This is a genomic window from Dyella sp. NPDC103356 (genome assembly GCF_055584465.1).
Genome location: NZ_JBVJLZ010000008.1, coordinates 1 through 57,671 on the forward strand (window position 1 = coordinate 1; position 57,671 = coordinate 57,671).

At 62.8% G+C, this 57,671-nt stretch carries 47 protein-coding genes (1 of these 47 running past the window's edge); 17 read left to right on the forward strand and 30 right to left on the reverse strand.

Annotation, left to right across the window (positions count from 1 at the left end):
* Positions 1-372 precede the first annotated feature (372 nt).
* Entirely contained in the window at positions 373-873 is a 501-nt protein-coding gene (locus tag ACZ6WW_RS17660) for a disulfide bond formation protein B (RefSeq protein ID WP_465275355.1), read from the forward strand.
* 25 nt (positions 874-898) lie between these two features.
* Positions 899-2,266: a class II 3-deoxy-7-phosphoheptulonate synthase gene (locus tag ACZ6WW_RS17665; RefSeq protein WP_465275356.1), complete on the forward strand. Its 1,368-nt coding sequence runs from the start codon at positions 899-901 to the stop codon at positions 2,264-2,266.
* Positions 2,267-2,283: 17 nt separating this feature from the next.
* Here ACZ6WW_RS17665 and bla read toward each other — a convergent pair whose 3' ends face one another.
* Both bla and ACZ6WW_RS17675 read right to left on the reverse strand, forming a co-directional pair.
* Positions 2,284-3,183, reverse strand: coding sequence for a subclass B3 metallo-beta-lactamase (gene bla, locus ACZ6WW_RS17670; RefSeq protein WP_465275357.1), 900 nt, complete (start codon positions 3,181-3,183; stop codon positions 2,284-2,286).
* A 273-nt stretch (positions 3,184-3,456) separates the two neighbouring features.
* On the reverse strand, positions 3,457-5,070 hold the full coding sequence (locus tag ACZ6WW_RS17675) for an amidase (RefSeq protein ID WP_465275358.1): 1,614 nt from the start codon (positions 5,068-5,070) through the stop codon (positions 3,457-3,459).
* A 210-nt stretch (positions 5,071-5,280) separates the two neighbouring features.
* On the opposite strand from ACZ6WW_RS17675, the gene ACZ6WW_RS17680 reads away from it, so the two are divergent.
* Positions 5,281-6,045, forward strand: a complete 765-nt coding sequence (locus tag ACZ6WW_RS17680) for a c-type cytochrome (protein ID WP_465275359.1) — start codon at positions 5,281-5,283, stop codon at positions 6,043-6,045.
* A complete protein-coding gene (locus ACZ6WW_RS17685; RefSeq protein ID WP_281849831.1) occupies positions 6,042-7,331 on the forward strand; it encodes a cytochrome c in 1,290 nt (429 codons plus the stop codon). The genes ACZ6WW_RS17680 and ACZ6WW_RS17685 overlap by 4 nt, the downstream gene beginning before the upstream one ends.
* On the opposite strand, the gene ACZ6WW_RS17690 is transcribed toward ACZ6WW_RS17685, so the two are convergent.
* Positions 7,332-7,850 (reverse strand): mismatch-specific DNA-glycosylase, encoded by a 519-nt coding sequence (locus tag ACZ6WW_RS17690; protein ID WP_465275360.1) that lies wholly within the window; start codon positions 7,848-7,850, stop codon positions 7,332-7,334. It lies immediately after the preceding gene.
* 77 nt (positions 7,851-7,927) lie between these two features.
* On the opposite strand from ACZ6WW_RS17690, the gene ACZ6WW_RS17695 reads away from it, so the two are divergent.
* From ACZ6WW_RS17695 to ACZ6WW_RS17705, 3 genes are all read left to right on the forward strand, one after another.
* Entirely contained in the window at positions 7,928-9,070 is a 1,143-nt protein-coding gene (locus ACZ6WW_RS17695) for a mechanosensitive ion channel family protein (protein ID WP_465275361.1), read from the forward strand.
* A gap of 59 nt (positions 9,071-9,129) precedes the next feature.
* Complete coding sequence (gene rng / locus ACZ6WW_RS17700) at positions 9,130-10,632, forward strand: ribonuclease G (protein WP_281849828.1); 1,503 nt, start codon at positions 9,130-9,132, stop codon at positions 10,630-10,632.
* A gap of 84 nt (positions 10,633-10,716) precedes the next feature.
* On the forward strand, positions 10,717-14,601 hold the full coding sequence (locus tag ACZ6WW_RS17705) for a YhdP family protein (RefSeq protein ID WP_465275362.1): 3,885 nt from the start codon (positions 10,717-10,719) through the stop codon (positions 14,599-14,601).
* A gap of 274 nt (positions 14,602-14,875) precedes the next feature.
* Here ACZ6WW_RS17705 and ACZ6WW_RS17710 read toward each other — a convergent pair whose 3' ends face one another.
* Positions 14,876-16,078, reverse strand: a complete 1,203-nt coding sequence (locus tag ACZ6WW_RS17710; protein ID WP_465275363.1) for a sterol desaturase family protein — start codon at positions 16,076-16,078, stop codon at positions 14,876-14,878.
* Positions 16,079-16,211: 133 nt separating this feature from the next.
* Between ACZ6WW_RS17710 and tldD the strand changes: the two genes are divergently transcribed.
* Both tldD and ACZ6WW_RS17720 read left to right on the forward strand, forming a co-directional pair.
* Positions 16,212-17,651 (forward strand): metalloprotease TldD, encoded by a 1,440-nt coding sequence (gene tldD / locus ACZ6WW_RS17715; protein ID WP_281849825.1) that lies wholly within the window; start codon positions 16,212-16,214, stop codon positions 17,649-17,651.
* 211 nt (positions 17,652-17,862) lie between these two features.
* Positions 17,863-19,284: a YeiH family protein gene (locus ACZ6WW_RS17720; protein WP_465275364.1), complete on the forward strand. Its 1,422-nt coding sequence runs from the start codon at positions 17,863-17,865 to the stop codon at positions 19,282-19,284.
* Between the two features lie 243 nt (positions 19,285-19,527).
* Here ACZ6WW_RS17720 and yjgA read toward each other — a convergent pair whose 3' ends face one another.
* Together yjgA and ACZ6WW_RS17730 are read right to left on the reverse strand one after the other, a co-directional pair.
* Positions 19,528-20,091, reverse strand: a complete 564-nt coding sequence (gene yjgA, locus ACZ6WW_RS17725; protein WP_281849823.1) for a ribosome biogenesis factor YjgA — start codon at positions 20,089-20,091, stop codon at positions 19,528-19,530.
* The gene (locus ACZ6WW_RS17730) at positions 20,088-20,348 is read right to left on the reverse strand and encodes a DUF1653 domain-containing protein (protein ID WP_281849822.1); all 261 of its coding nucleotides are present in this window, start codon (positions 20,346-20,348) and stop codon (positions 20,088-20,090) included. Before ACZ6WW_RS17730 ends, yjgA begins: the two co-directional genes overlap by 4 nt.
* A 96-nt stretch (positions 20,349-20,444) precedes the next feature.
* Between ACZ6WW_RS17730 and pmbA the strand changes: the two genes are divergently transcribed.
* Both pmbA and ACZ6WW_RS17740 read left to right on the forward strand, forming a co-directional pair.
* Positions 20,445-21,812, forward strand: coding sequence for a metalloprotease PmbA (gene pmbA / locus ACZ6WW_RS17735; RefSeq protein ID WP_465275365.1), 1,368 nt, complete (start codon positions 20,445-20,447; stop codon positions 21,810-21,812).
* 108 nt (positions 21,813-21,920) lie between these two features.
* A complete protein-coding gene (locus tag ACZ6WW_RS17740) occupies positions 21,921-22,361 on the forward strand; it encodes a DUF4870 domain-containing protein (protein ID WP_465275366.1) in 441 nt (146 codons plus the stop codon).
* A gap of 44 nt (positions 22,362-22,405) precedes the next feature.
* Here the strand turns inward: ACZ6WW_RS17740 and ACZ6WW_RS17745 are convergent, their stop codons facing one another.
* The 9 genes from ACZ6WW_RS17745 to ACZ6WW_RS17785 form a co-directional block, all read right to left on the reverse strand.
* Positions 22,406-23,065, reverse strand: a complete 660-nt coding sequence (locus ACZ6WW_RS17745) for a hypothetical protein (RefSeq protein ID WP_465275367.1) — start codon at positions 23,063-23,065, stop codon at positions 22,406-22,408.
* A 75-nt stretch (positions 23,066-23,140) separates the two neighbouring features.
* Positions 23,141-24,028, reverse strand: coding sequence for a polyprenyl synthetase family protein (locus tag ACZ6WW_RS17750; protein ID WP_465275368.1), 888 nt, complete (start codon positions 24,026-24,028; stop codon positions 23,141-23,143).
* Positions 24,012-24,269 carry an exodeoxyribonuclease VII small subunit gene (locus ACZ6WW_RS17755; protein ID WP_281849818.1) on the reverse strand — a complete coding sequence of 86 codons (258 nt, stop codon included), beginning with the start codon at positions 24,267-24,269 and terminating at the stop codon, positions 24,012-24,014. The genes ACZ6WW_RS17750 and ACZ6WW_RS17755 overlap by 17 nt, the downstream gene beginning before the upstream one ends.
* Before the next feature lie 59 nt (positions 24,270-24,328).
* Positions 24,329-25,627: a tRNA lysidine(34) synthetase TilS gene (tilS, locus tag ACZ6WW_RS17760; protein ID WP_465275369.1), complete on the reverse strand. Its 1,299-nt coding sequence runs from the start codon at positions 25,625-25,627 to the stop codon at positions 24,329-24,331.
* The gene (locus ACZ6WW_RS17765) at positions 25,624-26,379 is read right to left on the reverse strand and encodes an NYN domain-containing protein (RefSeq protein ID WP_465275370.1); all 756 of its coding nucleotides are present in this window, start codon (positions 26,377-26,379) and stop codon (positions 25,624-25,626) included. Before ACZ6WW_RS17765 ends, tilS begins: the two co-directional genes overlap by 4 nt.
* Before the next feature lie 47 nt (positions 26,380-26,426).
* Entirely contained in the window at positions 26,427-26,819 is a 393-nt protein-coding gene (locus tag ACZ6WW_RS17770) for a VOC family protein (protein ID WP_465275371.1), read from the reverse strand.
* Positions 26,820-26,823: 4 nt separating this feature from the next.
* On the reverse strand, positions 26,824-27,780 hold the full coding sequence (locus tag ACZ6WW_RS17775; protein WP_281849814.1) for an acetyl-CoA carboxylase carboxyltransferase subunit alpha: 957 nt from the start codon (positions 27,778-27,780) through the stop codon (positions 26,824-26,826).
* A gap of 216 nt (positions 27,781-27,996) precedes the next feature.
* On the reverse strand, positions 27,997-31,545 hold the full coding sequence (gene dnaE / locus ACZ6WW_RS17780; RefSeq protein ID WP_465275372.1) for a DNA polymerase III subunit alpha: 3,549 nt from the start codon (positions 31,543-31,545) through the stop codon (positions 27,997-27,999).
* Positions 31,546-31,658: 113 nt separating this feature from the next.
* Positions 31,659-33,164, reverse strand: a complete 1,506-nt coding sequence (locus tag ACZ6WW_RS17785; RefSeq protein WP_465275373.1) for a GGDEF domain-containing protein — start codon at positions 33,162-33,164, stop codon at positions 31,659-31,661.
* Between the two features lie 171 nt (positions 33,165-33,335).
* On the opposite strand from ACZ6WW_RS17785, the gene ACZ6WW_RS17790 reads away from it, so the two are divergent.
* Entirely contained in the window at positions 33,336-34,772 is a 1,437-nt protein-coding gene (locus tag ACZ6WW_RS17790; protein WP_465275374.1) for an amino acid permease, read from the forward strand.
* Between the two features lie 1,333 nt (positions 34,773-36,105).
* On the opposite strand, the gene rnhB is transcribed toward ACZ6WW_RS17790, so the two are convergent.
* The 15 genes from rnhB to rpsB form a co-directional block, all read right to left on the reverse strand.
* Entirely contained in the window at positions 36,106-36,750 is a 645-nt protein-coding gene (gene rnhB, locus ACZ6WW_RS17795; RefSeq protein ID WP_465275375.1) for a ribonuclease HII, read from the reverse strand.
* A gap of 32 nt (positions 36,751-36,782) precedes the next feature.
* Positions 36,783-38,000, reverse strand: a complete 1,218-nt coding sequence (gene lpxB / locus ACZ6WW_RS17800) for a lipid-A-disaccharide synthase (RefSeq protein WP_465275376.1) — start codon at positions 37,998-38,000, stop codon at positions 36,783-36,785.
* A 10-nt stretch (positions 38,001-38,010) separates the two neighbouring features.
* Positions 38,011-38,784 carry an acyl-ACP--UDP-N-acetylglucosamine O-acyltransferase gene (gene lpxA, locus ACZ6WW_RS17805; RefSeq protein ID WP_281849807.1) on the reverse strand — a complete coding sequence of 258 codons (774 nt, stop codon included), beginning with the start codon at positions 38,782-38,784 and terminating at the stop codon, positions 38,011-38,013.
* Positions 38,781-39,254 carry a 3-hydroxyacyl-ACP dehydratase FabZ gene (fabZ, locus tag ACZ6WW_RS17810; protein WP_281849805.1) on the reverse strand — a complete coding sequence of 158 codons (474 nt, stop codon included), beginning with the start codon at positions 39,252-39,254 and terminating at the stop codon, positions 38,781-38,783. Before fabZ ends, lpxA begins: the two co-directional genes overlap by 4 nt.
* Complete coding sequence (gene lpxD, locus ACZ6WW_RS17815; RefSeq protein WP_465275377.1) at positions 39,247-40,275, reverse strand: UDP-3-O-(3-hydroxymyristoyl)glucosamine N-acyltransferase; 1,029 nt, start codon at positions 40,273-40,275, stop codon at positions 39,247-39,249. The genes fabZ and lpxD overlap by 8 nt, the downstream gene beginning before the upstream one ends.
* A 140-nt stretch (positions 40,276-40,415) precedes the next feature.
* A complete protein-coding gene (locus tag ACZ6WW_RS17820; RefSeq protein ID WP_465275378.1) occupies positions 40,416-41,282 on the reverse strand; it encodes a hypothetical protein in 867 nt (288 codons plus the stop codon).
* 131 nt (positions 41,283-41,413) lie between these two features.
* Positions 41,414-43,861 carry an outer membrane protein assembly factor BamA gene (bamA, locus tag ACZ6WW_RS17825; RefSeq protein ID WP_465275379.1) on the reverse strand — a complete coding sequence of 816 codons (2,448 nt, stop codon included), beginning with the start codon at positions 43,859-43,861 and terminating at the stop codon, positions 41,414-41,416.
* Between the two features lie 222 nt (positions 43,862-44,083).
* On the reverse strand, positions 44,084-45,433 hold the full coding sequence (rseP, locus tag ACZ6WW_RS17830) for an RIP metalloprotease RseP (protein ID WP_465275380.1): 1,350 nt from the start codon (positions 45,431-45,433) through the stop codon (positions 44,084-44,086).
* 34 nt (positions 45,434-45,467) lie between these two features.
* Entirely contained in the window at positions 45,468-46,658 is a 1,191-nt protein-coding gene (locus tag ACZ6WW_RS17835; RefSeq protein WP_465275381.1) for a 1-deoxy-D-xylulose-5-phosphate reductoisomerase, read from the reverse strand.
* On the reverse strand, positions 46,655-47,473 hold the full coding sequence (locus tag ACZ6WW_RS17840; protein WP_465275382.1) for a phosphatidate cytidylyltransferase: 819 nt from the start codon (positions 47,471-47,473) through the stop codon (positions 46,655-46,657). Before ACZ6WW_RS17840 ends, ACZ6WW_RS17835 begins: the two co-directional genes overlap by 4 nt.
* A gap of 10 nt (positions 47,474-47,483) precedes the next feature.
* Positions 47,484-48,221, reverse strand: a complete 738-nt coding sequence (uppS, locus tag ACZ6WW_RS17845) for a polyprenyl diphosphate synthase (RefSeq protein ID WP_465275383.1) — start codon at positions 48,219-48,221, stop codon at positions 47,484-47,486.
* A gap of 165 nt (positions 48,222-48,386) precedes the next feature.
* On the reverse strand, positions 48,387-48,944 hold the full coding sequence (gene frr, locus ACZ6WW_RS17850; RefSeq protein WP_281849797.1) for a ribosome recycling factor: 558 nt from the start codon (positions 48,942-48,944) through the stop codon (positions 48,387-48,389).
* A gap of 230 nt (positions 48,945-49,174) precedes the next feature.
* Positions 49,175-49,891 (reverse strand): UMP kinase, encoded by a 717-nt coding sequence (pyrH, locus tag ACZ6WW_RS17855; protein ID WP_465275384.1) that lies wholly within the window; start codon positions 49,889-49,891, stop codon positions 49,175-49,177.
* Positions 49,892-50,082: 191 nt separating this feature from the next.
* Positions 50,083-50,964, reverse strand: coding sequence for a translation elongation factor Ts (gene tsf, locus ACZ6WW_RS17860; protein ID WP_465275385.1), 882 nt, complete (start codon positions 50,962-50,964; stop codon positions 50,083-50,085).
* A 55-nt stretch (positions 50,965-51,019) separates the two neighbouring features.
* Complete coding sequence (rpsB, locus tag ACZ6WW_RS17865; RefSeq protein ID WP_281849794.1) at positions 51,020-51,904, reverse strand: 30S ribosomal protein S2; 885 nt, start codon at positions 51,902-51,904, stop codon at positions 51,020-51,022.
* A gap of 331 nt (positions 51,905-52,235) precedes the next feature.
* Here rpsB and map point away from each other — a divergent pair, with 331 nt between their 5' ends.
* From map to ACZ6WW_RS17890, 5 genes are all read left to right on the forward strand, one after another.
* Positions 52,236-53,000 (forward strand): type I methionyl aminopeptidase, encoded by a 765-nt coding sequence (map, locus tag ACZ6WW_RS17870; RefSeq protein WP_281849793.1) that lies wholly within the window; start codon positions 52,236-52,238, stop codon positions 52,998-53,000.
* 169 nt (positions 53,001-53,169) lie between these two features.
* The gene (gene glnD / locus ACZ6WW_RS17875) at positions 53,170-55,803 is read left to right on the forward strand and encodes a [protein-PII] uridylyltransferase (protein ID WP_465275386.1); all 2,634 of its coding nucleotides are present in this window, start codon (positions 53,170-53,172) and stop codon (positions 55,801-55,803) included.
* The gene (dapD, locus tag ACZ6WW_RS17880; RefSeq protein WP_465275524.1) at positions 55,800-56,732 is read left to right on the forward strand and encodes a 2,3,4,5-tetrahydropyridine-2,6-dicarboxylate N-succinyltransferase; all 933 of its coding nucleotides are present in this window, start codon (positions 55,800-55,802) and stop codon (positions 56,730-56,732) included. Before glnD ends, dapD begins: the two co-directional genes overlap by 4 nt.
* 25 nt (positions 56,733-56,757) lie before the next feature.
* Positions 56,758-57,513, forward strand: coding sequence for a hypothetical protein (locus ACZ6WW_RS17885; RefSeq protein ID WP_465275387.1), 756 nt, complete (start codon positions 56,758-56,760; stop codon positions 57,511-57,513).
* Positions 57,510-57,671, forward strand: partial view of a Spx/MgsR family RNA polymerase-binding regulatory protein gene (locus tag ACZ6WW_RS17890; protein ID WP_465275388.1) — the 5' end (the start) only. Its footprint extends 201 nt past the window's final position; the window shows 162 of its 363 coding nt (coding positions 1-162); its start codon is at positions 57,510-57,512; its stop codon lies off the right edge, out of view. The genes ACZ6WW_RS17885 and ACZ6WW_RS17890 overlap by 4 nt, the downstream gene beginning before the upstream one ends.

Sequence of the window (57,671 nt, forward strand, 5' to 3'; positions counted from 1 at the left end):
TGACCGCCAACGACCCGATGGATTAACCTGTTACCCATGTCCCCGAACACCTGTCACCTATGTCCCCGGTCCATACACTGAGCCAGGGGAGAGGGAGCCGACTGAGGCAACCTCAGTGTTTAGCACTTGCGCAGCGTGCCCCCTCTCCCCTGGCTCAGCCGGGGGAGAGGGTTGGGGTGAGGGGCGCAGGGTGCTCGCGGGATCCTTTCATCCGCCATGCCGGCGAGACATAAGCATCGGATAGCAAACGTTGCCTCTTCACGGAACTCAGCGTCGAACCAGCGTTCCATATTCGGAGCATTCACATAGCCACCACAGCCCAAAAAAGCTAAGGTTGCTGCCTCGCAACATCCTCTTTCCTGGTCCTCACCCATGAACCCATTTCGCTGGTCGTACCGCACTGTCTGCTTTGTCGGGCTCCTGATTTGCGTCGCCTTGCTGAGTTTTGCGCTGTACGCGGAGCATGTGTTGCATATGGAGCCGTGCCCGCTGTGCATCTTCCAGCGCATCGGCTTCATGGTGATGGCGGTGTTTTTCCTGCTGGGCGGTATTTTTGCGCCGCGCGGCGGTGCGCGTTGGGTGTTCACGATGGGCGCCATCATCGGCGGCCTGGCGGGTTTGGCGGTGGCAGGGCGGCATTTGTGGTTGCAGACGTTGCCGGCTGACGAGATCCCCTCCTGCGGCCCCAATCTGGCCTACATGATGAGCACGTTCCCCTTTCACAAAGTGCTCGATATGGTGTTCACGGGCTCGGGCGAGTGCGCGAAGATCGAGCCGATCCTCGGGCTGCCCATGCCGGCATGGACCACGCTGTGGTATGTCATTTTGATTGTCCTGATTGTGGTCGCGACGTTGCGCAAACGACGTGTTTGAAGGAAGAAATCCCATGGTTCGCGCTATGAATACGCTCCCCATTTCCCATCATGAAGCCGCCAACTGGGCGCCCGATAGCTGGCAGCAGCGTATCGCCTTGCAGCAGCCGCTTTACGAGGATGCGTTGGAGTTGGCGCAATGCACGGGGCAGCTTGCGACTTTGCCGCCGCTGGTGACATCGTGGGAAGTGCTGGCCTTGAAGCAGGCTTTGGCCGAGGCACAGGAAGGTAGCCGTTTCCTCTTGCAGGGCGGCGATTGCGCGGAAAGTTTCGCTGACTGCACCAGCCCGATCATTTCCAATCGTCTGAAAGTGCTGCTGCAGATGAGCCTGGTGCTGGTGCACGGCTTGAAGAAGCCGGTACTGCGCGTTGGGCGCTTTGCGGGGCAATATGCCAAGCCCCGCTCGGCGGACATGGAAACGCGCGATGGCGTGACTTTGCCGAGTTTTCGCGGCGATCTGGTCAATGCGCCAGAATTCACCGCCGAAGCGCGCCGCGCCGATCCACAGCGTCTGATCCAGGCGCATGCGCATTCGGCGTTAACGATGAATTTCGTTCGCGCGCTCATTGATGGCGGTTTCGCCGATCTGCACCACCCGGAGTACTGGGATCTTGCCTGGGTGGAGCATTCGCCGCTCGCTGCCGAATATCGCCGCATGGTCGCCGGCATTGGCGACTCGTTGCGCTTCATGGAAACCCTGGCCGGCCCGATCGCGGGTTTTAGTCGCGTGGATTTCTTCACTTCGCACGAAGCACTGTTGCTGCACTACGAGCAGGCATTGACGCGCCAGGTGCCGCGGCATACCGGCTGGTTCAACCTGTCGACCCACTTCCCCTGGATCGGCATGCGTACCGCCGCGCTCGATGGCGCGCACACCGAATACTTCCGTGGCATTCGCAACCCGATTGCCGTCAAGGTCGGTCCGTCGGTCAAGCCGGACGATCTGCTGCGTTTGATCGACGTGCTCAATCCGGAAGACGAGGCGGGCAGGCTGACCTTGATCCACCGCATGGGCAATGCGCAGATCGCCCAGGCCTTACCGTCGCTGCTTGAGGCGGTGAAGCGTGCCGGTCGTCGTGTGCTTTGGGTCGCCGACCCCATGCACGGCAATACCGAAAGTACCTCCAATGGTTATAAGACACGCCGCTTCGACAATATCCGTGGCGAGCTCGATCAGGCGTTCGATATTCATGCCGCCGCCGGCACACGCCTGGGTGGTGTGCATCTGGAGCTGACCGGCGAGGATGTCACCGAGTGCATGGGCGGTGCGCGCGATCTGTCCGAGACGGATCTCGATCGCGCTTACAAGTCGATGGTCGATCCGCGTCTCAATTACGAGCAGTCGCTGGAATTGGCGATGCTCATCGTGCGCAAATCGGGCGGCATGGGTTGACCTGTTGCCTGCGCACGTTAGTGCGCAGGCTTTTCCGTAGCTTCCTTGGCGATACGCTTTTCCAGATTATCCTGGCCCTTGGCCGCATACGCCTTGCACGCCTGCGCATCGATCAGCGGATCGTCGTTTTGCCCCGGTTTGCGCTGCGCGGCACGCGATAGAAAGTCGATGGCATCGGGATGCGGAACGACCAGGATGTCGCATGGCAGCGAAGCGATCGTCTTCAGACCTTCGCGGTAATCGTCCAGTCGTTCCGGATGCGCCGGATCGTTGTAGCGATAGGTGTCATTGCTTAGCAAGCTGATGCTGTCCGCGTAGACAATCGACAGGCAGCGCTTGTTCTCGCAGGACGACCATGTCCATGTCGTACTGCCCGGCGTATGTCCCGGCGTGTAATGCGCCTGCACGGCGAGCGGGCCGATGTGCACGATTTCGTTATCCGCCACGCTTCGCACGTTCGCGACCTTGGGATAGGGTGCCGCTTCGCCATGCTGCGGATCGTCCGGGTCGTTACCACCGAGCATGAGAGCCTTGGCGCCTTTCGCGCTGGCAACCACCTGTGCGCCGCTATCGCGTGCGATCGCCGCGATGGCTCCGGCATGGTCGGGGTGCGCATGCGAGTTGAGAATCAGCTTGATGTCCTTGAGCTTGAATCCCAGGGCGCGGATGTTTGCTTCGATCATCGGCGCATTCTTCGGCAGGGTGCCGTCGATCAGAATCGCGCCCTCCGTTGAAGTGATCAGGATGGCGCTGAGCCCTTTGGTTCCGACATAGTAGGTATTGCCGTAAATGCGGAAAGGCTTTTGCGGCTGTGACCATGCGCTTTGGTTATAGATATCCGGTTTGGCGGGCTTGGACGCTTGCACGGTGGTGCACGCGGCCAGTGTTGCGATGCACAGAATAATTCGTGCGTTCATCGTATTCCCCAAGAGATAAGTCATCCGAGTGTGCCAGTGCGGGCGTGGCGATGACTCGTCGAGTTTGGGGCGTTTTGCGGGCAACTAGGTTCTTGTGAGAGCGACATCAGGCCTCCTCGAAGAGCCTCCTCCTATTCGTCATTCCGGCGAAGGCCGGAATCCACTCCTCAGCGCTAAGGCTCGCCACAGGTTGTCTGACAAGCGAGGACTGAGGAATGGATCCCGGCCTTCGCCGGGATGACGATGATTGTGAGCGGTAATGCAAAGCAAGGCTCAGTCGTTGACTTGCGCCTTGCCACCCACCGTATCGAGAAACTTCGGCTGCTGGAACGGCATATTGTGCTGCTCGAAGCCATAGGCAATCGAGATCAAGGTCGGCTCGCTCCATTTCGCACCGAAAAACACGATGCCGACTGGCAGGTCGTGCGCATAGTTGCCCGGCACGGTAATCGACGGATAGCCCGCTACCGCCGCCGGCTGCGACGCACCACCGACAGTCGGGTCACCACTGACGATGTGGTCACCCAGCACCGGATCGGTAACGAAGGCCGGTCCCCACGACGGCGACAGCAGTGCGTCCAGTTGATTGGCTTTCAGCGCGGCATCGATACCTTCGGGACCGGAAAGCCGCTTGGCCTTCGCAAGCGCATCCGTATAGGCCGCATCGGTAAGCGGTCCTTTCGCCTGTGCCTGTTCGAATAGCTCCTGGCCGAAATAGGGCATTTCGCGATCGGCCTCGCGCTTGTTGAACGCGATCAGGTCGGCCAGCGTCTTCATCTTCAGGTTCGAACGCGTGGCGAGATAGGCGTTCATGTCGTGCTTGAGGTCATAGAGCAGCACGGTCATTTCCGGCTCGCCCAGTTCCTTCAAATGCGGCAGCTCGACCGGATCGACGATGATCGCACCCTGCGCCTTCATCAAGGCGATCGCCTGGTCCAGCGCGCGATCGGCATTGGGCTCGGCGCCGGCCAGCGCGCGCACTACGCCGATACGCTTGCCCTTGAGGCCATTCGGGTCGAGATATTTGGTGTAGTCGGTCGCGTGCTTGTCCGCTTCGGACGTGGCCGGATCGCGCTTGTCGCTGCCGGCAATCACCGAGAGCAGGGCGGCCGCATCGGCGACAGTGCGGGCGATCGGGCCGGCGGTATCCTGGTTGTGACTGATCGGGATGATGCCGCTGCGGCTGACCAGCCCCAGCGTCGGCTTGAGGCCGACCAGACCATTGCTGGCAGCGGGGCAGATAATCGAACCATCGGTCTCGCTACCCACGGCAACGGTCACCAGACCGGCGGCAACCGCGGCCGCGGAGCCCGCACTGGAGCCACAAGGGTTGCGGTCCAGTACGTACGGATTGCGTGCCTGACCACCGCGCGCGCTCCAGCCGCTGCTGGCGTGGTTGGAGCGCATGTTTGCCCACTCGCTGAGATTGGCCTTGCCGAACACCAGTGCTCCCTGCTTGTGCAGGCGCTCGACCAGACCGGCATCACGCTTGGCGGGATGATCGGCCAGCGCCAACGAACCGGCGGTCGTCAGCATCGGACCGGCCGTGTCGATATTGTCCTTGAGCAACACCGGGATGCCGTAGAGCGGACCGCGTTTCTTGTTGCCGGCGCGTTTCTTGTCGAGTTGCGAGGCTTGTTTCGCGGCATCGGGATTGAGCTCGATGATCGAGCGCAGCAACGGTCCGGATTGATCGATGCGCGCCACACGTTCCTTGAATTGCTGCACCAGGGCCTGGCTGGTGAGTGCGCCGCTGTCCATGCGTTGCTGCAGTTGATCGATGGATGCCCAGACGTCCGCGGGCGCGGCCGTTTCGGCGGCCAATACACTGCCGGTGCTCAAGCAGCCGGCGGCCAACAGGCCAAGGACTAGCGACGAACGAATCACTGAAAGTCTCCCCTAATATGCGGCACGATGTCGCGACGACGGAGCTTAGCAGGCGGGCAAGCGTGGGCTTGCTGGCCTGCAGCACGGAGTAAGTGCTTGATACGGAGGGTTCGGTTCAACCGTTCCACCGCCGTCATGTCGGACAGCCGCGACAAGCGACATGCCGCCGCAGCCGCGGATTGGCTTGCGACCGAGCCTATAATCCGCCGCATGATCACGACAGCTGCTCGGCATCCGCGATTCGCCCATGGCCTGGCCATCCTGGCCGTCATGGCTCTCTGGTTGGGTGGCGCGGGCGCGTCGCTACGCGCAGCCGACGATGCGGCTCCCGCGATACCCGATACCTTGCAGCAACGCATCGCAGCGTGCACGGCCTGTCATGGCGTGCATGGCGAAGGCTCGCCCGATACCGGGTTTTTTCCGCGGCTGGCAGGCAAGCCGGCGGGTTATCTCGCGCGGCAATTGCAGGATTTCAAGGACGGGCTGCGCAAGTACGCACCGATGGAATACACCACCCGTTTCCTTAGCCCCGAGTACATGCAGGAAATCGCGCAGTACTTCGCGGCGCAGCAGGTGCCCTACAGTCCTTCGCCGGTGCCGCGTGTATCGGCCGATGTCATGAAACGTGGCGAGACGCTGGTGACACAGGGTGATCCCGCGCGTCAGGTACCCGCGTGCAGCGCATGCCATGGCAGCCAGCTTACCGGCGTGCAGCCGGATATCCCGGGGCTGGTCGGCCTGCCTTACGATTACCTCAGTTCACAGCTCGGCTCGTGGCGCACGAAGACGCGCGCGATGGCGGCGCCCGATTGCATGGCCGAGATCGCCAATCGATTGAGCGACGCCGATATCAGTGCGGTGTCCGCGTATCTGGCGACGCGTGAGTTGCCGGCGGACATGCATGCGCAAGCGCCCGGTTCGATCAAGCCGCCTTTGCGTTGCGGTGTGCTCGAAGCCCATGGGAGTGGCGCATGAAAATCATTGCACGCATCATCCTGTCAGTCGTGGTGCTGGTCGTGCTCGCCGCGGGCTGGGTGCTTTTCCACGGCAATTCGCAGTCCGTGCCGCGTGAAGCAAGCAAGATCGATGCGACCACGCTGAAGGATCCTGCCTTGATTGCCAAGGGCCAGTACCTGGCGACTGTCGGCGATTGCGCGGCCTGCCACACGACGCAAGGCGGCATCGCCTATGCGGGCGGGCGCGTGCTGGCGACGCCCTTTGGCAGTATCACTGCGCCCAATATCACGCCCGATCGCGCCACCGGTCTTGGCGACTGGAGCTTCGAGGATTTCTGGCAGGCTCTGCATAGCGGCAAGGGCCGTCACGGCGAGCTGCTGTACCCGGTGTTTTCCTATACCTCGTATACGAAGGTGCATCGCGACGATGCGCTGGCAATCTTTGCTTATCTCCAGTCACTGCCGGCAACGAACAATCCGGCGAGCCCGTTGGGCCTGAGTTTTCCGTACAACGTGCGCAACAGCCTGAAAGCCTGGCGCGCGTTGTATTTCAAGGAAGGCGAGTATCAGGTCGAGCCGTCGAAGCCTGCGTCGTGGAATCGCGGTGCGTATCTGGTGCAGGGCCTGGGACATTGCAACGAATGCCATATCGCGCGCGACTCGCTGGGCGGTGCACGCGACGACGCAGCACTTTCGGGTGGCCAGATTCCCGAGCAGAACTGGTACGCGCCCGACTTGAGCACGCAGGCCAACGGTGGCTTGCAGGGATGGAGCGAGCAGGACATCGTCGACCTGCTCAAGACCGGCAAGTCATCGCGTGGCACGGCGTTCGGACCGATGGCCGAAGTGGTCGCGCGAAGCACGCAACACATGCAGGACGATGACCTGCGTTCGATCGCCGAGTATCTGCGTTCGTTGCCGCCGCGGCCGACGATGAAACCGGTCGAGCTGCCGTACGACACCAAGGCGCTGGCCGATCGAGGCAAGGGTGTCTATGAGAAACAATGCGCCGATTGCCATGGCAAGGACGGCAAGGGTGTGGACGGCGTGTATCCGCCGCTCGATGGCAATTCATCCGTGAACGAACCGACCGGCATCAATGCGACGCGCGTCGTGCTGCTGGGTGGTTTCCCGCCGGCCACGCAAGGCAACCCGCGACCGTATTCGATGCCGCCGTTTGCGCAACAGCTCAATGATGCGGATGTGGCCGCTGTGGTGACCTATATCCGCACGTCGTGGTCGAACCGTGCGTTGCCGGTGCGGGAACGCGATGTAAGCACGTTCCGGCATACGCCGATCGATTGATCAGGACCATTGCAGTTTCGCAAGCTCGCGCCAAGGCCCGATATCCCAGTGCCCGCGAGCCTGTCCCGAGGGCGAAGGCAACACAAAGAGCCGCGTGTCACCGATGCGCTGTTCGCACAGTCCATAGCCGGGGCCATGGCCAAGCGCTGCACGTGCGGCGGCCTTGCTGGTGAACGCCAGCATGCGCGGTTGCCAGCGCTCGATTTTTTCGACCAGGCCGGCGACATCGAAAGCATCGCGCGGCAGCTCGTTGTCGTTGCCGAAATGCAGCTTGGCGACATCGGTCAATCCGATGCCGAAGGTCAGTAGCAGCGGAAATTCGCCCGGTTGCAGCCGTCGTGGCGTCAAGCCGATCTCATGCAGGGTGGGCCAGAAACGATTGCCTGGATGCGCGTAGTACGCCTTTTCCTCGGCCGACCGTTTCCCCGCGGCGGTGCCACAGAACACAAGCGAAAGTCCTTCCTGCAACACATCCGGAAGAACGTGTGAAAGCGTGGGTTGGGTAGAGGATATGGGCATGCGTTCATATTCTGCCCACATCGCATGAACATGGCGTGCGGCAGGGTGATGGCCGGTTTGGGCGATACCTGGGCGGCATGAATACCGATTTCATCGCATTCTGGAATAGCCATCCCTGGGGGCGGCTGGGTCTGACCGTCGCCGCTGCGCTGTTTGTGGCGTTCGTGCTGCGCAGCCTGGCGTTCGTCTTCCTACATCGGTTGGCGAAGCATCGCCCATTCACTGCCGACCTGGTGGGTCATGCCAATCCTCCGATGGAATGGTTGATGCCATTGTTGATGTTGACCACCGCTTTGCGCGTGACGCCCGACATCGATCAGTTTCGCTGGCTCGATGCAATCAATCATCTGTTGCTGGTCTTGTTGATCGCAGTACTTACCTGGTTGGCGGTGCGTTGCATTGGTGCGGCTCAGCTGGCGGCGATGCGGCTTTATCCCGTCGATCAGGAAGACAACCTGCGCGCGCGACGGGTGGTGACCCAGGTCCGCGTGCTGGGGCGGATCGCTGTCGCCATGGTTGTGTTGATCGGCCTGGCGGCGATTTTCATGACCATCCCGATGGTGCGTCAGTTCGGTGCCGGCTTGTTGGCTTCGGCAGGCGTCGCCGGCATCGCGATCGGCTTTGCGGCCAAGCCGGTATTGAGCAATCTGATCGCCGGCGTGCAGATCGCCCTGACTCAGCCCATTCGTCTCGACGACGTGGTGATCATCCAGAACGAGTGGGGGCGGATCGAGGAGATCAGCGGGACCTATGTCGTGGTATGCATCTGGGACGAACGTCGCCTCGTGGTGCCGCTGAACTACTTCATCGAAAATCCTTTCGAGAACTGGACCCGTACTACTGCTCGACTGACCGGTACAGTATTTCTGTGGGTGGACTACCGCATGCCGCTCGATCCTCTGCGCGACGAATTGCGCCGCTTGTGCGAAGCGGCGCCCGAATGGGACCGGCGGGTGTGCGTACTGCAACTGGTCGATGCCTCCGACCGCGCAGTTCAGCTACGCGCCCTGGTCAGTGCGGCCGATTCCGGGAGAGCCTGGGATCTTCGCTGTCGTATTCGCGAGGGCCTGGTGGCCTACGTCCAGAACGGCTTTCCCGACTACTTGCCGCACCTGCGTGCCAGCCTGCATGACGTGCATGCTGAGGCCGCTCTGGGCGGTTCCGGGGCAACCCCATCCGGGTCGGACGCCGGGGCGTCTGGTGCGACTGGCGGGCTTTGACGCCTGCATCGACAGCCCGATTGCGCAACCGCTATAAAGGCTGCTCATGGGAGGATGCGGTGAGCGAAGAAATCCTGATTAACGTGACGCCGCGCGAGACGCGCGTGGGTGTCGTCGAGAACGGCATGCTGCAGGAAGTGCATGTCGAGCGCGCGTCCAAGCGTGGCTACGTGGGGAATGTCTATAAGGGCCGCGTGCAGCGGGTGATGCCCGGCATGCAGGCGGTATTCGTGGAGATCGGGCTGGAGCGCGCGGCGTTCCTGCACGCCTCGGATATCGTGCGCCCGCCACTGCCCGCGGCCGAAGGTGCCGAGCCGCTGGTGAACGGTAATGGCAACGGCAACGGTAACGGGCATGTCCCGTCGATCAGCGAGCTGGTCCACGAAGGGCAGGAAATCGTCGTGCAGGTGGTCAAGGACCCGATCGGCAGCAAGGGTGCACGGCTGTCCACGCATCTGTCGATACCGTCACGCTATCTGGTGCTGCTGCCGCACGCGCGCACGATGGGCATCTCGACCCGTATCGAGGACGAGCCCGAGCGTCAGCGCCTGAAAGAAGTGATGACCTCGCTGACCGGCGAAAACCCGCTCGGTTACATCGTGCGAACCAATGCCGAAGGGCAGTCGGCCGAGTCGCTGGCTTTCGACGTGACTTATCTTGGCAAGGTCTGGCGCGTGGTGCAGGAAAACATCGCCAAGGCCAAGGTGGGCGAGCGCGTCTACGAAGAACTTTCGCTGCCGCTGCGCAGTCTTCGAGACATGCTTACCGACGATATCGAAAAGGTGCGCGTCGACTCGCGCGAAACCTACGAGAAGGTGGTCAAGTTCGTGCACAAGTTCATGCCGAGCCTGGACGACCGCATCGAACACTATGCCGGCGAACGGCCTATCTTTGACCTGTACGGTGTCGAGGACGAAATCCAGCGCGCCATGAAAAAAGAGGTGCCGCTCAAATCCGGCGGCTACCTGATCGTCGACCAGACCGAGGCGATGACCACGATCGACGTCAACACCGGCGGGTACCTGGGCACCCGCAACCTGGAGGAGACGGTCTATCGCACCAACCTGGAGGCGGCGCAGGCGGCGTCGCGCCAGCTGCGGCTGCGTAATCTCGGCGGCATCATCATCATCGACTTTATCGATATGACCGATGAGGAGCATCGCCGCCAGGTGCTGCGCATGCTGGAAAAGGGCCTGGCCCGCGACCACGCCAAGACCACCGTCTATCCGATGTCGGCACTGGGCCTGGTCGAAATGACCCGCAAGCGCACGACCGAAAGCCTGGAGCGCCAGTTGTGCGAGCCATGCCCGGCCTGCGGCGGGCGCGGCACCGTAAAAACCGCCGAAACGGTGATCTACGAAATTTTCCGCGAAATCACGCGGGCGGTGCGCCAGTTCAATGCGGAAAAGCTGCTGGTGATGGCCAGTCCCAAGGTCGTCGGCCGGATCCTGGAGGAGGAGTCCGCCGCGGTGGCCGAATTGGAAGAGTTCATCTCAAAAAGCATACGCTTTCAGGCCGAAGAGCATTATTCCCAGGAACAGTTCGATGTGGTCTTGTTGTAACCCTCGTCCCGACGGACGTGGTTTTCGCGCGATCGGCGCGAGTCCGCCCTTGCGTCCCCGTTACCCATTCCTCGCTCCGGCCGCATGAAGCGCTCGTGGCAAAAAGGACTGCACGGCGCTGCGCGTGCACTCGGCTGGATCGCCGGTATCGCGGTGATCACCCTTGCGGTGATCGTCGCCTTGACGCAACTGCTGCTGCCGCTGTTGGCGAGAAACCCCCAATGGGTGGCGGCGCAACTGAGCGCGCAACTGCATCGCCCGGTCAGTTTTGCGTCGATGGATGGGCATTGGCAGGGGTCGGGCCCGTCTTTCCTGATGCGCGATGTCACCATCGGGCCGGGCGAGGGCGGCGGCATGCCGCTGCATATCCCGGAGACCGAACTGAAGCTGGATTTCGGCGGCTGGCTGTTGCCTTCGCGGCATCTGGTCAACCTGCGCGCGCGCGGTCTGCAACTGGACCTGGCCTGCGATCTGGACGGAACCTGGCACATCAATGGCGTCGGCGTCAGCGGTGGCCAGGATCGCCAGAGCCTGTCGCTGGGGCGCTTGTCGGTGGGCCTGTGGCTGGACGATCTGCGTCTGGATATCACCGACAACCGCATGGGCAAGCACTATGCGTTGATCGCCGATCAGGTGCGCCTGACCCGCCAGAGCGGACGCATCCGGATCGGCTTGCTGTTGCATCGTGAAGGCACGACAGGGCAGTTGCGCGGTGCGGGCAATTTTCGCGAGGACGGCGCGCAGGGCAGGCTGTGGCTGACCGGGGTCAATATCAATCTGCACGACATGTTGTCCGGCATCGATCTGGGCGGCTATCAGGTCAATGACGGCCATGGGACCTTTGCCAGCTGGCTGGACTGGAGCCGCGGGCGGATCGTGCGCAACCTGACCCGCTTCGATCTGGACAGCCTCGGCGTCACGTCGCCCGATGGCGGCCAGGCCAGCGCGGCAGCCCTGCATGGGCTGGTCGAGCTCAAACGCATCGAGGACGGTTTCGACGTGCGCTGGCTGAGCGATGACGGTGGTGCGCTGGCGCTGCAAACCCATCAGATCGATACCGACCAGGCGCGCATCGATGCTGCCGCGAGCAATCTGCAACTGGCCCCGCTGCTGCCCTGGCTGGCGCTCAAACCGCATACATCGCCCGCACTCGCCCAGTGGCTGGGACAAGGCAAGCCGCGTGGCACGGTGCTCAGCGCCGGCATGCGCTTCAGCCGCGGCCAGGGGCTGACGTATCTTGACGTACGCTTCGACGGCCTGGGGATCGACCCCGTCGGCAAGCTGCCCGGCTTGAGCACGCTGTCCGGCGAATTCCGTGGCGACGAAGAGGCCATGTCGCTGACCTTGCCCGCCCAGGCCAGTACGATCAATTTCCCGCACACGTTTCGCAAGCCCTTCGTGATGGCCAACCTGGCCGGCGAGATCGCGTTCTGGCACGAAGACGATGCCTTCCATATCGGCACCGAACAGCTCGATTTCGAAGGTCAGGGATTCAGCGGCCAGGCGCGGGGCCAGGCGGCCTTGCCCGATGCCGGCGGCCGTCCCTTCCTCGATCTTTACGCTTCGGTGAACCATGCCAGCGTCGAGGCGGCCAAGTTGTTCTGGCCGATCGACTCGATGTCGCCGGCGGCAGTCGAATGGCTCGATCGCGCGCTGGTCGACGGTCAGGTGGATACCGGAGCGGTGCTGGTGCGCGGCGATCTGCGCGACTGGCCGTTCCGCCATAACGAAGGTCGCTTCGAGGCGCGTGCGCAGATCAGCAACCTGGTGTTCGAGTATGGCAAGAACTGGCCGCGCGCCGATGGCGTTGTCGCGGTCGCCAACTTCATCAACAACGGCATGCTGGTCGAAGCCAGCGCGGGGCAATCGCTGGGCAACAAAGTCGACAAGGCGGTTGCGTCGATTCCCGACTTTGCCAACACCACGCTGGACCTGACCGTCAGCGGTTCGGGCAGCGGTCCGAACATGATCGACTTCGTGCGCAACAGTCCGATCGGCAGTCGACAGGCCGATGTGCTGTCCAAGCTGAATCTGACCGGTGGCGGCACGTTCGGTTTTCACCTCGTCCTGCCGGTGAAAGATGCCAAGGATTTCACGCTCGATGGCAATGCACAGCTCAAGGATATCGACGTCAATGCGGCCGAATGGAATCTCAAGCTCGACAAGGTGAGCGGCCCGGCGACTTTCGACGGCCATGGCTTTCATGCCGGCCCGCTCGATGCGGGGTTTCACGGCCAGCCGGCCAAGCTCGACTTGGCTATCGCCGGTGCCACCGGCCAACCCGACACCGTATTTTCGGCGCGCCTGAATGGACGCTACAGCGTCGGCGAGTTGATTCAGGGTTATTCGCAGCTGCAATGGCTAAATGACATCGCCAGTGGTCGCAGCGACTACACGATCGGCTTCGACATCTCCACCGTGGCCAAGGCGGGCGAGTCGTCGCAGAACTTGAGCATCGACTCGCCGTTGCTCGGCACGGCGCTCAACTTTCCGATGCCGCTGAAGAAAGACGCCAACGCGACCTTGCCGCTGCATCTCACGCTAGGTTTGCCGGTGAACGGCGGTGATCTGCAACTGTCGCTCGGACAGGTTGCGCGCGCGCGTTTTCGACTGCCCGATGGCGAGGCCAAACCGCTTGCGGCGAGCATCATGTTCGGTACGCGCATGCCCGATGCGCTACCTGACAAGGGTATGCGCGTGCGCGGTTTTGCCAGCAAGCTTGATGTCAGTGGTTGGGTGCAGAACAGCGTTGCTGGCAGCAGCAACAACGGCCCGGGCCTCGAAAGCATCGACATGACGACAGACGAGGCGGCGATATTTGGACGTCTATTTGCCAATATGCGCATCAAGACGACCGTGCAGCCCAATGCATTGAGCATCGATGCGGACAGCGCCGGCCTTGCCGGGCACTTCGACGTGCCGACCGATGATTTGCGCAGACGAGGCCTTACCGCGCGACTGCAGCGTCTGTACTGGCCTAAGGACAATACGGCGGCGGCAAAGAAGGATGTCACTGGCGAGCCGGCCGAGTCGTCTACGGCAGCGGATGATGCCAATCTGCCAACGCCACATCCCGAAGTGACCGGTGTCGATCCCAAGGCCTTGCCGCCGCTTCATCTATGGATCGGCGATCTGCGTTTTGGCGACGCGAAACTCGGCGAGGCGCGTCTGGAAACCTGGCCGACCGACAAGGGGCTGCATATCGACCAACTGCGCACGCAGGCGCACAGCGTGCAGATCAATGCGGGCGGCGACTGGAACGGTACGCCGAACAACAGCCATACCCATTTGCGCATCGACTTCGCCGCCGAGAATCTCGGCGAGATGTTGGGTGCGTTCGGTTACCAGGGACTGGTCGCGGGCGGCAAGACCAGTGCGCAGCTCGATGCGACCTGGCCGGGTTCACCCTCGGGCATGGATCTGGCCAACATGGACGGCAAGTTGAGCGTCAATGTCAGCACCGGCCGCATTCCCGAGGTCGCTCCCGGTGTCGGTCGTTTGTTCGGCCTGGTGTCCATCCTCGAGTTGCCGCGCCGGCTCACGCTCGATTTCGGTGATGTGTTCGGCAAGGGCTTGGGCTTCGACTCGATCAGTGGCGACTTCATGCTGGCGCACGGCAATGCCACCACGGACAACCTGAAAATCCTGAGCCCCGCGGCGGCCATCACGGTCACCGGCCGCACCGGTCTGCGCGCCAAGGATTATGACCAGCAAGTGCTGGTGATTCCGCATATCGGTAACAGCCTGCCGGTCGTTGGCGCGGTAGTCGGCGGTCCGATCGGCGTGGCTGCTGGCGTCGTCGTGCAAGGCATTCTGGGGCACGGCCTGAATCATGCGGCCAGCAAGCGCTATCGCATCAGCGGTAGTTGGGACAAGCCGGTGATTGCGCCGCTGGACAAGGGCGCGGTGGAGCCTGCTACAACCGGAAGTACATCAGCACCTGCGAAGGCGGCCAGCGTGTCTCGCTGACGCTGTCGGAGCGACTTCAAGAAACCTCGACAACCTCAGTTTTCCTATCGTCATCCCGGCGTAGGCCGGGATCCAGTGACTTCGGTTGTCGGCTTTCGCGAGCGTATTCATGACTTTTCGTGAAAACCCAACAATAACGCCACTGGATTCCGGCCTACGCCGGAATGACGAGTAGGAGGTTATTCGAGGCTCCTTTCAGGTGCGACAAGGACGGGCCTTAAAGCACGATTGTCGCGACTGAAGTCGCTCCCACAAAAGAGCGGTTATTCGCACCTCAAGCCTCGGGCTCCACTGCCTTCGTGCTCCCGTTAAACGGAAACATCTGCTGCCGCACGAAGCCGTCGGGCATGTAATCGCCGACCACGCCGTATTTCTCCGGAAACTTCTTCGTCGATTTCACCGCCGTGCCGAAGAAGTAATCCAGAAACGCGTAATGCGCGGCATAGTTCTTGTCGATCGCCTCGTCGTCCGAGGCGTGATGCCAGTGGTGGAAATTCGGCGTCACGATCACATACTTCAGCGGTCCCCACGGCAGATGCACATTGGCGTGGTTGAACACCGCCTGGAAGCCGACCACGATGATGTACGCATTCATCACCGCTTCGCTGAAGCCAAGGATGTACAACGGTGCCAGCACGCATACGCGGGTAAAGACCAGCTCGAGCATGTGCTGGCGCGAGCCGGCCAGCCAGTCCATCGTCTTTACGCTGTGATGCACTGCGTGGAAGCGCCACAGAAATGGCACCTCGTGATACGCACGATGTGTCCAGTACTGCGCCATGTCGGCGACCAGGACGCATAGCAGCAACTGCGGCACGAACTGAATATGTTGCACGTACTGCTGGAAGCTGCTGCTCTGCAGCCAGCCGAACAAGTGGTGCAGCAGGAAGTTCACCACCAGCAGGATCAGGCCGACGATGAAATGATTGACTGCAAAGTGTTTCAGGTCGGTCTGCCATTCCTTGCGAAAGACCGCTTGGCCTTTGTAGAGCGGAAACAGCTTTTCGATCGCGACAAAGATCAGCGTCGAGCCCAGCAGATCCAGGATGAACCAGTCCAGCCCGATATACGGCGTGTGATCCGGGAAGTTCTCCACCGGCACGCGCGAGCCGCCCATCGCGGTGGCCACGATCACCATGGCGAAGGCGATCAGATTCAGATTGCGGCGACGGTTCAAGATCACGTTGCCCAGCGATATACCGCCGGCGATCAACAGGCCGCCAAACAGCAGGTGGCGCAACAGATCGACGGAATACTTGTGGCGCAGTTCCGGCGTTGTCAGATATTGGGGGTAATGAAACGCCAGCACGCCCAGCAGGCACAGAAAACCCAGCGACAGCGCAATGACCGTGCTGACGCCGGTCTGGCTGCCACGCAGGTGGCCATCCTTTTTCAACAGCTCCCGAGCTTCCCCGACCGGCGCCTTGGCCTGGTCCACCACGTGGTGCAGGAAATCTCGTTTCGACGAATCGCTCATTCGGTGTTCCTTCACGGTTTGTGCACGCATGGTAGCCGTTTCCTGCCCTGGCATACTGCACGGCCGGGCGGCTTTAAAGCCGGCCGCCGGTGCCCCATATTCCGTAAACCCTATACGAGCGACCGCGAGCCACATGGATTCTCCCATTGCCCAGGCCACAAGCCGACTGCTGACCCCGGGTGGCCTTGCCACCGGCGACCTCGAGCGCGTGTTCGCGCAGCTGATGGGGCCGTCGATCGACGCGGCGGACCTTTATTTCCAGCATTCGCGTAACGAGTCGTGGCTGCTGGAAGAGGGCATCGTCAAGGACGGCACACATTCGATCGAGCAGGGCGTTGGCGTGCGCGCCATCAGCGGTGAAAAGACCGGTTTTGCCTATTCGGACGAGATCGTGCTGCCGCAGCTCCTGGATGCCTCGCGCGCTGCGCGTGCCATCGCCCAGGACGGCAACGGCGCCGGCCGGCCGCTCGCGCTGCATGGCGCCAAGGCGCTGTATCCGGCGATCGACCCGATCGAGAGCCTGCCTAACCCGGACAAGATCGCCTTGTTGCGCGAAGTGGACGCCTATGCCCGCTCGCGCGACCCGCGCGTCAAGCAGGTTATCGTCAGCCTCGCCGCATCGATGGACACGATCCTGGTGGCCGGTTCGGATGGCACGCTGGCTGCCGATGTGCGCCCCCTGGTGCGCCTGAACGTGCAGGTGATCGCCGAACAGAACGGTCGCCGCGAACAGGGTCACTCCGGTGGCGGCGGACGCTATGGCTATCGCGAGCTGATCGAGAACGGCCGCGCCATGGCCTTTGCCGATGAGGCGGTGCGCCAGGCCCTGGTCAATCTCGACGCGGTCGATGCCCCCGCCGGCTCGATGCCGGTCGTGCTCGGTCCCGGCTGGCCGGGCGTCCTGCTGCACGAAGCGATTGGCCACGGCCTGGAAGGCGACTTCAACCGCAAGGGTAGTTCGGCCTTTGCCGGACGCATCGGCCAGCGCGTCGCCGCACCGGGCGTCACCGTGGTCGACGATGGCACCCTGCAGGGCCGCCGTGGCTCGCTCAGCATCGACGACGAAGGTACGCCGACCGAGTGCACCACGCTGATCGAGGACGGCATCCTCAAGGGCTATATGCAGGACAAGCTCAATGCGCGGCTGATGGGCATGGCGCCTACCGGCAACGGTCGTCGCGAGTCGTTCGCGCAACTGCCGATGCCGCGCATGACCAACACCTACATGCTGGCCGGCCAGCACGATCCGCAGGAAATCATCCGCTCGGTCAAGAAGGGCCTTTATGCGGTGAACTTCGGTGGCGGCCAGGTCGACATCACCAACGGCAAGTTCGTGTTCTCCGCCTCCGAGGCCTACCTGATCGAAGACGGCAAGATCACCCGCCCGGTCAAGGGCGCCACGCTGGTCGGCAGCGGTCCGGACGTGCTGACCCGCGTGTCGATGATCGGCAACGATCTGGCGCTGGACGAAGGCGTGGGCGTGTGCGGCAAGGACGGCCAGAGCGTGCCGGTCGGCGTCGGCCAGCCGACCCTTCGCGTGGACAGCATGACGGTGGGCGGCACGGCGTCCTGAACGGACGTCCAGACGTCTACCTGAAGGCCTCGTCGAGCGATCGGCGGGGCCTTTTGCTGCCTGGGATATAAAGATAGAGCACAAAGTCATTTCGCTTTGCGCAGGGCTTGGCCGAGAGTCGGATGGAGTCGGCGTGTTATCGGCGGCCCGCGTGCCGCCCGTCAGGGGGACAGATGGTTACGCCGACGCTAATCCATGCAGAGGCGTCGACATGAGCGAAGTGACTTCAACCCTGCCTGAGGCGGCGCATTCCGTGCAGGCGGACAAGGCGCGCAGTCAGCGCGGCGGTTTGTTCTCCAACGAAGACTGGTGGTCGGTTTGGCTGGGCCTGGCGCTGATCATCGTGGCCTGGGCGTTGTTCGCGTCCGGCAGCAGCATCAAGTGGCTGGCGGCCGCACCGACCAAATGGACCGAGATCGGCCAGGCGGCCAGCGATGTAGTCGCGCACCTGCCGAATTATGTTGCGCTGTTTGCGCTGTTCGCCTTGTTGTTCGGTACGGGGCTGGCCGTGCTGGGGCAACGGCTTGCGCATTTCCTGCCGTCGTTCCTGATTCTTTTTGTCACCGCGGTGGTGATCTTCGAAGTGGGCGCCTGGGCGCAAGCTTCGCATTTCAATCTGGAGCCGCCGCTGGTTGCCCTCGTATTGGGCCTGGTGGTGTCCAATACGGTGCGTCTGCCCGAATGGTTTCTGGCTGGCTTGCGCGTGGAGTTCTACATCAAGGTCGGTATCGTGCTGCTCGGTGCGACCTTGCCGCTGACGCTGTTTGTCTGGGCCGGCCCAGTGGCGGTGGGGCAGGCGACGATCGTGTCGTTGGTGACGTTCTTCGCGATCTTTCTTACCGGCAAGGCGCTGGGGCTCGATAAGCGCTTCGCCGCAGTGCTTGGCGTCGGCGGTGCCGTGTGCGGCGTGTCGGCCGCGATTGCGATTGCCGGTGCCGTGCGCGCCAAGCGCGAACAGGCATCGGTGGCGATTACGCTGGTGATTCTCTGGGCCATCGTGATGATCTTCGTGTTGCCGTTCGCCTCGCGTTCGCTGGGGTTGTCGACCGGCGTGGCGGGTGCGTGGATCGGTACTTCGGAGTTTGCCGATGCTGCGGGTATTGCCGCCGCACAAGCCTATGGCGACGTCGCCAAGCATGCCGGTGGGGCGATTGCCGGGGCGCCGGATGCTTCGGTGCAAGCGTTCACTCTGATGAAAGTCGTGGGCCGCGATATCTGGATTGGTATCTGGGCGTTCGCGCTGGCCTGGGTGGCTACGACGCGTTGGGATACTGCCGAGACCGGCGTCAAGGCGAAGGCGGATGTACGCGATATCTGGGCGCGCTTTCCAAAGTTCGTGATCGGCTTCGTGATCGCCTCTGCTTTGGTGACCTGGATTGCCAGTCACTATTCGCTCGCCGAATACCGCAAGGTCGTCACACCGGATCTGGTCGCGCCGATCACCGCATTGCGCACCTGGGCGTTTATCTTCTGCTTCCTCAGTATCGGCCTGACGACGCGGTTGCGTTCACTGAGCGCCACTGGTTGGAAACCGTTTGTCGCATTCACGGCAGGCGTCGCGATCAATATCGTGATCGGCTATGTGCTGTCCGCTCACGTATTTGCCGGGTACTGGAATGGCTTGGGGCAGTAACGAGGTTGGGGTCGTAACCGCGGCGCCAGTTCCCGTGCCGCGCTGCGCTGCTTGTCGATATCGTGAGGACGACAGGCGAGCGATCGAGCGCAGCGTGGCCGGGCTGGCGGTCATGAGTTCGGCATTTGGCGCGAGTATCGGCGAAAGCCGGCTGTGTCGACGCCATGATTGCCTGGTGTCGCCGGATGATTTTTGTGGGCAGTTCGATACGTTGTAGGAGCGACTGAAGTCGCTCCTACAAGATCAGGGAGCGACGTCGTTATCTGGTGCGTCGTCTTCGCCTTCCTGCGCCGCCAGATCCTTCAGCAACTGAAAGATTTCCCGGAACGCACGCGGCGGCTTATTGCTGTCGCGCTCGGTACGCGCCTGACGAATCAACGAACGCAGATGCTGACGATCGACATTCGGGTGCTGCGCGATCAGCTCACCCAGCGCAGTATCGCCCTCATCGTTCAACAAACGCTCGCGCGCGGCTTCAAGGCGATGCATCGCGGCGGTTTCCTGCCGCTGTCGCTCCCGGTTTTCACCCAGCGCAGCGCGTGCATCGGCGAACGCTTCGTCATCATGGCGACGCATCACCTTGGCCAGAAACGCCAGCTGGCGCTTGCGTGCGATGTGCGCGGTGATGCGGCGCGTGTTGTCGATCTCGCGCATCACGTCATCGGGCAGGTTGAGCCTGGCCAGCTTGCTGGGCGGCAGCTCCATCAGCTGATTGGCGAGCGCAAGCACGGCCAGCGCATCGCGACGCTGCTGCGTGCGGCTCGGGCCGTAATCGTGATCGGGGTCTTCAGTGTAATTGCGGTTCACGGTGTTTCCTGGACATCGTCATGTGCCGTTGCGGCCGGGGCCGCTTCGGCACGTTCGAAAGCAAAGCGCGGCAGGCTGCGGCCATCGACTTCCACCTGCTCGATGAACATAGCTGCTGGGCGCACCCACAATCCGAACTCGCCGTAGAGCGCCTGGTAAACCACCAGCTCCTCTTGGGTTTCGCTATGTCTGGCCACGCCCAGCACGCGATAGTGCTGGCCTTTGTAGTGGCGGTAGATCCCTGGATGGAGTGCCATCGAATGTGCTCTTTGCTTTGAAGCCGGCTGCCCCCATATCTGACAACCGGCGCTTAAGTTGCCTATTCTAGCCGTTTACGCTCAAGGAACCCGCACGTGACCCAGCTTGCCCATCCGCAGGACCGCAGCCCCCAGGAACTGGACCGTCTGGCCGAACTGGCCGAGGACGTGATCCGGCGGGCGCGGGCGGCCGGTGCCAGCCAGGCGGAGGTCGCTGCGAATATTGACGTGGGCCTGAGCGTGAATGTGCGCCTGGGCGAGGTGGAGACGGTCGAGCATACCCGCGACCGGGGTTTTGGCCTCACCGTGTATTTCGGCCAGCGCAAAGGGTCGGCCAGCACCGCCGACCTGAACCCGGATTCGATCCAGGCCACGCTTGACCAGGCCTGCGCGATCGCGCGCTACACCGAGGAAGATCCGGCCGCCGGGCTGGCGGACGCTTCCCGCATGGCGCATGCCTTCCCCGAGCTGGATCTGTGGCATCCCTGGGACGTGGATACGCCCGAAGCGATTGCCTTAGGCATCGAGATCGAAGCGGCCGGCCGCGCGCATGCCGGCATCACCAATTCCGACGGTGCCAGCGTGCAGATGGGCCAGAGCCTGTCCGTCTACGCCAATTCACACGGTTTTGTCGGTCGCGAGCGGGGCACGCGTCATTCCCTCTCGGTGGCCCTGATCGCCGGAACCGACGACGGCATGCAGCGCGATTACTGGTACGACACCCAGCGGTCTGCCAAGCATTTCGCGAGCGCGCAATCGCTGGGCGACATGGCCGCCGAACGCACGCTCGCTCGGCTCAACGCGCAACGTTTGTCGACGCGTCAATGCCCGGTGCTGTTTGCGCCGGAAGTGGCGCGTGGCCTGATCGGTCATTTGATCGCGGCGGTCAGTGGCGGCTCGCTGTATCGCCGGGCCAGCTTCCTGCTCGATCACGCCGGCAAACAGGTGATGCCGTCCTGGATGACGATCGTCGAGCGGCCCCATTTGCGCGGCGGCCACGGCTCGGCGGCCTTCGACGCCGAGGGCGTGACCACCGTCGATAGCAGCCTGATCGAGAACGGCGTGCTGCAGCGATATGTGCTGGGCAGCTATTCGGCGCGCAAGCTGGGCCTGAGTTCGACCGGCAATGCTGGCGGCATTCACAACCTGATCGTGCAGCCGGGTCATGCCGGCGGTGCGGGCGACGATTTTGCCGGGATGCTCAAGCGTCTGGGCACCGGCCTGCTGGTCACCGAAGTGATGGGGCAGGGCGTGTCGACCGTTACCGGCGATTATTCGCGTGGCGCGTCCGGTTTCTGGGTCGAAAACGGCCAGATCGTCTATCCGGTCGAGGAAATCACCATCGCGGCCAACCTGCGCGATATGTACGCCAATATCGTTGCGGTCGGCTCGGACGTAGATCCGCGCTCGCACCTGCTCACCGGTTCGATCCTGCTGGAGCGGATGACGATCGCCGGCGAGTAGGCCAGTGAACGGGCGGCGAGGTGCCGGAAGAGCTATTAAAAACCTGCGAGTCGCTTGCTAGCATCTGGCCTACACCGGCAAGCATGGCTGAGAAGCCAGGAGATTGGCATGAGCGTCCCACCCGAGTCCGCCGTACCGCCGCCGTCGCAAGGTCCCATCGTCGAGGACGCGGCTGTTCCCAGCAGCGAGGAAAGGCAGTGGGCCTTGTTCGCCCACCTGTCGGCACTGGCAGGCTGCATTCTTACCGGCCCGTGGTTCGGCTGGGGCTGCTTTATCGGCCCGCTGGTCATCTGGCTGATCAAGAAAGACACGATGCCCTTCGTCAACGATCAGGCCAAGGAAGCACTGAACTTCAATATCACCGTGGCGATCATCTGCGTGGTGTTGTTGATCCTGACCGTGATCACCTTCGGCATCGGCATCTTTATCGCCGGACCGGTCGGTTTCATCGTCGGCATTGCGTGGCTGGTACTGACGATCGTTGCCGCGGTAAAGGCTAACGAAGGCGTGCGGTATCGGTATCCGTTTACGCTGAGGTTTATCAAGTAACACGAAAAAGGGGACCTGAGGGTCCCCTTTTTTTTACGGGAACATCAACCCAACCCGACGTAGCTGCGCTTGAAATACACCGGCTGCTGCAGGCCGAACGGTTTCCACTGTTCGGACACGGTCAGGCGATGCTTGTCGGCCGACAGTTCCCAGGTCTGCTGCAAGGTCGAGCCGTCGGAGAACTGAAACTGCATGATCAGCTTGCCGGCCTCGTTGTGGCTGCGCACGATGGCGGCCCCATTGAGCGATTGTTGACTCTGGCCGTCCAGACGGCCGTTCAGGGTGTCGCCGCTGTTCAGTCGCACCTGCACGCTTTTGCTGTCCTGTTGGATCAGCAGCACCGAATCGGTTTTCAATGTCGGCGGCAACGGATACTCGCGCGGCTTGGCCGGCTCGTCGTCGGTCTTCTTGTCGTCCTTGTCCTTTTTATGGCCACCGCCACCACGGCGGCCGTGCAGGCCAGCGTGCTCGGTCGGCGAAGGTGTGGCGGCCGGTGCCTGCTGATCGCTGGCGTTCTGTTCGCTCTGGCTTTCGTCCTGCAGCAGCTTAGTGACGGCGGCCTCGTTGTCGCTATTGGTGTCGTCCAGGCGCCAGGCACCGCTGAAATCGGGCAGTGCGGTAGCGGTGTCGGCGTGCAGTGTGGCCAGAGGCCCCATGCCGGCCAGGAGTGCGGCGAGGGTAAAGGCGAGATAGCGCTGTTTCATCGGGGAACCCTGTTATGCGTCTGAACCGGGAACGCTCGACGTGCCGGTCGGGGCGACCGGGAGGGGCGCGTTCCGCTAATGATGGCGGGCGGCGGCGTAGCGGGCCAGCTCATCGAGCAGGACAGCGCGTTCGCCAAACGGCTTAATGGCGGCAAGGGCGGCATGAATCAACTCGTCCAGCCGATGACGCGATGCATCGAGCCCGATGATCGATGGGAAGGTGGGTTTGTCCGCCGCGGCATCTTTGCCGGCGGTCTTGCCGATCACCGCCGATTCGCCTTCCACGTCGAGAATGTCGTCGCGCACCTGAAAAGCCAGGCCGACCGCATGGGCATAGCGATCCAGCGCGTCGAGGGTGTCCTCGTCGGCGCCGGCAGCCAGCGCACCCAGCCGTACCGAGGCGCGAATCAGGGCGCCGGTCTTGCAGGCATGCATGTGTTCCAGCTCGTGCAGTTCGAGCTTGCGCCCCACCGCAGCCAGGTCCAGCGCTTGCCCGCCGGCCATGCCTTCGGCACCGCAGGCGCGGCCGAGCACGCGCAGCATCTCGATGCCGTTGGTGGCGTGAATGTCGTGCGCGAGCAATTCGAACGCCAGCGCCTGCAAGGCATCGCCGGCCAGGATCGCCATCGCTTCGCCGAACACGATGTGGCAGGTGGGACGGCCCCGTCGCATGGCATCGTCGTCCATGGCCGGCAGGTCGTCGTGCACCAGCGAATAGGCATGGATCAGCTCGACCGCGCAGGCTGGCGCATCCAGTACCGCGCCATGTTCGCCCAACGCGGCACCGGCCGCGTAGACCAGCAGGGGGCGCAGCCGCTTGCCGCCGCCAAGCACGGCGTAACGCATCGCGCGATGCAGCGGTTCGGGTGGCAGATGTTCGGCGGGCAGCGCCTGCGCCAGGGCCTCGTCGGCTCGGCGGATCAGTGCTTGCAGGGCCGGGCCAAGCTCAGAGTTCGGGTTCAAACGGTTCGGCGTGATCGGGGGCTTCGGGGTCCAGCAGCAACCGCACGCGCAGTTCGGCCTTTTCCAGGGCCTGCTGGCAATGGCGATACAAGCCGATGCCGCGCTCGAACGAGGAGAGCGATTCGTCCAGGCTCATCTCGCCGCCTTCCATTCGCGCGACCAGTTGTTCGAGCTCGTCCAGCGAGTGCTCGAAATCGGCAGGCGTGTTGGTTTCGGGGGCGGCGGGAGCGGGCTTGGCCATGGGCCGCAAAACTAGCGCACAGGCGCGCCGGAATCAATCGAAAAAGCGTGGTGCAGGCCTTAAACGGGCTGCCAGCAAGGTTTGCTGCCGATGGCTTCGAAGAAGGTGTTGCCCTGTGCATCGAACCAACGATCGGCCACGGCAAGCAAGGTCTCGCCGTCGTAGATCAACGGGCAGGCGGTCCGTTGCCAGGGCGGCAGATTGGCTTGCTGGAACAGATCGCGCAGCTCGCGCGTATGCGTGTCGCCGACTGGGCGCAGGCGCTCGCCACCGCGGCGCAGGCGTACCGTAAGGGGGCGCGACAGTGCCACGGGCGAAGAGAGCGTCAGCCTGCCGCCATCGGGCAGGGTGAGCGGTTCGCCGTGCCAGGGCGACTCCCATTGCGGGTCGAAAGAGGGCGGCGGCTGGCGTGCCCAAAGCCGTCCTTTCCAGACGTGCAACTCGGTGCCGCTCCAGCGGATGCAGGGTACCCGGCCTTCGCGCGCATGAATCTGCCGCTCGATCTGCACGCGCTGTGCCGTGGTGGGCGCGGTGCAGCCGCGTTCGTGCAGCCAGTGATCGAGCAGGGGTTCGCGCAATGCCGGAGCAAGCCGGCTCCATCCGTCGGCGTCGAGGCTTTGCGTCGACGGATCGAGCAGCGTGCTCAGCGCGGTTTGCCATTGCGTAGCCAGCGCATCGGCTGCGGCCCGGCTGAGGCGTGCGCTGTGCACGATGGCGTCGCCGGCGTGTGGCCAATGCGCGGCAAGCACCGGCAGCACTTCGTGACGCAGGCGGTTGCGCGAATAGCGACGGTCATCGTTGGAGGGGTCGGTGACGAAACCAAGCCCATGTGCGGCAGCGTAGTCGAGCAGCGTCTTGCGCGGCAGGTCCAGCAGCGGACGCCACAAGATACCGCGGCCGAGTTCGCGCTGCGCACGCATGCCGCCCAGTCCTTCCGGCCCGGCTCCGCGCAGCAGCTTGAGCAACACGGTTTCGATTTGATCGTCGCGATGATGGCCAAGCAGCAGGCGCTCACCGTCGCGCAGCGCCTTGGCGAGGACGGCATAACGCGCCTTGCGCGCGGCGGCCTCGATGCCGTCGCCCGATGCACGCTCGACGTGCACCTTCACAATGCGCAGCTCGACTTGCCATGCAGTGCAAATGGCTTCGCACTGCATCGCCCAGTGCGCGCTTTGGGGATGCAATGCGTGGTCGACATGCAGTGCGCGCAAGCCGCGCTTGTGCGCTTCGGGCAATTGCGCTAACGCGTGCAGCAGCGCGGTCGAATCGGGGCCGCCGCTGAATGCGACGCAGAGTTCGCCTTCAGGATGCGCTGCCAGCGCCGCGCGCAATGTGGCGGATAGATCGGTCGGGCTCACGCTTCGGGCTTGGCGGCTTTGGTCTTGTTGCGCACGTAGATGACTTTCGGACGGCCGTCGCCCGGGCTGCGGCGATCCATCTCGAACAACGTGGTCGCGGTGATCAGCTCACTGAGCTTGCCGTAGCCATAGCTGCGCGAATCGAAGTTCGGGCGCTGCTTGGTAATGATCGAGCCGACGCCACCCAGGCCTGCCCAGCCGTCATCGTCCGATGCCGCGTCGACTGCATTGCGCAACAGGTTGACCAGGTTGACGTCGCGTTTGAGGTCCGTAGCCGTGCGCGGCTTCAACGGCTGCTCTTCGTCGGGCTTGGCAATCAGGATTTCGGTGTAGATGAACTTGTCGCAGGCGGCGACGAACGGATCAGGTGTCTTGCGCTCGCCGAAGCCATAGACGATCAAGCCGGATTCGCGGATGCGCGCGGCCAGCCGGGTGAAGTCACTGTCGCTGGAGACGATGCAGAAACCGTCGAAACGGCCCGAGTAGAGCAAGTCCATCGCATCGATGATCATCGCCGAATCGGTCGCGTTCTTGCCGCTGGTGTAACCGAATTGCTGGATCGGCTGGATCGATTGCGTCAACAACTGTTCTTTCCAGCCCTTGAGATGATTGCTGGTCCAGTCGCCATACGCACGCTTTACGTGCGCGGTGCCGTACTTGGCCACCTCGGCCAGCAAGCCGTCGGCAATCGCCGGCTGCGCGTTATCCGCGTCGATCAGTACGGCGAGCTTGGTGGCGTGTTCGTTGGCCATGATCGTTCATCCGATGACATTGGCGACGATGGTAGCGCGACTTGTGATCAGCCTTTGTACAAGTCGATGGGGAAATTCAGTTCGACGACGATGTCGGCCGGGTCGCGCACAAACAGCTGCATCTGGTTCAGCGAAGCGACCGTGTCGAGCCGGTAGGGAATGCCCGCATGATCGAGACGCTGGCAGGTTCCGGCAAGATCGGTACAGCTGAAGGCGATGTGGTCGATCCATCCGGTGGTATGGGGTCCCTCGTCACCCGAATAGACACTCAGGTGCAGCACATCGGTATCGCCCGCGTAGAGCCAGTAGCCCTTGGACCGGAAAGCGGGGCGAGGGCCGTCCCGCAGACCGATGATGTCGATATAAAACTCGCGTACGCGTTCGATCAGCGCTGCAGGTGCATGCAGATTGATATGAGCGAGGCCGCGGACCCCGGTCACCGTCTTACTCGGTGTACGCGCCGTAACTGCGCAGGCGCTTGTAGCGTTGCTCGAGCAGGTCCTTCACCGGCATGGCTTCCAGCTCATCGAGCTGGTTCATCAACACGGCCTTCAGGCGTACCGCCATCGACTGCGGGTTGCGATGGGCGCCGCCGAGCGGTTCGCGTACGACCTTGTCGACCAGGCCGAGCTCGAGCAGGCGCGGGGCGGTCAGGCCCAGCGCCTCGGCGGCATCCTTGGCCTTATCGGCGCTCTTCCACAGGATGGACGCGCAGCCTTCAGGCGAGATGACCGAATAGGTCGAGTACTGCAGCATGACCGTACGGTCGCCCACGCCGATCGCCAGCGCGCCGCCCGAGCCGCCTTCACCGATGACGGTGCAGATGATCGGCACCTTCAGCTCGGACATTTCCAGCAGATTGCGTGCGATCGCCTCGCTCTGGCCGCGCTCTTCCGCACCCACGCCGGGGTAGGCGCCGGGGGTGTCGATCAGGGTCAGCAGGGGCAGGCCGAAGCGCTCGGCCATCTTCATCAGGCGCAGCGCCTTACGATAGCCCTCGGGGCGCGGCATGCCGAAATTGCGACGCACCTTGCCCTTGGTATCGCGGGCTTTCTGGTGGCCGATGATCATCACCGGACGGCCGTTGATGCGGCCCAGGCCGCCGACGATCGCCGCGTCGTCCGCATAGGCGCGGTCGCCGGCCAGTTCGTGGAATTCCTCGCAGATCACGCCGATGTAGTCGAGCGTGTAGGGACGGCCCGGGTGACGCGACAGCTGGGTGATCTGCCAGGGCGTCAGGTTGCGGAAGATATCGGCGGTCTTGGTCTTGAGCTTTTCGCGCAGCCGGCCGACCTCTTCCTCGATGTTGAACGCCTGTCCGTGACTGGCGTGACGAAGCTCTTCGATCTTCGCGTCCAGCTCGGCTATGGGTTGTTCGAAATCAAGGAAGTTAGGGTTCATTCGCAGGTGTTTGTGGCACAGAAGCGGCGCAGTATAGCTGGGTGGGGGCGGTTCGCGGGAACGGGACCGTACGGTAGGGAAAGCCGCTCGCTGCGCTCGCTGGAAAGGGTAAGGCCGGCCGCTGCGCGGCCTGTAAAGGGGGATAAGTCTGCAAATCCGCTGCCTTTGCCCTTCCTCTTTACTCTTCACCCTTTCCAGCGAGCGCAGCGAGCGGCTTTACTGATCCTGCGTCTTGACGATCCGCAGCCGGGCCGCCTCGACCCCTGGCATCCCACGCACCGCCCGCAGCAGCGCCGGGATCGCGTCCACACGCCATTCCTCACCCAGCTCCAGGTCCGCCTGGGCGTTCTGGTTGTGGTAGCCGCGCAGGAGCACGGTGGTGCGGCCGTTGCGGAAGCCGGCCAGGACGTGGCGCAGGTCCTCGACGAAGCTGGGCTGGATGCCGTTGAGCTTGAGCTGCAGCAGGCGGGCGTAGCGGCGGCAGGCGTCGCTCAGGGAGCAGGCGCTGCGGGCCCGCAACTGGAAGCCGCCGCCGGAGAAATCGTCGATGCGCAGGCCGCCTTCGACCACCAGCATCTCATCGCGGGTGAGCAGGGGGGCGACCTGTTGATATAGCTCGCCGAAAAAGCTCACTTCGATAATGCCGGTGCCGTCTTCCAGCCGCACGAAGGCATCGCTGTCGCCGCGTTTGCGCAGGCCCGTGACCATGCCGGCTACGGTCCAGGGCGTGTCCGGGCCGCGGCGGAAGCGGTTGCCGTCGTCGTTGTCGTTCTTGCGCGGCTTGGGTGGCTGGTAGCGGTCGGGAATCTCGCCCAGCGGGCAGGTCGACAACTGCGCCAGCTCGTCCCGCCAGGGGTCGGTGGGGTGGCCGGACAGGTAATGTCCCAAGGTGTCGCGCTCGCCCTGCAGCTTCTGCTCCAGCGGCCACTCGGGCACGGTGGGCAGGTCGATCTGCACGACTGGCGCCACCGACTCCATCATCGCCCCGAACATGTCGTTCTGGCCCGATTGCTTGTCGCGCAGATGCTGCTCGGCCGCCTTCATCGCATTGGGCAGCTGCGCCATCAGGCTGGCGCGGTTGGGCGCCAGCGCATCCAGCGCGCCGGAGTAGATCAGCGCTTCGAGCACGCGGCGATTGAGCTTGCTGCCATCGACACGGCGGCAGAAGTCGGCCAGGTCCTTGTAGACACCACCGCGACGGCGTTCTTCGGCGATGGCCTCGCAGGCGCCTTCGCCGACGCCCTTGATCGCGCCCAGGCCGTATTGGATGACCTTGGGCTCGACCGCAACGAACATGAACTGCGAGGCGTTCACATCCGGCGGCTGGATGGTCAGGCCGATCGCCCGCGATTCGTCGAGGAAGGTGACCGCCTTGTCGGTGTTGTCCATGTCCGACGAAATCGTCGCGGCCATGAACTCGGCGGGGTAGTGCGCTTTCAGCCAGGCGGTCTGGTAGGAGACCAGGGCGTAGGCGGCGGCGTGCGACTTGTTGAAGCCGTAGCCGGCGAATTTTTCCATCAAGTCGAAGATGGCATCGGCCTTGTCGCCGGTGAGCCCGTCCTTGGCCGCGCCCTCGCGGAACTTGGCGCGCTCCTTCGCCATTTCCTCGACTTTCTTCTTACCCATCGCGCGGCGCAGCAGGTCGGCGCCGCCGAGCGAGTAACCGCCCACGATCTGCGCCATCTGCATCACCTGCTCCTGATAGACCATGATGCCGTAGGTCTCTTTCAGGACAGGCTCGACGCGCGGGTCGGGGTATTGGACTTCCTCGCGTCCGTGCTTACGCGCCACGAAGCTTGGAATCAGGTCCATCGGGCCGGGGCGATACAGCGCGCCGAGCGCAATGAGGTCCTCGAAGCGGTCCGCCTTGGCGTCCTTGAGCATGCGCTGCATGCCGGCCGATTCGAACTGGAAGACCGCTACCGTCTGCGCTTTCTTGAATACCTGATCGTAGGTGTACGCGTCATCGAGCGGCAGCGTGGCGATGTCGAGCAGCGCTTCGCCGGTTTTCGCGCGACGCAGATTGATCGCCTTCACCGCCCAATCGATGATGGTCAGCGTACGCAGGCCCAGGAAGTCGAACTTCACCAGGCCGACCGCCTCGACGTCGTCCTTGTCGTATTGGGTCACCACGCCGCCGCCGCCCGGTTCGCAGTACAGCGGGGCGAAATCGGTCAACGGTGTCGGTGCGATCACCACGCCACCGGCGTGCTTGCCGGCATTACGCGTGAGGCTTTCGAGCTTCAGCGCCAGGTCGATCAGCGTGCGTGCTTCTTCGTCCTGCTCGTACAGCTCGCAGAATTCCTTGACGACGCGATCGGGTTCTTTCTGCGCCTTTTCGCTGCGACCGAGTGCGCACGACAGGGTCAGGTCGAGTGGACGCGCGGGAATCAGCTTGGCGATCTTGTCGACCGCGTTATAGCCCATGCCGAGCACGCGGCCGGAATCGCGCAGCACCGCCTTGGCCGCCATCGAGCCGTAGGTGATGATCTGGCTGACGTGGTCGCGGCCGTATTTGCGCGACACGTAGTCGATGACCTCGTCGCGGCGATCCATGCAGAAGTCGATATCGAAGTCGGGCATCGATACGCGTTCGGGATTTAAGAATCGCTCGAACAGCAAGGCGAACTGCAAGGGATCGAGATCGGTGATCTTCAGCACCCAGGCGACCAGCGAACCGGCACCCGAGCCGCGTCCCGGGCCTACCGGAATGCCGTGCTGCTTACCCCAGTTGATGAAGTCCGACACGATCAGGAAGTAGCCGGGGAAGCCCATCTTGATGATGACGTCCAGCTCGCGTTCCAGGCGCGCTTCGTAGTCGGCCAGGGTGCAGCCATCGGCCAGCGGCGCATGCGCCAGGCGCTCCCTCAACCCTTCGCGGGAGATCTCGCGGATGTAGCTGGACAGGTCATGGCCCGCCGGTACCGGGAAATCGGGCAGGTAATACGTGCCGAAGCTCAGTTCCAGGTTGCAACGCTTGGCCAGTTCGAGGGTGTTTTCCAGCGCCTCGGGAATATCGGCGAACAGCGTCGCCATGTCGCCTGGCGTCTTGAGGTACTGCTCCTGGCTGTAGTCGCGCGGGCGCTTCGGGTCTGCGAGCACGCGACCCTGGTGAATGCAAACGCGTGCCTCGTGCGCCTCGAAATCGTCGCGTTTGAGAAAGCGCACGTCGTTGCTGGCGATCACCGGCAGGTTCAGCTCGGCGGCGACGGCGAGTGCGGCGGCGTTCCAGTTTTCCTCGCCTTCGCGTCCGCAACGCGTCAGTTCCAGATACAGGCGGTCCGGGAACAGGCGCGTCATGGGACGCAGCTTGGCCACCGCCGCATCGACGCCCTGATTCAAGGCGATGCGACCGACTTCGCTTTCGCGCCCGAGCACGGCGATCAAGCCATGCGAGGTATCGGGAGTGAGCCAGAGGGCGTCGACCAGTGCCTTGCCGTTGTGCTGGCCGTCGCGCCAGGCGCGCGAGATCAGCCGCGACAGGTTCAGGTAGCCGTCGCGGTTCTGGCACAACACGGTCAGGCGCCAGGGGCGCGGGTCGTCCGGTGCGCTGATCCACAGGTCGCTGCCGCCGATCGGCTTGATGCCGGCGGCGCTGCATGCCTTGTAGAACTTCACCAGGGCGAACATGTTGCTGTCGTCAGTCAGCGCGACGGCCGGAATACCCTCGCGCACGCAGGCGGCGACCAATCCCTTGATGCGGATAGTCGAGTCGACCAGCGAATACTCGCTGTGCAAATGGAGGTGAGCGAAACTGACGGACATGGCGTGCGCGCGAGATAGATGCCCAGCCTAGCGGTGCGCTCGGGAGCGGGCAAGAATTGACATTGGCCGATTGTCAGGACCCGTTGTCAGGCCTCGTTGTTGGGGCCCGGGCGTCATGACGCAGGGCGTTCGCAAGGCGCTCGCGAAGGGTCGAACACGGGCGTGCCGGTTGTTTCATGCCGGTTGCGACCCAGCTCCTTGGCCCGATACATGGCCTGGTCGGCAGCTTCGAGCAACACGGTAGCGCTGCCTTCGCTGCTGCATATCAGGGTGGCAATGCCGATACTCACCGTGATGCGTCCGAGCGGGCTTTGTGGATGCGGGATGTCGATGCGTTCGATCGCCTCGATCAGTTGTTCGGCCACTTCGATCGCTTGCGCCTCGTGCGCATCCGGCAGGACGATCGCGAACTCCTCGCCGCCATAACGTGCGACCAGCCCTTGCGGTGCGGTTACGTTGGCCGCGAGCACGGTGGCGACCTTGATCAGGCATTCGTCGCCAGCCAGATGCCCCTGGCTATCGTTGAACTGCTTGAAAAAATCGATATCGACCATCAGCAAGGCGCAGGTCTTGCCTTGCCGCGCGCCGTCGCGCCAGATCGCCGGCAGGCGCGTATCGAGCAGGCTGCGGTTGGCGATGCCGGTCAACGGATCGCGGCCTACCTGTTGTTGCAGACGCTGGTTGTTCAGTTGCGCAATGCGCTGGATGTCCTGATTGCGGCTCTGGATGAACGCGACGCGCAATGCGTACAGCAACACGGATGCGACGGCGGCGATCATGCCCAGGATGTAGTTCAGTCGCGACACACTGACCGCCAGCAGCAGCACGGCCAGCGATGTCACCACCGGCGCGAACGACACGATGGTTTGCGTGATGCGACGCGACGGACGGTAATGCCGCAAGAAGCGTGGGATCGGTCGCGATACCACGGCCGCCAGGGCGACGTAGGCCAGCCCGATCATCGGCATGCTCCAGGGTGGCAGGCCGCTCAGTTCGACGCGGTTGTAGATGGCCGCCGCAATCGCGTTGATCCACAGGAAAACCGCCGAGCAGAAATAGAAAAAGCGGCCATGTACGCTGCGGATGCCCAGCATGCGCAGTAGGGTCAGGATCGACAGCGAAAAATCGATGGCATCGGCATGGTGGATGATCACGTAGATGTCGGCCGAGGTCGGCTCGCCGGCACCGCCGATAATGCGAAATACCAAAGCACACAGCAGCACGCCGACTTCTGCGGAAAGGGCGAGGTCGAGGATCAGCACCGCCTTGGGTTCGCGGCGGTCGAAGGAGCGCGCGATCATCAGCATGCAGGGGATCATGTAGAGCCCGGAAAGTACGACGCCCGTGGAGGTGAGCCAGCCGTGCGGGTCGCCGTAGATCTGGGCGATCAAATTGGTCCCCGCCCACAGCACCTGCATGCCGACTGCCAGGGCCAGCAGCAGCCATAGCCCACGGATCGGGGTGGGGTCGCGCCGGTACTGCGCGGCGATGGCCGCCAGGGCGACGCATTGGATCGCGATAAACAGACAACGCGCCAGGACTTCTTGTGCGCCCAGCCCATGCCAGGCGAATAACGCCTGGATTCCGAGCAAGGCCAGCGCGATCCAGACCAGACGCACGGTTGTGGCTCTCCCCTGAAAGCAGCTCAACGAAACGCACGGCTCCGGTGCCATGCTAACCAAAGCGTGGCCCGGATGCCGCCATCTTTGCAAACGGGTTGTCAGCGCTGCCCCCGGCTGGCATGGTTCAGGGTTAAACCTCGTTGTTTACGAAATAGGAAAGGAACGCGGATGTCCCTGGTACGCTCACTTTTTGCGGTCAAGCCGGTCGAGGCCTCGCTTTCGAGCGATAACGCGCTGCGCCGCACCCTGGGGCTTACCCAGTTGGTCATGTTGGGCGTCGGTGCGGTAATCGGTGCGGGCATCTTCGTGATTACCGGCCAGGCCGCCGCCGAGCACGCCGGGCCGGCCTTGACCCTGTCCTTCGTGCTGGCCGGCCTCGCCGCTGCGCTGGCGGCCCTGAGCTACGCCGAGTTCGCCGCCATGCTGCCCGTCTCCGGGAGCGCCTACGTTTACGCCTATGCCACCTTCGGTGAGCTGCTGGCCTGGTTCATCGGCTGGAACGTGGTGGCGGAGTACCTGCTGGCGGTTTCGTCGGTGGCGGTCGGCTGGTCCGGCTACGCAGTGGGTTTGCTCAAGAGCATCGGCATCCACGTGCCGGGTGTGCTGGCCGACGCGCCGGTGAGCTTCAAGGACGGCCACCTGCAATGGACCGGTGCCTGGCTCAACCTGCCGGCGCTGCTGATCGTGGCCGCGCTCACCTTGCTGCTCTATCGCGGTACGCGTCAGTCGACCTGGTTTGCCAGTGTGGTGGTGGTGCTCAAGGTGCTGGTGGTGCTGTTGTTCGTGTTGTTCGGCGTGCAATACATCGATCCGTCCCTCTGGCATCCGTTCGTGCCGGCAAACCAGGGCGGCGATCACTATGGCTGGTCAGGCGTATTCCGCGCGGCCACCAGTGTGTTCTTCGCCTATATCGGGTTCGATGCGGTGGCGACGGCGGCGCAGGAAACCCGTAACCCGCAATTCAATGTGCCGGCGGGGATTTTGATTTCGTTGTCCATCTGCACGGTGCTTTACATCATCGTCGCTGCAGTACTGACCGGTTTGGTGCCCTATGCGCAGTTGGGTACGGCCGAGCCGGTAGCCACCGCGCTGGCGGCGCATCCCGCGTTGGGATGGCTGAAGATCGTCACGCAGATCGGCGCGGTTGCTGGTCTTACCTCGGTCATCCTGGTCATGCATCTGGGACTATCGCGCATTCTCTACACGATGGCCGGCGATGGTCTGTTGCCACGCTTCTTCAATGCGGTGCACAGCGAACATCAGACACCGCACCGCACCACTTTGCTGGTGGGTGTGATCGGTGGCGTGTTGGCGGCGATCTTTCCGCTCAACCTGCTGGGTGACTTGCTTTCGATGGGCACGTTGTTGGCGTTCTCCACGGTGTGCATTGGCGTGTTGATTCTGCGTCGCACGCATCCGCATCTGAAGCGAGGGTTTCGAGTGCCGGCGGCGCCTGTCGTGTGTGTGCTTGGTGTGGTGGTTTGTCTGTTTTTGTTGGCGCAGATGAATCTGGCCAATTGGTTGTTGCTGGCGGGGTGGACGGCGGTGGGTATGCTGATTTATGTGTTTTATGGGTATCGGCATAGTCGGTTGCGGAAGGGGTGAGTTGCCGCTTTTCAGGTTTTCCTTGCGCCACGCTCTCGTCATCCCCGCGTAGGCGGGGAACCAGTGGCTTCGGTGTTGGGTTATCGCTTGAGTGTGCATCGCTCTGGCCTGGCGTTCGTGCGAGAAAGTCGCCTGCGGCGTGTTTCGCCGACCTACCGGTCGCCGAGTTACTTTCTTTGCTTGTCCAAAGAAAGATAACCAAAGAAAGGACACCCCGCGTCCGCCGCCGCTGCGCGACCGTGAGGCTTGGCCGGGCTTTTCGACAGGACGTCCCTGTCCTGTCGAAAAGGACTCGGCGTCCCTGCCGAGTCCCCCTTCGGGGCCTGATCGTCCAAGCCTCACTCGGCTCCCGAGGGGGCCCGAAGAGCTGACCGCTCGCTGCGCATCGCTTGCCAAGAGCACAGATCGACCTCCAACCTCGCTCTAATCTCCCCTATTCGTCATTCCGGCGCAGGCCGGAATCCATGCCTCAGCGTTTCCGCTTGCGACACGTTGCCTAACGAGCGAGAGCCTGAGGAGTAGATTCCGGCCTGCGCCGGAATGACGAGAGGGGTAGGCGAGAGTGAAGGAACACCTTAAGTCCTCACCTCCAGGACGCCTCGCGCACAGATTCGGCGCACCTCAGAAGCGCCAGAAGTGTCCCCATTCGGTTCGAGTAGGCGGTCCGAAGGGTTTTATCTCTCAATGCTGCTCAGAGCTCTTGATCCACAGGCCATTTCTCTTGGGTTACTTTCTCTTTGGGCCAGCAAAGAGAAAGTGACTCGGACGCCGGCAGGCGTTCGAAACGCCCGCTGCGTAAGCGGCCCGGTCGCCCGAACACACAGGCAAGAACCAAGCACAGCCGAAACCGGCTTCCAGCGGCCTTCGCCGGAATGACGAAGTAGGACGGGCTGCACACGCAAAATCCCAACGCACCCTCACCCAATCCGAAACCTCTGATACTCCGCCCTCAAATCAAGATAATGCTCCAGATGCTCGACCGCCAACGGCCGACGATCGTAATCGGTATGAACAAGCGGCAAGCCAGGTTCGGCAACTTGCGGAACGGGATCTTGCTCGGAGGCAGCGGGCGCCTGAGGCAGTTGGTCGGGCGTCATGGCAGAACTCCTGCGTCATGTGAACGCGTTGGATGCCAGATAAAGTCGACAGCGCATCGACGCTGCCGCAGGAGCGTCCTTGCCTTGAAAGCGGTGGGACGTCTTTGCGTCCACTTACATCCGATGCGCCGAGGTGGGAAAAGGTTGCATGCATCGGTCTGTGTGAGCGGATCATACGGCGATGCCACGCGCATTACCCGGGCCGAAGGGCAGGGGGCGGTTGGTGCGGTTGATGCTTAAAGCGTGGCGAACAAGTCGTTCGTCAGCATGGGCTCGGGTTCGAGCAGCATGCGTACAGGAGCGAAGCTGCGGCGATGGTGTTCGCAGGGGCCCAGGCGGGTCAGGGCATCGAGATGTTCGGGCACGCTGTAGCCCTTGTGCCGCGCGAAACCGTAGCCGGGGAAAAGCGCATCGAGCGCGACCATGTGACGGTCGCGGCTGACCTTGGCCAGGATCGACGCTGCGCTGATCGCGGGCTCCGTGGCGTCGCCACCGACGACTGCTTGTGCCGGGCAGGGCAACTGCCTGGGCAGGCGATTGCCATCGATCAGCGCATAGCCAGGGGGCGTGGCCAGGCCGAGCAGCGAGCGCGTCATGCCCTGCATCGTCGCCTGGAAAATATTGATGCGGTCGATTTCCTCCCGCTCCACGAAGACCACACTCCATGCGATGGCCCGCTCGATGATCCGGTCATAGAGCTTTTCGCGGGTCGCCTCGTTGAGTTGCTTGGAATCGTTCAAACCACGGATGGGTTTGCTTGCATCGAGAATGACGGCAGCCACCACCACCGGTCCTGCCAGTGGTCCGCGACCGGCCTCGTCCACGCCGGCGACGAGCAGCGAAGGATCGAGTTCGGCAGTGACGCGGCGTTTGCGGGGCATGGCGCTATGGTGTGTTCCGCCGACGGCCGGGGTCAACCCGCCGCGGTCGCGGCCGGTGCTTCGAGCAGTTCGGCAATCGCATCGGCGGCATGATCGGCGGCTTCGCCTTCAAGCTGGCCGCGCAATTGCTGATGCAGGAATTCAAAGGCGGCCACGACATGGCCGCGACGCTCGCTGTCCTGCATGAGAGCCAGCGTGGCTGAGGCGAGATTCGCGGCCGTGCAATCGTCCTGCATCAGTTCGGGTACGAGCAGGTCGTTGCCCAGGCCACAGGCGCGCGCCAGGATATTGGGCAAGGCATAGACGTCGGTCTTGAGCATGTTCAAGGCGCGGGCGATGCGATAGCTGGTCGGCGACACGCGATAGCCGACGACCATCGGGCGCTTGGAAAGCATCGCTTCAAGCGTTGCGGTCCCGGAAGCGAGCAACACCACATCGGCCGCAAGCATGGCCTCATGAGCCTTGCCATCGAGTAGCAAGGGCGCACTCTCTGAGTCGTCCCAACTGCCCAGCAATGTCTGCAGTTGTTCGTGCACGCGCGGATTGGCTGCCGGAATGATGATGCGCAACCCCGGCATCGCCTGGGCGACGCGCTTGGCGGCATCCAGGAAGATCGTGCCCAGACGGGCGAGTTCCGACGGGCGGCTGCCGGGCAGTACGGCCAGCACGGGGACGTTCTGTGGCACGTTCAGTACGTCGCGCGCACCGACGCGATCGGACACGAGTGCAAAACGGTCGGCCAACGGATGGCCGACAAAGCGCGCATCGATACCGTGCTTCGCATAGATCGGCGGTTCCATCGGGAACAGGCAAAGCACCCGGTCGGCGCTACGGCCGATCTTCTCCGCACGCTTTTCGCGCCAGGCCCAGACCGACGGGCTCACATAGTGCACGGTACGCAATCCCGCCTGCTTGAGCCGTTGCTCGACGCCGAGATTGAAATCCGGCGCGTCGATGCCGACCACCACATCCGGTCGTTCCGCCAACAAACGCGCGACCAGGGCTTTTCTCAGCTTGAGCAGTCGCGGCAGATGCCGCACGACTTCGGCAAAACCCATCACCGACAGTTCGCGAATGTCGTACCAGGACTCGAAGCCCTGGAGCTGCATGCGCGCGCCGCCGATGCCGACGAAGCGCGCATCGGGGTAACGCTTGCGCAGCGCCGAGATCAGATCGGCACCGAGCTGATCGCCGGAATCCTCACCGGCGATCAGTGCGATCAGGGGAGCCTGGCGCGCGTTTGTGGACATCGGGCCAGGCTCAGCGCGCGACCGCGCGTTCGCTGCGTTCGAGGAACTCCAGCATGGCGCGCACGTCGTCGCTCTCGGTAGCTAGCGACAGCAGTTGTTCGCGCGCATCGGACAGCGTCAGGCCCGCCATGTACAAGGTGCGATAGGCGCGCTTGATCGCGGCGATGCGGTTGGAGTCGAAACCGCGGCGCTTGAGGCCCTCGCTGTTGATGCCGCGCGGACGTCCGCGCTGCTCGTTCGCCATCATGACGAAAGGCGGTACATCCGAGCCGACCAGGCAGCCCATGCCGATAAACGCATGCGCACCGACCTTGCAGAACTGATGCACGCCGGAGAAGCCGGACATGATCACCCAGTCGCCGATTTCCACATGGCCGGCGAGGGCGGAATAATTGGAGAACACGGTGTTGTTGCCGATCTGGCAGTCGTGCGCGACGTGCACGTAGGCAAGCAGCCAGTTGTCGTTGCCGATGCGCGTGACGCTGCCGCCTTCACCGGTGCCGCGGTTGATCGTCACGAATTCGCGAATCAGGTTGCGGTCGCCGATCACCAGCTCCGTGCGCTCACCGGCGAATTTCTTGTCCTGCGGCGGGCCGCCCAGCGAGGCGAACTGACTGATGCGATTGTCGCGACCGATGCGCGTCGGGCCTTCGATCACCACATGCGGGCCGATCGTCGTGCCTTCGCCGATTTGCACGTCGGCGCCGATCACACTGTAGGCACCAATGGTGACATTGGCGCCGATAGTTGCGGATGGATCGATCTGCGCGGTCGGATGGATCATTTTTCGGACCTCGCCGCGCACATCAGTTCGCAGCTCGCCACTTCCTTGCCGTCCACCGTTGCCTTGGCTTCGAAGATGCCCATGCTGCGCAACAGACGCTTGAGCGTCACTTCCATGCGCAGCTGATCGCCGGGCGCGACGATTGCGCTGAAGCGCGCGTTGTCGACCTTGGCCAGGTAGAACAGCGGGCTGCCGGTATTGCCCTTCAGGCGACTGCTGATCTGCGTCAGCAGCCCGGCGGTCTGCGCCATGGCCTCGACGATCAGCACGCCCGGCATCACCGGGTGGCCCGGGAAATGGCCCTGGAAGAACGGCTCGTTGATGGTGACGTTCTTGAGCGCGACGATGCTCTTGTCCGGCACCAGTTCGGTCACCCGATCGACAAGCAGGAACGGATAGCGATGCGGCAGCAGCTGTTGGATCTGCTCGACGTTGACCGGCAGGTGGAAGGGCACGGTTTTCTCAGTCATTGTTACTGTCCTTCTCCAGCGCCGACAATCGACGCGCATACTCATCCAAATGCTTGAAACGGGCTGCGTTGCGGCGCCACAGGCGGTTTTCCTGCAACGGCACGCCCGACGAATATTCGCCAGGCTCGCGAATCGAATGCGTGACCAGGCTTTTGGCGGTAATGGTAACCCGGTCGGCCAGCTCCAGATGCCCCAGCACGCCGGCGTTGCCGCCGATCATGCAATAACGGCCGATTTTCGCACTACCGGCCACCGCGGCGCAGCCGGCCATGGCCGAATGCGCACCGATATGAACGTTGTGGGCGATCTGAATCTGGTTGTCCAGCCGCACGTCTTCCTCGAGCACGGTGTCTTCCAGCGCGCCGCGGTCGATGGTGGTATTCGCGCCGATTTCACAATCGTCGCCGATCCGTACGCCACCTAGCTGGGGCAGCTTGATCCAGTGGTCGCGATCGAAGGCGAGGCCGAAGCCGTCCGAACCGATCACTGCGCCCGGATGCACGATCACGCGCTTGCCCAGCGTAACGCGCGTTACCAGCGTCACCCGTGCCACCAGCCGCGACTGCGCCCCAACGACGCAACCGGCGCCGACGATGCAATGCGGGCCAAGAATGGCGCCGTCTTCGATGACCGCGCCGCTCTCCACGACACAACAGGGGCCCACGCTGGCCGTCGGCGCCACGCGTGCGCCTGGATCGACCACAGCGCTGGGATGAATCCCGGCAGGGGAGGCGGGCTGTTGCTCGAACAGTGAAGCGATCTTGGCGTAGGCGACATACGGGTCGCGCGCAACCAGGGCCGCAGTGGGGCAGTCGGCAAGGTTCTCCTCACGCAGCACGACCACGCCGGCACCGGTGGCGGCCAGTTGTGCGCCGTATTTGCTATTGGACAGAAAACTCAGCTGACTGGGACTTGCGCCTGCCAGCGTGCCCACGCCGTCGATCACGCGTGTGCCATCGCCATGAAACGGCAGTTCGAACCGTTCGGCGATCTCGGCGATGGTGAATTGGGCTGCGCTCATCGGCTCACTCCAAAGAATGCCTCCATTCTAAAGGCAGCGGCCCCAAAATGATGATTTGTGGATTCAGCCGTGCCGAGGGTTCGCTCAGTACGACTGTTCGCTGAAGAGTGAAAGGCCGCGCGAGGCGGCCTTTTTGTGCTTTACCAATGCATTTTGACTATCGGAAGAATAAAGGGGCCGCAGCTTCCGGGTGGGCCAAAGCAGGAGGGACCATCACCGCCACTGCCCGGAGTAGGATCGCCTTTGGGTGTTCGCCAAATATCTACTGGGGCGTACATCCCAAGATTTCCATCGGCTGATAGAACCATGTATGTACCATGGCGATCAATTTGCGAGGCTTTAAAGCCATATGTATAGCTTGTGATCTGATTTTGCCAAATCATGCCTCGTGCCGGGTCCCACAAATTCAGCACCGTGTCGATGTTGGCAATGGTGGCGCCAAGGCCGGTTGTGCCGCTGTTCCATATGGGAGTGCTGTTCCTATAAAGGACCATGTTCCCATCTGTCTGGAATGTAAGGTCATAAATTCCATTTGATTGTAAGTAGGGTCGTCCCTTTTCAAAGGAAAATCCTGCCGAGAAGAACAGCGGCTGAATTCCGGCTGGCGCGTTGCCGTCGCCAGTTGCGGATTGCCATACCGGGATCGCTGTTTCGACGCGACCAAAGCCTAGATTGTCAACAAAGAAATGATAGTCCTGACCTTGAGTGGCGGTCTGCCATTTGGCGTTGTTGTTAGCATCGTAAAGAACGAAGTTACCGTCTGCCTGCATACTGGCCCTGACGGCACCAAGTCCTGTTGTATTTGTTGACCAGATTGCAAGCCCGTCATTGCGATAGATGACGAAATTTCCGTCTGCTTGCATGACGGCGGAATATTTTTGATTCGCAGAGGTTACAGACTGCCCGGCATATAGCGTCTGGCCCGGGGCTAGCTCTGTGGCTTTCAGCATGTTACTTGCGATGGAAAAAGTTAGAGCAAAAAAGAACAACGACTTCAGTCGAATCATGGAGATTCCTTCTCGGAAAGCCTGCATTTTGCAGGCGGCTTACGCTGGCGCAATATTTTTCGATGCTCCAGTTGGGCAAGAAAAAAGCGCGAACTAGTCGCGCTTTTTTCGATCCGGCAAATTCAGTTGGATTAGAACTGGCTGCCGAAGGTGAACTGGATGCGTTCTTCGTAATGCTTGTCTTCATCCTTCGCCCGGAACGGAATGGCGAAGTTGATGATCAGCGGGCCGATCGGTGCCTGCCACTGCAGCGACAGACCCGTCGAGGCACGCAAATCCGCGGCGCTGAAGGTGCTGTAGCTCGAATAGACGTTACCGACGTCGACGAACCAGGACACGCGTGCGGTGTTGACGTCCTTGAGGAACGGCAGCGGCAGGTAGACCTGCGCCGTGCCCAGTACCTTGAACGCGCCACCGATCGGCTGGGCGAAGGTGTAGAGGCTGCCGGTACAGGTGCCGTCCGCGTTCGGCTTGATCGCGACGCCCGGCGTGCTCGGTACACAGAGCTTCGGACCCAGGGTGTTGTCCTGGAAGCCGCGCACGTCACGCACACCACCGGAGAAGTAGTTTTCCCAGAAGGGGAAGGTCACTGGCTGGCCAGCCTTATAGGTAGCGCCGCCGTCGTTGTCGAACGTCTGGTTGCCGTAGGTGTCGCCGTAGCCGACCTGGCCGTCCAGGTACAGCACGAAGCCGCGACCGATCGGCCAATAGTGGTTGGCTTCCAGGTCGATCTTGTAGAACTGCACGGTCGAGCCGGGCAGCGCGATGTTGGTGTTGACCGACATCAAGCCGCCGCGCGTCGGCGCCCAGTAACCGTTGCGGGTGTCGTGGGTCCAGCCCAACTGACCAGTCCACGAGTGGATCGTGCGATGACCCAGCGCGTTCTGGTAGTCGATCAGTTCCTGCGGCGAGAACTGCGTGGTGACGATCTGGCCGGTGGTCGGGTCGATCTGGTCGACCTGCAGGTTGATCTTGTTGCTGTTCAAGCCGAGGCCGGCACGGATGTTGTCCGTTTCGGTGATCGGGAAGTTCAGGAACGTGGTGAACGACTTCTGGCTCGTGGTGTAGTTGACGAAGTCGTTGTTGGTATCGCCGTAGTCGGTACGCGTGAACGCGGCCGTATAACCGATACCGATGTTGTTATCGGTCAGGTACGGGTTGTAGTAGCTCGCGCTGATGCTGGTGGAGAAGTCGCTGCGCTGCGCACCGACGGTGAAGCTGTCACCGGTGCCCAGGAAGTTGTTCTGCGACACCGACGCCGACAGGATGATGCCGGAGAACTGCGAATAGCCCACGCCGAACATCAGGCTGCCGGCAGACTGTTCTTCGACCTTGTAGGTGAGATCGACCTGGTCTTCGGTGCCGGGCACCAGCGCCTTGTCGACGTCGACCTTCTTGAAGTAACCCAGGCGCTGCATACGGATCTTCGAACGATCGATTGCCGGCTGCGAGTACCAGCTGCCTTCGAGCTGGCGCAGTTCGCGGCGCATCACATCGTCTTCCGTACGGGTGTTGCCCTGGAAAATGACGCGGCGCACGTAAACGCGCTTGCCCGGCTCGATGTAGAAGGTGAGGTCGACGGTGCGATTGTCCTTGTCCAGCTTCGGCACCGGCGTCACCTTGGCGAACGCATAACCGATGCTGGCCAGGATGCCCTTGATCGCGTCGGAGCTCGACTCGATCGCCTTGCGGTTAAAGGTTTCGTCCTTGTGCACGAAGATCAGCTGGCGCAGCGTGTCTTCGGGCAGGATCAGCTGGCCGAGCAGGTGGATGTCGGAGATCTTGTAGATCTCGCCTTCCTTGATGCTGGCGCTGATGTACATCGCGCGTTTGTCCGGCGCGATCGCTACCTGGGTGGAATCGACGCCGAAGTCGGCGTAGCCGCGGTCCATGTAGTAGGACTGCAGCTTCTCGAGATCGCCGCTGAGCTTTTCACGCGAGTACTGGTCGTCCTTGGAGTACCAGGACAGCCAGTTGGAGGTGTCCGACTCGAAGGTCTTGCGGATCGCCTTGTCGGTGAACGCGGTGTTGCCGACGATGTTGATCGCCTTGATCTTGGCCGCCTTGCCTTCGCGGATTTCGATATCCACCGAAACGCGGTTGCGGTCGAGGTAGGTCACGTGCGGTTCGACCGACACGTTGTACTTGCCGCGGTTGTAGTACTGGCGAATCAGTTCCTGCTGCACGCGGTCCAGCGACAGGCGGTCGAAGGTCTCGCCTTCGGACAGGCCGATCTCCTTCAGGCCCTTGCGCAGGTCGTCTTCCTTGATGTCCTTGTTGCCGCGCAGGGTCAGCTTGGCGATCGAGGGGCGTTCGACCACCTTGATCACCAGGATGTCGCCCTGGCGGTCGATTTCCACGTCGCTGAAGAACTTGGTCTGGTACAACGCGCGAATGGCACGCTGCGCGCCATCGGTGGTCACCCGGTCGCCCTTGTTGATCGGGAGATAGTTGAACACGGTGCCGGGCGTAATACGGCTAAGCCCGTCGATACGGATATCGGAGACGACGAACGGCTCGAAAGCGAGCGCATTGGCAGAGAGTGTGGCAAGCAGGATCAGAGCGGCGATACGCTTCATCGTCGATTCCGTTAGGTTATTCCGACGAGGCAGGCTTTGGGCCCACCCCGCTCATTTTCTTATGAAGCGAGGGATTCCCCTTGCCCCTGATTGTTGCCGTGCCCATGACAGGCCCGGCATAAGACATCTCAACGCATCGCACCGTCTTCAAGACGACGCATTGCTTCGCCGCGCAGCTCGTATGCCCCAGGCGTTCCCCGGCGCTGGCCCAAGCTGCTTGCGTCACGAAGGCAATATGATGCGGTGAATGTCGTTGTAGAACGCCAGTCCCATCATGGTAAGCAACAGCGCAAGGCCGACATATTGTCCGGCCATCATCACTCGTTCGCTCACGGGGCTGCCTTTGACCAACTCAATAAGGTAATACAGCAGGTGGCCCCCGTCCAAGACGGGGATAGGCAGCAGGTTGAGAATCGCCAGGCTCAGCGACACCAGTCCCAGGAATTCCAGGAAGCGGGTCAGGCCCAGACTGGCCGATGCATTGGCGACCTGGGCAATGCCCACGACGCCGGAAAGGTTCTTGGTCGACGCCTGGCCGGTGACCAGTTTGCCGATCATGTTGAAGGTCGTGGCAGCGCGATCCCAGGTGCTTTTCAGCGATTCGCTGAAGGCGCGGACGGGGCCAAAGTGCTGCATCACCGTCTCGCGCGATGCACCCTCGATACCGATGATCCAGTTCTGCGGCTGGCCCTGCTGCGATTCGTAGCGTGCGGTCACGGTCAGCGGAATCTGCTGGCCGGCGCGTTCGACCACGATCGCCAGTTGCGGCGACTTGGCGGCAACCTGATGCAGCAGCTTGGTGAAGGCGATCCAGTCGGCGACGGGTGTGCCATTGAGGCTGACGATGCGATCGCCGCTCTGCATGCCTGCGGCGGCGGCCGGCAGGCCGGCGTTGACCTTGTCGACCACGGCGGGCGGAGAAGCCGGTTCCAGACCCAGTTTGTCGAGGTACTGGCCCAGATCCTGGCCAGCCGGCAATTGGTTCAGCGGCAGGGTAATCGTGCGCTGCGTGCCGTCCGGATCGCGCAAGGTCAGCGGCAGCGGCGTACGGCCGAGCATGCCATTGGCAACAGCTTCCATGGCATCGCTGTACGTCTGAACCTGCTTGCCGTCGACCGCAAGGACACGATCGCCATTGCGGATGCCCGCTTCGGCAGCCATGGTCTGCGGGGCGGCAGTAACCACCGGCGCGATGTCCGGCTTGCCCAGCATGAACATCACCCAGAAGGCGACGATGGTGAAAATCAGGTTGAAGCCGGGGCCCGCCGCGACGATCGCGATGCGCTTCCACACCGACTTGCCGGTGAATTCCTGGTCGAGCAGTGCGGGGTCGACGTCACCCTCGCGCGCATCGAGCATCTTGACGTAGCCGCCGAGCGGAATCGCGGCGATCTGGTACTCGGTACCGTCCTTGCCGATACGTTTCCAGATGGCGGTGCCGAAGCCGACCGAGAAGCGCAACACCTTGACGCCACAGCGGCGCGCGACCCAGTAGTGGCCGAACTCGTGAAAAGTCACCAGCACGCCAAGCGTGACCAGCAACCAGAATATCGAGCCAAAGAAAGGATTCATCAAAGAGAACGTGTCCGCGGGGAGTCCAAGCTTATCAGCAAGCGCTGCAGAGCACCCGTCGAGCAGCCTCCCTGGCCAACCGGTCTCGCTCGACAAGCATCTGGACATCGACCACGGGAGCGGGCGGCAGTTCCGTAAGTACGCTTTCGACGACGTCGGCAATCGACAGGAACGAGAGGCTTCCGGCCAGGAAGGCCTCTACCGCAACCTCGTTGGCTGCGTTAAGCAGGGCCGGTGCGTCGCCGCCAGCGCGCAGCGCCTGGTAAGCCAGGGCCAGGCAGCGGAAGGTGGTCAGGTCGGGCGCCTCGAAGGCCAGGGCGCCGCTGGCGGCCAGATCCAGCGTGGAGACCCCGGCATCGACCCGTTCCGGCCAGGCGAGCGCGTGCGCGATGGCCGTGCGCATGTCCGGGTTGCCCAATTGGGCCAGTACCGAACCGTCGACATACTCGACCAGGGAATGAACCAGGCTCTGCGGGTGCACCAGCACCTCGATTCGGTCGACCGGGGCGCCAAAGAGATGGTGCGCCTCGATGACCTCCAGCCCTTTGTTCATCAAAGTGGCCGAATCGACCGAAATCTTGCGGCCCATCACCCATTTGGGGTGTTTGCAGGCCTGGTCGGGCGTGACACCGGCCAGTTCGGCGCGGCTGCGACCGCGGAACGGGCCGCCGGAGGCGGTCAGGATCAGGCGGCGTACGCCGCTGGCGTCCAGATCAGGTCGGCCGCCGGGCAGGCATTGGAAAATAGCGTTGTGTTCCGAGTCGACCGGGATCAGCTCGCCACCGCCTTCGGCCAGGGCCTGCAGCAGCAGCTGGCCGGCCATCACGATCGATTCCTTGTTCGCCAGCAGCAGGCGCTTGCCGGCGCGCGCAGCCGCGAGGGTGGAGTCCAGCCCGGCGGCGCCGACGATGGCTGCCACGACCGTGTCGCACAGTGCGCTTGCAGCGGCAACGGTCAAGGCGTCATGGCCGCTGGCGACCTCGCACTTCACTCCGGCGGTACGCAGTCGCTGCGCTAGCTGGGCTTCCAGCGCGCTGTCGGCGATGACCGCCAGTTCGGGACGGTGGGTGACACATAGCGAGACGAGGGCGTCGACGTTGCGCTGTGCGGTCAGCACGGTGGCGCGAAAGCGCTCGGGATGGCGGGCGATCACATCCAGCGTGCTGCCACCGATCGAACCGGTGGCGCCGAGGATGGCGACCTTGCGAGGAGCCGCGCCGGTCATAGGCCGAGCAGCAGCTTGCCCGCCGCAAAGACGGGCAGGGCCGCAAAGACGCTATCCATGCGATCGAGCAGGCCACCATGGCCGGGAAAGAGGTTGCCGGAGTCTTTCACGGCGGCGTGGCGCTTCATCAGGCTTTCCAGCAGATCGCCCACGATGGAGGCGACCACGGTAAAAACGGACAACACGATCAGGCCGGCCAGCTTCAGGTCGGTCACGCCGAGCAGCCAGCCGCCGAAGCCGGCGACCAGGGCGCCGGCGACAAAGGCGCCGTAGACACCTGCCCAGGTCTTGCCGGGGCTGATCGTCGGGGCGAGCTTGCGCTTGCCGAATAGTCGTCCGCTGAAATAGGCGCCGATATCCGCCGCCCAGACGATCGCCAGAGCCAGCAACGTCCACCAGTGGCCGTGCGGCGGCTGGCCATGAATCTGCATGCCGGCGACCCAGGCGGGGAAGATCACCAGTGCGCCGGCCCCCAGCTTGAGCAGCTGGTTTTCGCGCGTGGGCGCGGCAGCGAAGGCGAAATGGCGCAGCCACTGGCAGGTGGCGATCCACCACAGCACGCCGAGCACGATCACCCAGGGCCACAGACCGCTATTGCGCAGCGACCAGAGGCCGAAAAAGATCACCGTCGATGCCACCAGCAGGCTCGCGCGCAAGCCTTCGTTGGTGACGCCGGCCAGCCGGGTCCATTCCCAGATGGCCGCCAGGAAAGCAATCGCTACCAGCGGCGCAAAGATTTCCGTCGAGGGCCATAGCACCAGCAGCAACGCCAGAGGGAAAAGCAGCAGGGCCGTCATTACTCGCTGAAGCAGCATGGTGTCCTCGTCAGCCCTGGGCGACCTGGTCGCCGGTGCGGCCGAAACGGCGTTCGCGGCGGGCGTAATCATCGATCGCGTTTTGCAGACTGACTTGATCGAAGTCGGGCCACAAGGTTTCAGTGAAATACAGCTCGGCATAGGCCAGCTGCCACAACAGGAAATTGCTGACGCGGAACTCGCCGCCGGTACGGATGAACAGATCCAGCGGCGGCAGGTCGGCCAGGCACATCCAGTGGCCGAGCAAGGCTTCGTCGATATCGTCCGGACGGATCTCGCCGCGCGCGATCGCCTCACCGGCCTTGCGTGCTGCCTGCACGATGTCCCAGCGGCCACCGTAATTCACCGCGATGTTCAATTGAAGCCGCGCATTGGCCGCCGTGCGCGACATGGCCGCGTTCATGCGCTGACGCAAGCCGGCTTCGAAGGCGCTCAGATCGCCGACGAAGCGCACACGCACCTGCTGTTCGTGCAGTTCGTCGACTTCTTTGTCGAGCGCACGCACGAACAGTTCCATCAAGGCACCGACTTCGTCTTCCGGCCGTTTCCAGTTTTCGCTCGAGAACGCGAACAGCGTCAGCGCCTGAACGCCCTGGCGAATGCAGCCTTCGATCACTTCGCGCACGGCTTTGCGGCCCGCGTTGTGGCCGAAGGTGCGTGGACGATGGCGCGCTTTCGCCCAACGGCCATTGCCATCCATGACGATGGCAATGTGGCGCGGGACGGTGCTGGGCTTGGAATCAGTCATGGATGTGCAAGGGCGAAACCGTGCTGCCTTCTTCTCAGTGAGCGAGGCCGCTTTGAGCGGATGAAGGGCGGGTGTGCGCCTTGACGCGACGTTGATGCACTTCCCGATGTGTCGATTATGCATCGATAGCCGCCCGGCTCCCCTGGGCGGGCGGTATCGATGGCTTCAGACGGCCATCAGCTCATCTTCTTTGCGCTTCACGACGTCGTCGACTTCCTTGACGAAACGATCGGTCAGCTTCTGGATATCGTCCTCGGCGCGACGCTCGTCGTCCTCGGTGATGGTCTTTTCCTTCAACAGATCCTTGACCTGCTGCATTGCATCACGACGCACGTTGCGGATCGCGATCTTCGCGTTCTCGCCTTCGTGCGAGACGTGCTTGGCCAGTTCCTTGCGGCGCTCTTCGGTGAGCGGCGGCATGTTCAGGCGGATCACGGTGCCGGCGGTGTTCGGCGTGATACCGATGTCCGAGGCAAGGATGGCCTTTTCGATGGAGGCGACGTGGCTCTTGTCGAACGGCGTGATGATGATGGAGCGAGAGTCGCCCAGGCTCACCGAAGCGACCTGGTTGAGCGGCATTTCCGAGCCATAGGCCGAAATGCGGATGTTGTCGACCAGCGACGTGCTGGCGCGTCCGGTACGCAGACGGGTCAGATCGTGCTTGAGCGAGTCGATGCTCTTGCCCATGCGGGTCTGGGCATCGTTCTTGATGTCGTTGAGCATGGGTATCACCCTGGAAACGTGCAAGCCGATGAGTATAGCAGGGGAGTTAAGGGTGAGGAATTTCGCCGAAATCTCTTCTTTGGAACGACTTCAAGCGATCCAAACAACCTCAGTTTTAATCGTCGCCCCGGCGAAGGCCGGGGCCCAGTGTCTTCAGCACGTTGGAGCCTAAGGCGCTGGATCCCGGCCTTCGCCGGGACGACGGATAGGAAAAGTTTTCGAGATTCCGATCAGTCGACCAAGGTGCCGATCGCCTCGCCCTTCATGATCCGCATCAGGCTGCCTGGCACGGTCATGTCGTAGATGCGCAACGGCATCTTGTGGTCGCGGCACAAGGCGATGGCTGCGGTGTCCATCACAGCGAGTTTGCGTTCGATTACCTGGTCGTAGTCGAGGTGTTCGTAACGCGTTGCATCGGCATGGCGGGCCGGGTCGGCCGAGTAGACGCCGTCGACCTTGGTGGCCTTGAGCAGTAGCTGTGCACCCACTTCCACTGCACGCAGCGCTGCGGCAGAGTCGGTGGTGAAAAACGGGTTGCCGGTGCCGGCTGCGAACAGCACGATGCGCCCCTTTTCGATATGGCGAATGGCGCGGCGGCGGATGAAGTCCTCGGCCACGTCGTGAATCTGGATCGCACTCATCACGCGTGCGAAACCGCCGCGCCTTTCGATCGCATCCTGCATCGCAAGGGCATTCATCACCGTGGCGAGCATGCCCATGTGATCGCCTGTCACACGGTCCATGCCAGCGGCTGCGAGGCCGGCGCCGCGGAAAATATTACCGCCGCCGATCACTACGCCGATCTGGATACCGGCACGCTGGATCTCGATGATTTCGTCGGCAAGGCGGCCAATCACTTTGGGGTCGATGCCGTAGTCGGCCTCACCCATCAAAGCTTCGCCGGAGAGTTTGAGCAGGATGCGTTGGTACTTAAGCTGTTCGCTCATGGGGTCTCCGAATTGTGTGGGGCAAAACGGCCGTATTGTAATGGACTGTGTGCTAGGCGGCGAGAGCTTTCGGAGGGTTGGGTCGTTTCTCGCTCCTCACTCCTCTTCACTCACGCCTTTATTTTGCGGGCACAAAAAAAGCCGTGGTTTCCCACGGCTCTTTAATGTCCAGAAGTGAGGCGGCGCGGCCCTTAGACCTGCATCGCCTTGGCCACTTCGGCCAGGTAGTCTTCCTGGATCTTCTCGACGCCTTCGCCGACGGCCAGACGGACGACGCTGATCACATCGGCGCCTTCCTTCTTCAGCGCGTCACCGACGGTGACATTGGTGTCCAGCACGTACGGCTGGCCGACCAGGGTCACTTCCGAGACGATCTTGTTGATCTTGCCGGCGATGATCTTTTCGAGGATTTCGGCCGGCTTGGCCTTGTCCTTGTCGGTCATCTGGCTCAGCGCGATCTCTTTTTCCTTCGCGACGAAGTCGGCCGGGACGTCTTCAGGCTTGATGTGCGGCGGGTTCATGGCGGCCACGTGCATGGCGATGCCCTTGGCCAGCTCTTCCGAGCCGCCCTTGAGCGCCACGATCACGCCGATCTTGCCGCCGTGCGAATAGACGGCCAACGGGCCATCGTTCGACACCTGGGCAACGCGGCGCACGTCGATCTTCTCGCCGATGGTCGCGGTCTGGGCCTTGGCGGCCTCTTCGACCGTGCCGCCGTCAGCGTGCGGGGCAGCCTTGAGCGCTTCCACGTTGGAGGCGTTCGCCTTCAGCGCGTCCTGGGCGATCTTGTCGGTGAACTCGATGAAGTTCGGCGCCTTGGCGACGAAATCGGTCTCGCTGTTGATCTCGACCAGGACGGCATGGCCGTTGCCCTGGGCGACCGAGATGCGACCTTCGGCAGCAACGCGATCAGCCTTCTTGTCGGCCTTGGCCAGACCGGTCTTGCGCAGCAGCTCGGCAGCCGCGTCGATGTCACCGTTGGTCTCGGTCAGGGCCTTCTTGCAGTCCATCATGCCGGCGCCCGAGCGCTCGCGCAGCTCGCTGACCAGTTTTGCGGTAATGGGGGTGCTCATCTGCAATCCTCAGAATCTTGGAAACGCCCCGGCCGAAACCGGGGCGGGTAAAAACTTACTCGGCGTCCGTCGACGACTCGTCGCTGCCGCGACGGCCACCACGGCCACCGTCACGACGCGGCGCGCCAGCGCCCTTCTTGGCCGGGCCACGGTTGTCGCGACGCGGCGGGGCGGCCTTGCGCTCTTCCTTGGCGACCGGGTTGCCTTCTTCGTCGAGCTCGACGAACTCGTTGGCATCGCCCTGGGCGGCGGACGGCGCAGCGGCCTTGCCTTCGAGGATCGAGTCGGCGGCAGCGTGGGCGTACAGCTGGATCGCGCGGATGGCGTCGTCGTTACCCGGGATGGCGTAGTCGACCAGTTCCGGGTTGTAGTTGGTGTCGACCACCGCGATGACCGGAATGCCGAGCTTCTTGGCTTCCTGCACGGCGATGTCTTCGTGGCCGATATCGATCACGAACAGCGCGTCGGGCAGACGGTTCATGTCCTTGATGCCGCCCAGCGAGTTTTCCAGCTTGTCGCGCTCACGACGACGGGCCAGCACTTCGTGCTTGACCAGCTTTTCGAAGCTGCCGTCGGTTTCAGCGGCTTCCAGCTCTTTCAGGCGGGCAACCGACTGCTTCACGGTGCGGAAGTTGGTCAGCATGCCGCCGAGCCAGCGGGCGGTCACGAACGGCATGCCGGCGCGGGTGGCTTCCTCGGCCAGCGCTTCGCGAGCGGAGCGCTTGGTGCCGACGAACAGCACGGTGCCGCGCTTCTGCGCAACGCCCGAGAGGAAGTTCATCGCGTCGGTGAAGAGGGGGAGGGTCTTTTCCAGATTGATGATGTGAATCTTGCCGCGGGCGCCAAAGATGTACGGGGCCATCTTCGGGTTCCAGTAGCGGGTCTGGTGACCGAAATGCACGCCAGCTTCGAGCATCTGGCGCATGGTGACTTGTGCCATGGGTGTAACTCCAAATTTTATGGGCCGGTTGGGCCCGGGGGTTGGGACCTCCACGTATCCCCGGCTTCGACCATGAACCCCCATAAGTGTGAGGAAGATTCATGGCACCCCGAAGACGGTGCCGATACGTGTGTGGCGTTTAGTTGTCCAATCAAGGACTTAAGGGATCGGCCGCAGGGCGGTTTACAATCCCAGACGCTTTGCGACGGAACGGTCTCGACGGTGGAAACCAGGAGATCGGGCCAGCAAAACTCCGAAATTGTAGCCGGTTAGCCGGCAGGGCGGCAAGCCACTGGTTTTTCAGGGCTGCCGTCGCCATTTGAGTGGAACCATGGCAGTTACCCTGAAAACACCTCAAGACATCGAAGCGATGCGCGTGGCCGGCCAACTGGCCGCCGAAGTGCTGGCGATGCTCAAAGAACACGTCAAGCCCGGTGTCACCACCGAGGACCTCGATCGCCTGGCCTACGAGCATATCGTCAACGTGCAGAAGGCGATTCCGGCGAACGTCGGTTACAACGGCTTTCCCAAGACCCTGTGCACGTCGGTCAATCATGTGATTTGCCACGGCATCCCCACGCCGACCAAGACGCTGAAGGACGGCGACATCATTAATCTGGATGTCACGGTCATCAAGGACGGCTGGCACGGCGATACCAGCCGCATGTACTTCGTCGGCACGCCGTCGGTGCTGGCCAAGCGGCTGGTCGATACCACCTATGAAGCGATGATGCGCGGTATCGAATCGGTGCGCCCGGGCGCCACCCTTGGCGATATCGGCCACGCGATTCAGAAGCATGCCGAGGCGGCGGGTTTCTCCGTGGTGCGCGAGTACTGCGGTCATGGCATCGGCAAGGTCTATCACGACGAGCCGCAGGTGCTCCATTACGGCAAGGCTGGCAATGGACTGACCCTGCAGAAGGGCATGACCTTTACGGTCGAGCCGATGGTCAACGCCGGCAAGCCGCAGACCAAGCAGTTGCCGGATGGCTGGACAGTGGTGACCAAGGATCATTCGCTGTCGGCGCAGTGGGAGCACACCATTGCGGTTACCGATGACGGGTTCGAGATATTGACGCCCTGGCCGGATGCCTGAGAGCGGTGAAGTCGGCCGCTAAGCGGCCTGTAAAGCCGCGCCTGCGGCGCTGAAAAGGGTGAAAGAGGGAAAGGCTGCAGTCTGAAAGGACTCTGCTTTTCCCCTTTACTCTTTTCAGCGCTGCAGGCGCGGCTTTACAGCAAGCGCAGCGAGCGGCTTTACTGTCCTCATGGTTGCCACTGTCCCACTCCCGCCGCTCCCCCGCCTCCCCATCGCCATTCCCCGCTCGGGCGTATCGAGCGAGGCGCGGCGTGCGTTGCGGCAATTGCTCGGCGATCTCGATCGCGCGCTTGCCACCGCGTTTCGCGATGGTGCCGATGCCACTGCGTTGGCGCGGCGGCGTGGCGAGTCGGTGCAGCGGATCGTCGTGCATGTGTGGAACGCCTGCCTGGGCGATGTGACCGAGGCGGCTCTGTTCGCCATCGGCGGTTTCGGCCGAGGCCTGTTGTTTCCCCATTCGGATGTCGATTTGCTGGCGCTGGTCGAACACGCCGATCCGCCGCGTCTGCGTGCACTGGAACAATGCTTCGCCACCTTGTGGGATGTGGGTCTGAAAGTCGGGCATGCGGTGCGCAATCCCGCGCAATGCAAAGAGCTGGCTGCGCAAGACCCCAGCGTCTTTACCAGCCTGCTCGATGCACGTCGTCTTGCCGGCGACCCAGCGTTGGAGGAACGCCTGCGCGCGATCGTCGACGATCCGCAACTGTGGCCGCCGCGCGCCTATCTTGATGCGCGCCTGGCCGAGCGCAATGCGCGGCATGCGCGTTTCAACGACACGGCCTACAACCTCGAACCGAATCTCAAGGACGGTCCGGGCGGCATGCGCACGCTCGACTCGCTGCGCTGGCTCGGCCGTCGACTGGCGCATGCGAACGATTTTCGCGACATGACCGCCGATGGCCTGCTCGACCCGGCCGAACAGGAGACGCTGGAGCAGGCCGAGGCGACGCTGCGTCGCTATCGCTGGGCCTTGCACCTGGAAGCCGGGCGGCCGGAAGAGCGCCTGTTGTTCGACTACCAGCGCCCCTTGGCGGAGCGGCTTGGGTTTCGCGACGAACATGCGAAGAACCTTGGCGTCGAGCAATTCATGCAGGGCTATTACCGCGCCGCGAGCCAGATCGATCGACTGGGCGCGCAAATGGTCGAGCGTTTCGAGGAGATGCTCGAAACGCCCAGCGAGCCGCAGCCGGTCGGCACGGATTTCGTACGCTACGGTGCACGTCTGGCGGTACGCGATCCGGATCAATTGCTCTATCGACCCGCCACGCTGGTCGAGCTGTTCATTGCGCGCGTAGAAGCGCCGGGTATCGTCGGCTTTACCGCCGACACGATGCGTCGACTGCACCAGGCGACGGCCGTACTCGAAGGCCGGCTTGCCGACGATCCGGCCGTGCTCGATGCCTTCCTGCGCCTGCTGCGCATGGGTGCGCCGGCAGTCGATGCCTTGTGGCGGATGAATCGCCACGGCTTGCTGGCGGCGATCCTGCCGGCGTTCGGGCGCGTATTCGGCCGCATGCAGTACGACCTGTTTCACGTCTACACCGTGGACGAGCACACCTTGCGCGTGCTGCATAACGTGGCGCGTTTTGCCGACCCCGCAGCCAGGGCGGATTTTCCGATCGCCTGCGAAATCTGGCCGACGCTGGAACAGCCCGAGCTGATGCTGTTGGCTGCCTTGTTCCACGATATTGCCAAGGGACGTGGCGGCGATCATTCGGTGCTGGGCGAAGAAGAGGCCCGAAGCTTCTGCGCCAAGCTCGGCCTGGCTTTCGAAGACGGCGAACAGGTCGCCTGGCTGGTGCGCTGGCACCTACTCATGAGTACGACCGCGCAGCGCCAGGACATCACCGATCCCGACGTCGTGCAGCGTTTTGCCGATCTCGTCGGCGACCGCAACAAGCTGGACCTGCTTTACCTGCTGACCATCGCCGACATCATCGGCACCAGTCCCAAGTTGTGGAACGGCTGGAAGGACCGCCTGCTCGCGGACCTCTATACGGCCACACGCTACGCACTACGCAGCGAAGAAGAGGTCTTCGGCGACGCGCCTACCCGGATGCGCGAATGTCGCGAGCGTGCCCTCGAGTTGCTGGAGACCGAGGGTTTTTCCAAGGCGGCTTGCGTGCGGACCTGGGCGGACTTTCCCGAGCTCAGTTTTCTACGTCACCGCCCGGAGCAGATTGCCTGGCAGACGGCGGCAATCCTGCGTGCCAACGGGGCGACCCCACTGGTCGAAGTCCATCCGCTTTCCGTCCGCGGCACCACCGAGCTGTTCGTTTACGTTCCCGACCGCGATGGCCTGTTTGCGGCGTTGACGGCGATGCTCGATCGCCTGCATTTCTCGGTGATGGAGGCGCGCATCCTCAGTTCGCACACCGGCATGGCACTCGACACGTTCCTGTTGCTCGACGCTGCGACCCAGCAGCCGGCCACTGAAATGCGCGCCGAGGAACTCAAACAGCGCATGCTGCGCGCGCTGGCACAGCCAGGACATACGCACCAGCCGTCCAAACGCAACATGTCCCGCCACCTGAAGCACTTTCAGTTCGCACCGAAAATCGCCTTCAACGTGACGGGAGATCGCACCCGCCTGTCGCTGGTGGGAACCGATCGTCCGGGTTTGCTGGCGGCGGTGGCGCAAGCGATGGCCGAGGCCGGCGTTCGCGTGCACGACGCACGTATCGCCACCTTCGGCGAGCGCGCGGAGGACTTCTTCCTGGTGACCAATCGCAACGACGAGCCGCTCAGCCTGCCGCAGCAGGATCAGCTCTTGCACAAGCTGCTCGAACGCATCAACCGATAGACTCAGTCGATCGGTCCGGCAGCCGGATTTTGCGCTGCCATGCAGCACAGCGCGGCGCATTCTCGCTACTATCTCCGCTGGTTTCTTTTAGGCTCCCTCTCATGCAAAGCATCGAATCCCTGATCGACGACGCCTTCGAACGTCGCAACGAGCTGGCCCAGGCCGAGGTCGAAACGCATCTGCGGCCGGCGGTGGAGCAGGTGATCGACTTGCTCGAATCGGGCGAGCGTCGCGTTGCCGAGCCGGACGGTAAAGGCGGCTGGACGGTAAACCAGTGGATCAAGAAGGCCGTGTTGCTGTACTTCCGCATCAATGGCAACCGCGTGGTCGACGGCGGCTCGGCGCAGGCGTTCGACAAGGTGCCGCTGCGCTTCGCGCACGGCAACGACGTGGAGCTGGAGACGCTTGGCGCACGTGTCGTACCGGGCGCGCTGGTGCGTCGTGGCGCTCATATCGCCAAGGACGCCGTGCTGATGCCCAGCTACGTCAATATCGGTGCCTATGTCGGTGCCGGCAGCATGGTCGACACCTGGGCAACGGTTGGCTCCTGCGCGCAGATCGGTGCGGGCGTGCACCTGTCCGGCGGCGTCGGCATTGGTGGTGTGCTCGAGCCGTTGCAGGCCAATCCGACCATCATCGAAGACAACTGCTTTATCGGTGCGCGTTCGGAGGTTGTCGAAGGCGTCGTGGTCGAGCGCGGCAGCGTGATCGGCATGGGCGTGTTCCTCGGGCAGTCCACGCGCATCTACAACCGCATGACCGGCGAAGTCAGCTATGGCCGTGTGCCGGCCGGCAGTGTCGTCGTTGCCGGCAGCCTGCCGGCCAAAGATGGCTCGCATAGCCTGTACGCCGCGATTATCGTCAAGCAGGTGGACGAGAAGACGCGCAGCAAGACCGGTATCAACGAACTACTGCGCAGCGCGGAGTAATCGCATGCAGGGGCCAGAAGCTTCGATGCGGTCGCCACGCGTTTACGTGTTGGCTGTCATCGCCGTTCTTCTGGCTATTGCAGCGGTAGCATTGCCACCCTATGCGCAGCCGCAGGGCTATCACCAGTTTGCCGATCGACGCAGCTGGCTGGGCATACCCAACACCGGCGATGTGGCATCCAATGCATTCTTCCTGTTGTTCGCCGTGATCGGCTTGTGGACGGTGCGGCTGCCAGCAGTCAGGGCGATGAACACCGCGGCGCGGCATGCTTATGCGCTGATGTTTTTCGGCCTGTTGCTGACCGCGTTCGGGTCGAGTTACTACCACTGGTCGCCATCCGATGAGCGGCTGGTGTGGGACCGCCTCCCGATGACCATCGTGTTCATGCCGTTGCTGGCAGCCACCTTCGCCGAGCGTTTGCGCTGGCGTTCGGACATCGCCTTGATCGTGCTGACGCTGTGGGGCGTGGGAACGGTCGTGTACTGGAAATTCAGCGGCAATCTGCTGCCTTATCTGATCACCCAGGGCGGCTCGATCCTTCTGTTGCTGCTGTCATTGATGCTCTTGCCCACGCCGTGGAGTGAGCGACGCTGGCTGGTGCCCGCGCTCGCTTGCTACGCACTGGCGTTTGCCTGCGAGCAGCTTGATCCGGTCGTTTTTCGCGTAACAGGCGAGCTGGTGAGCGGGCACACGATCAAGCACATCGCTGCGGCATTCACTTTTTTCTTCATCATTCGCATGCTGCAACGACAGCACCTCACGATGGAAACTCAGCAATGACCGCTGCCACGCTCTACGGACTTCCCAACTGCGATACCTGCAAGAAGGCGCGCAACTGGTTGGCACGCTTCGAAGTGCCGCATGACTTTGTCGACTACCGGGCCAATCCTGTGCCGGCAACCACATTGAAGACGTGGGCCGAGCAGGTAGGCGGTTGG

Excerpts from the sequence above, each read along its gene's own strand:
- ACZ6WW_RS17710 (WP_465275363.1), bottom strand. The coding sequence starts at position 16,078 with ATGAGCGATTCGTCGAAACGAGATTTCCTGCACCACGTGGTGGACCAG.
- ACZ6WW_RS17765 (WP_465275370.1), bottom strand. The coding sequence starts at position 26,379 with ATGGCCAACGAACACGCCACCAAGCTCGCCGTACTGATCGACGCGGAT.
- ACZ6WW_RS17790 (WP_465275374.1), top strand. The coding sequence starts at position 33,336 with ATGTCCCTGGTACGCTCACTTTTTGCGGTCAAGCCGGTCGAGGCCTCG.
- tldD (WP_281849825.1), top strand. The coding sequence starts at position 16,212 with ATGGATTCTCCCATTGCCCAGGCCACAAGCCGACTGCTGACCCCGGGT.
- frr (WP_281849797.1), bottom strand. The coding sequence starts at position 48,944 with ATGCTCAACGACATCAAGAACGATGCCCAGACCCGCATGGGCAAGAGC.
- fabZ (WP_281849805.1), bottom strand. The coding sequence starts at position 39,254 with ATGACTGAGAAAACCGTGCCCTTCCACCTGCCGGTCAACGTCGAGCAG.
- ACZ6WW_RS17835 (WP_465275381.1), bottom strand. The coding sequence starts at position 46,658 with ATGACCGGCGCGGCTCCTCGCAAGGTCGCCATCCTCGGCGCCACCGGT.
- bla (WP_465275357.1), bottom strand. The coding sequence starts at position 3,183 with ATGAACGCACGAATTATTCTGTGCATCGCAACACTGGCCGCGTGCACC.
- ACZ6WW_RS17745 (WP_465275367.1), bottom strand. The coding sequence starts at position 23,065 with ATGAAACAGCGCTATCTCGCCTTTACCCTCGCCGCACTCCTGGCCGGC.
- ACZ6WW_RS17755 (WP_281849818.1), bottom strand. The coding sequence starts at position 24,269 with ATGGCCAAGCCCGCTCCCGCCGCCCCCGAAACCAACACGCCTGCCGAT.
- rseP (WP_465275380.1), bottom strand. The coding sequence starts at position 45,433 with ATGAATCCTTTCTTTGGCTCGATATTCTGGTTGCTGGTCACGCTTGGC.
- ACZ6WW_RS17885 (WP_465275387.1), top strand. The coding sequence starts at position 56,758 with ATGCGGTCGCCACGCGTTTACGTGTTGGCTGTCATCGCCGTTCTTCTG.
- lpxA (WP_281849807.1), bottom strand. The coding sequence starts at position 38,784 with ATGATCCATCCGACCGCGCAGATCGATCCATCCGCAACTATCGGCGCC.
- ACZ6WW_RS17690 (WP_465275360.1), bottom strand. The coding sequence starts at position 7,850 with ATGCCCATATCCTCTACCCAACCCACGCTTTCACACGTTCTTCCGGAT.
- lpxB (WP_465275376.1), bottom strand. The coding sequence starts at position 38,000 with ATGTCCACAAACGCGCGCCAGGCTCCCCTGATCGCACTGATCGCCGGT.
- ACZ6WW_RS17720 (WP_465275364.1), top strand. The coding sequence starts at position 17,863 with ATGAGCGAAGTGACTTCAACCCTGCCTGAGGCGGCGCATTCCGTGCAG.
- ACZ6WW_RS17840 (WP_465275382.1), bottom strand. The coding sequence starts at position 47,473 with ATGCTGCTTCAGCGAGTAATGACGGCCCTGCTGCTTTTCCCTCTGGCG.
- ACZ6WW_RS17740 (WP_465275366.1), top strand. The coding sequence starts at position 21,921 with ATGAGCGTCCCACCCGAGTCCGCCGTACCGCCGCCGTCGCAAGGTCCC.
- lpxD (WP_465275377.1), bottom strand. The coding sequence starts at position 40,275 with ATGAGCGCAGCCCAATTCACCATCGCCGAGATCGCCGAACGGTTCGAA.
- uppS (WP_465275383.1), bottom strand. The coding sequence starts at position 48,221 with ATGACTGATTCCAAGCCCAGCACCGTCCCGCGCCACATTGCCATCGTC.
- ACZ6WW_RS17660 (WP_465275355.1), top strand. The coding sequence starts at position 373 with ATGAACCCATTTCGCTGGTCGTACCGCACTGTCTGCTTTGTCGGGCTC.
- ACZ6WW_RS17665 (WP_465275356.1), top strand. The coding sequence starts at position 899 with ATGAATACGCTCCCCATTTCCCATCATGAAGCCGCCAACTGGGCGCCC.
- bamA (WP_465275379.1), bottom strand. The coding sequence starts at position 43,861 with ATGAAGCGTATCGCCGCTCTGATCCTGCTTGCCACACTCTCTGCCAAT.
- ACZ6WW_RS17685 (WP_281849831.1), top strand. The coding sequence starts at position 6,042 with ATGAAAATCATTGCACGCATCATCCTGTCAGTCGTGGTGCTGGTCGTG.
- ACZ6WW_RS17820 (WP_465275378.1), bottom strand. The coding sequence starts at position 41,282 with ATGATTCGACTGAAGTCGTTGTTCTTTTTTGCTCTAACTTTTTCCATC.
- ACZ6WW_RS17775 (WP_281849814.1), bottom strand. The coding sequence starts at position 27,780 with ATGAACCCTAACTTCCTTGATTTCGAACAACCCATAGCCGAGCTGGAC.
- ACZ6WW_RS17695 (WP_465275361.1), top strand. The coding sequence starts at position 7,928 with ATGAATACCGATTTCATCGCATTCTGGAATAGCCATCCCTGGGGGCGG.
- glnD (WP_465275386.1), top strand. The coding sequence starts at position 53,170 with ATGGTTGCCACTGTCCCACTCCCGCCGCTCCCCCGCCTCCCCATCGCC.
- ACZ6WW_RS17730 (WP_281849822.1), bottom strand. The coding sequence starts at position 20,348 with ATGGCACTCCATCCAGGGATCTACCGCCACTACAAAGGCCAGCACTAT.
- tsf (WP_465275385.1), bottom strand. The coding sequence starts at position 50,964 with ATGAGCACCCCCATTACCGCAAAACTGGTCAGCGAGCTGCGCGAGCGC.
- ACZ6WW_RS17680 (WP_465275359.1), top strand. The coding sequence starts at position 5,281 with ATGATCACGACAGCTGCTCGGCATCCGCGATTCGCCCATGGCCTGGCC.
- dnaE (WP_465275372.1), bottom strand. The coding sequence starts at position 31,545 with ATGTCCGTCAGTTTCGCTCACCTCCATTTGCACAGCGAGTATTCGCTG.
- ACZ6WW_RS17705 (WP_465275362.1), top strand. The coding sequence starts at position 10,717 with ATGAAGCGCTCGTGGCAAAAAGGACTGCACGGCGCTGCGCGTGCACTC.
- rpsB (WP_281849794.1), bottom strand. The coding sequence starts at position 51,904 with ATGGCACAAGTCACCATGCGCCAGATGCTCGAAGCTGGCGTGCATTTC.
- rnhB (WP_465275375.1), bottom strand. The coding sequence starts at position 36,750 with ATGCCCCGCAAACGCCGCGTCACTGCCGAACTCGATCCTTCGCTGCTC.
- pyrH (WP_465275384.1), bottom strand. The coding sequence starts at position 49,891 with ATGAGCGAACAGCTTAAGTACCAACGCATCCTGCTCAAACTCTCCGGC.
- map (WP_281849793.1), top strand. The coding sequence starts at position 52,236 with ATGGCAGTTACCCTGAAAACACCTCAAGACATCGAAGCGATGCGCGTG.